A 45,452-nucleotide genomic window follows, 5' to 3' on the forward strand; every position below is an offset into this window, starting at 1 on the left:
ACAACCACCAGTTGCCACAGTCAGCGCTCAAGAGTAGTACGCCAATGCAGGCCATGAAAGAGTGGTACCAAGAGCACCCGGATCTGTTTCACAAGCGGCCATATGATCGTCCGGGATGTGACAGCTAGTCAGGCTCTTGCCGGTCGACAACAATCGCAACCAAGAGCCCGAGGATGACGAGCGCACTGCCAAAGCCTGTGAGCCACCAACCGTACTGGGCGAGCATTCCGGATGCTGAAAATGCGTGAAATGCGCTTGCCCAGGTGTCTGGGTTGCCGATTGTGTTGCAGGCCGTCTGGAGCGCGGTTGCCAGTGCAATGACACCGAGGCCGAGAAACCAGTTTCGGAGCCTGCGCAACCATTTCAAGCGCTCCTGCCATCGTTGCTGCTTTGAAGGACTCATGCTGCTTGGACCCTTGCAGAGGAGTGGACTGACTGGGTGGACCTGGCGGGCGAGCAATTCGGCCGGCTGCACCGAAATAAAAGATCCGTCTCCGGTTCCACCGCCCCCCAGTAGAAACCAAGGTGCTTCAGTCCCGGATGCACGCTCTTTCACGATGCACGTTTGGCTTCAGCCTACCTAGGAGCCATTCGACATGCGGCTAGGGATCCCATACGTCAGATCCAACTGCGTGCCCTCGCACAATTTTGACCGCCAAACCTGTTCAGCAGCCTTGCCATAACGCCTGCATTTCCGGTCGGTCAAAGGCAAACATCAACCAGACAAACTATAGCGGCGATAGTCGGATCTCAACTTTCCAGGGCCCTTTTTTCGCATGAGTGCGCATTTTGGCCAACACGCGCTGCAGGGCATTTGGCCATAGCCCTGCGGTGCTTTGGTGGCGTCGCTAAACTGGCCCGGTCCCGGCTCCCGCAGCCATCGTTCAACCGTTGCCCTGGAGCACCGCATGCCCGACACCACCCCCTACACCCCACCCGCCATCTGGCAATGGCACAAGGAAAACGGCGGCCAGTTCGCCAGCATCAACCGCCCCATTGCGGGCGCCACCCATGACAAGGAACTGCCCGTAGGCCGGCACCCGCTGCAGCTGTACTCGCTGGGCACGCCCAATGGGGTCAAGGTGACCATCCTGCTGGAAGAGCTTCTCGCGCTGGGTCACAGCGGTGCGGAGTACGACGCCTGGCTGATCCGCATCAACGAGGGCGAGCAGTTCGGCAGCGGGTTCGTTGCCGTGAACCCCAACTCCAAGATCCCGGCGCTGCTGGACCGGACCAACGCAGCGAAACCAGTGCGTGTGTTCGAGTCCGGCGCCATCCTGATGTACCTGGCCGAGAAGTTCGGTAGCGCCTTTCTGCCCAAGGACGGCGCGGCGCGCGCGGAGTGCCTGTCGTGGCTGTTCTGGCAGATGGGCAGTGCGCCGTTCGTGGGTGGGGGCTTCGGGCATTTCTATGCCTATGCCCCGGTCAAGATCGAATACGCGATTGACCGCTATGCGATGGAGACCAAGCGCCAGCTCGATGTGCTGAACCAGCGCTTGGCCGGGCAGGAGTATGTCGCGGGTAACGAGTACACGCTCGCGGACATCGCCATCTGGCCGTGGTACGGCCTGATGGTCAAGGGACAGGCCTACAGCGCGGGCGAGTTCCTGCAGGTGCACGAATACACGCACGTGCTGCGCTGGGCCGAGCAGGTGGCCCGGCGCCCGGCGGTGGAGCGTGGGCGCAAGGTGAACCGTGTGTCGGGCGAGCCGGCCAGCCAGTTGCGCGAGCGGCACGACGCCAGCGACTTTGATAGCAGAACGCAGGACAAGCTGGACGCTGCGTCGGGCTCCTGACCACCTGCGCAGCGGGCGCGGTGCCGGCAGGTTTCCTGTACTGAACCTGCAGCACAGCGCCCGGAGCTTCAATCCATCAGCCGACCCAGAGCCCTCAGCACATTCTCAGCGGTCGCAGGTGCGGTCAGAACCACCGGGCGGCCAGGGCCGCCTTCACGCCCCGCAGCCACCGCGTTGCGCAGGGCTTCGTACACGCTGATCGCCAGCATGAAGGGAGGTTCGCCCACGGCCTTGCTGCCGCCGACGTTGTCTTCGCGGTTGGCCTCGGGCCACAGGTTCACGCGGAAGTGGGCGGGGATGTCGCCTGTCGCCGGGATCTTGTAGGTGCTGGGGGCGTGTGTGGCGAGATAGCCCTTGTCGTTCCAGACCAGCTGCTCGGTGGTGAGCCAGCCCATGCCCTGCACGAAGCCGCCCTCGATCTGGCCGATGTCGATGGCCGGGTTGATGCTGTGGCCCACGTCGTGCAGGATGTCCACGCGCGTCACGCGGCTCTCACCGGTGAGGGTGTCGATGACGACTTCGGAGCAGGCCGCGCCGTAGGCGAAGTAGTAGAACGGCCGGCCCGTGAGCGTGGCCTTGTCGTAGTGGATCTTGGGCGTGCGGTAGAAGCCGTCGCTCCACAGCTGGATGCGGTTGGCGTATGCCTCCTTCACCACGTCGTCGAACTGCCGCACCTTCTTGGGCGAGATAACCTGCCCGCCCTCAAAGCGGATGGCGCCCGCGCCGCAGCCGTCCAGCCCGCAGACGAAGGACGCGAGGTTGTCGCGCACATTGCGCGCCGCGAACTGGGCCGCGCGGCCGTTCAGGTCCGTGCCGCTGCTGGCGGCGGTGGCGCTGGCGTTGGGCACCTTGCTGGTGTCGCTGGCGGTTACCAGCACGCGGGAGAGCGGCACGCCCAGCTCGTCGGCCACGATCTGCGCGACCTTGGTGTGCAGGCCCTGGCCCATCTCGGTGCCGCCGTGGTTCACCTGCACGCTGCCGTCGGTGTACACGTGCACCAGCGCGCCGGCCTGGTTGAACAGCGTGGCGGTGAAGCTGATGCCGAACTTGACCGGCGTGATCGCGAGGCCGCGCTTGAGCACGGGGCTGGTGGCGTTCCAGGCGGCGATGGCGGCCTGGCGCTCGCGGTAGTCGGCGTCGCGCTCCAGCTGGGGCAAAAGCGCGTGCAGGATGTTGTCTTCCACCGTCATCTGGTAGTGGGTGACGTTGCGGCCTTCCGATGCGTCCTTGCCGTACAGGTTGGCCAGGCGCACGTCCTGCGCATCCAGGCCCAGGGCGCGCGCAATGTCGCCGAGGATGGCCTCGATCACGATCACGCCCTGCGGGCCGCCAAAGCCGCGAAAGGCAGTGTGGCTCTGGGTATTCGTCTTGCAGCGGTACGAGGCGATCTCCACGTCGCTCAGGTAGTACGCGTTGTCGCTGTGGAACACGGCGCGGTCGGCCACGGGGCCCGACAGGTCGGCGGAAAAGCCGCAGTTGGCCGCCATCTGAAGCTTCAGGCCCGTGATGCGGCCCGTGGCGTCAAAACCCACGTCGTACTCGTACGCGAACGGGTGGCGCTTGCCGGTGACCATGAAATCCTCGTCGCGGTCCAGGCGCAGCTTGACGGGGCGGCCGAGCTTGTTCGCGGCCACGGCGGCCCACACGGCCAGGTGGCCGGCCTGTGTCTCCTTGCCGCCGAAGCCGCCCCCCATGCGCCGGCACTCGACCTTGACCGCATGGTTGTCGATGGCAAGGGCGTGCGCCACCCAGTGCTGCACCTCGCCGGGGTGCTGGGTGCTGGAGTAGATCCACCACTGCCTTTGCTCCAGCGGCATGGCGTAGGCGATCTGGCCTTCGAGGTAGAAGTGCTCCTGGCCGCCCACTTCGAATTGGCCGCTCAGGCGGTGCTGCGATGCATCCAGGCCCGCAGCCGCGTCGCCCCGGCGCACGAACACCGGCGGCAGCACGTAGCTTTGCGCCTGCAGAGCGTCCTGCACTGTGAGCACGGCGGGCAGGGGCGTGATGTCGAGCTTCACCGCGCGCACCGCGCGGCGCGCCTGCATCACCGAATCGGCGACGACCAGGCCTATCACCTGGCCGATGTGCTGCACGGTGTCGATGGCGAACACAGGCTCGTCGTGCGCGAAGGCTGCGAGCAGCTTGTCGCCCGGCACGTCGGCCGCCAGCACCACGCCGCGCACGCCGGGCAAGGCCAGGGCGGCGGTGGCATCCACGCCGTTCAGCCTGCCGTGGGCCACGGTGGAGAGGATGGGCGCGGCGTACAGCGTGCCCTTCACCTCGGGCAGGTCGTCGATGTAGTGCGCTGCGCCGGCCACCTGGGCGCGCGCGCTTTCGTGGATGTGGGACTGGCCCATGGCGCGCAGGCTGGGTGCGGGCGCAGTGGCTGCCACCGCGCCCGCTGCCGCCTGGGGCTGCGGACCGGCGGCGTGGGCATCGGCGGCGGCGACCACGGGGTCATCCACGGCATCGCGGCTGACCGGTACGGCGTTGGGCGGGAGTTCACGCTGGTTCATACGGCGGCCTCCAGGCGGAAGTTCTCCACGCTCACCGCGTCTTCGCCCTGGCTTTCCAGCCAGAAGCGCTGCAGCAGGCTGGCGAGCACGGTGCTGCGGTAGGCGCCGCTCGCACGCATGTCGGAGATGGGGTGAAACTCGGCCTGCAGGGCCTGCACGGCGCGCTGCACGGTATCGGCATTCCAGGGCTGGCCGGTGAGGGCGGCCTCGGTCTGACGGGCGCGTGCGGGCGTAGAGGCCACACCGCCCGCGCCGATGCTCGCGTGGCGCACCACACCAGCGTCGATGTCCAGGTTGATGGCCAGGCACACGGCCGAGATGTCGTCGTCAAAACGCTTGGATATCTTGTAGGCCCGTAGCGCCTCGGTCACGCCCGGGCGGGGCACCACGATGCGCACCAGCAACTCGTCGGCGGCCATCACGTTCTGGCGGTAGCCGGTGTACAGGTCTTCCAGCGGCAGCGTGCGCTCGCCGCGCGCGCTGCTGGCCAGCACCACCCGGGCGCGCAGCGCGATCAGGAGCGGCATGGAGTCGCCGATCGGCGAGCCGTTGGCCACGTTGCCGCCCAGCGTGCCGGAATTGCGCACGGGCAGGCCCGCGAAGCGCGCAGCGAAGCTGTGCAGCTGGGGCCACTGGGCCTTGAGCACCGCGAAGGCATCGGTCAGCGAGACGGCGGCGCCGATGGCAATGTGGTGGGCGTCGCGCTGTACCTGGCGCAGCTCGGCCGCGCGGGTCACATCGAGGATGCGCTCGTACTGCTTGTGCTGCTTGGTGACCCACAGGCCCACGTCGGTGCAGCCGGCCACGATTTGCGCGCCTGGGTGGGCGGCGCGGGCGGCCAGCAGGTCGGCCAGCGTGGTAGGCGAAACATAGGAAAAATCGGCCTCTGGCGCTTGGTGTGTATGCGCCAATAGCTCTAATTTTTGTAGCAAAAGAGGTTCGTTGACCGCCACGGCAGGCAGCGCGGCCATCTGCTGCGCCGCGTCGAGAATGGGGCGGTAGCCGGTGCAGCGGCACAGGTTGCCCGAAAGGTCTTCCTGCGCCATCTCGCGCGTGATGGGCTGTACACCGCCGCCCGCCGCCTGGATAGGCACCACATGCCGCTGGTACATGCCGAACAGGCTCATCACAAAGCCCGGCGTGCAAAAGCCGCATTGGGACCCATGGCACTGCACCATCGCTTCTTGCGCGGGGTGCAAGCCTGCTGCGCGAACGGGGTGCGTCGTTGCGCGGTGCTCGGAATCCTCATGGACCTGAATGTCCATTCCGGTTCCTGCGCTCCGTGCGCCTAGCCCGCCGTCCGCTCGCGACGGTTTGAGCGGCACATCAGCAGGCTGGATCAGCGGGTCTTCCGCGAGGTCTTCCACCGTCCACAGCGCCATGCCGTCCACCGAATGCGCCAGGCGTATGCAGCTGTTCACGGCGCTGTAGTGCACATGGCCGCCCTGCGCCTCGCCCAGCACCACGGTGCAGGCGCCGCAGTCGCCTTCGCCACAGCCTTCCTTGGTGCCCGTGCAGCCCAGGTCTTCGCGCAGCACCTCCAGCAGCGTGCGGTCGGGCGGGACATGGTTCAGCACCACGGGCTGGCCGCGGCGGATGAAGCGAAGGGGGCGGTGGGGCGTCGTCATGCGTGGGGCGGCCCGGAGGCCGGGCAGATAGTCGTCAGAGAGGGATACCAGAGCGTATGCGCACCGCGCAGCGCCCACATAAGCGCGAGCGTATAACGAGGATGCCCGGCGCGCTATGGGTTTTTAAGGTGGGCCTCGGCACAGCGCCCCGCAGGCTGCCTGGATCAGCCGCTGGCGGCGGCCTGCCGGCGCAGCAGGTAGATGTCCATGATCCAGCCATGGCGTTCACGGGCCCGGGCACGCGCGCCTTCGATGCGCGGCCCGGCGTCGGCCAGGGGGCCGCTGTCCAGCAACTGCTGGGGCATGCCCAGGTAGGCGCCCCACCAGATGTGCACGCCTTCAGCCGGCAGTGTGGCGAAGCTGCACTGTCCGTCGAGCATGACCACGGCCGTGTCGACTCCGGCGGGCCACCCGTGGTCGCGCAGCTGGCGGCCCGTGGTCACCACGAAGGGCTGGCCGATGTCATTCAGCGCGATGGCGTGCGCCGCCGCCAGCGCCTGCACCGAGGTGATGCCCGCCACCACCTGCACCGTGGCCGGCGCGGGCTGCAGGCGGGCCGCGATGCGCAGCGTGCTGTCGTACAGCGACGGGTCGCCCCACACCAAGAGCGCCACGCGCTGGGCGGCCCCATCGGCGGGCGCTGTCAGGCACCCCTGGGCCAGGGCCTGGGCGATGGCCGCCTGCCACCGCTGCGTGATGGCGGCATGCCACTCGTCCACCTGGGCCAGGTAGTCGTTGCCGTCGCTGCGGCGCACCGGCATGTCGAAGCCGGCGATGCGCGGCACCGCAGGGCCCGTCAGCACCGCATCGCACAGCGACTGCCGCAGGGCCGCCAGCTCGGCCTTGTCCTCGCCCTTGTGCGGCAGCAGGATCAGGTCGGCCGCGTTCATCGCGGCGATGGCCTGGCGCGTGAGGTGGTCCGGGTTGCCGGTGCCGATGCCGATCAGGGTCAGCGCGATGGGGGGCAGGGCGGTGGGCACGGGGCTCATGCGGAGGGTGCGTCCAGCGGCTCGTCGCGGGCGGTGTCCAGCGCCGTGCCGCCGCGCACATCGGTGGCCGGAAAGCGCGGCGCGGTGCCCAGGGGGCGGTAGCGGCGGTCGTAGTCGGCGGCGTAGAGGCGGCTCTCGGCAAAGTCCTCGGCCTGCAGGCTGCGGCCCACCAGGATGAGCGCGGTGCGTTCCATGCTGGTGGCCACGGCCTGTGCCAGCGCGCCCACCGTGGTGCGCACCACGGTTTCGTCGGGCCAGCTGGCGCGCCACACGATGGCGGCGGGGCAGTCGGCGCCGTAGTGCGGCAGCAGTTCTGCCTGCACCTTGTCGGCCACGTGGATCGACAGGTGGATCGCCAGCACCGCGCCGGTGGCGGCAAACGCAGCCAGGTTCTCGGCCTCGGGCATGGAGGTGGCCCGGCCGGATGTGCGCGTGAGCACCACCGACTGGCACAGCCCGGGCAGAGTGAGCTCTGCGCCCAGCGTGGCCGCGGCGGCGGCGAACGAGGGCACGCCGGGCGTCACGGTGTACGGAATGCCCAGCGCGCGCAGCCGGCGCAGTTGCTCGCCCATGGCGGACCACACCGACAGGTCGCCCGAATGCAGGCGCGCCACGTCCTGGCCCCGCGCATGGGCGGCTTCGATCTCGGCCACGATGTCATCGAGGCTCATGGCAGCGGTGTTGACGATGCGCGCGTCCGGCGGGCAGTGCGCCAGCAGGTCGCGCGGGATCAGCGAGCCTGCGTACAGGCACACCGGGCACGCGGCCATCAGGTCGCGCCCGCGCACGGTGATCAGGTCGGCAGCGCCCGGACCGGCGCCGATGAAATGCACGGTCATGCCGATGCTCCTTGTAGTCTTGGGAACGGGGCCGCTGCCGCACAACAGGCCAGGGGACCATGCCGGCTGAGCGCCACGGCCAGGGTGGCGCTGCCGTCGGCGGCCACGAGGCGCGGCACGGCCAGTTCAGCCTGAGGGCCTGCGGCAGACAAGGCTGCGGCCTCGGCGATACTGCCGGTGCCGTAGCGTTCGGCCAGGCGCGCCGACTGCGTCGCCACGGGCTGGTGGGCCATGCGGCCTGCCGGGATCGGCAGTATGGGCACGGCGCGTGCGCCGTCTACGAGGCCCGACAGCCAGTGGGCCAGTGCCGGGTGGCCGGCCTTGGTGTCGAGCACGGCCACCGCGCACGGGTGTGCAGCGGGGAGCGTCAGCGCTGCGTCGCCCTGCAACAGGCCCCGGGCCTGCATCCACAGCGCTTGCAATGCTGCGGGCTCTGCATGCGCGCGAACGCCCACGCCGACCACCGTGCAGACGTGGCCGGAGTCCGAGCGCATCGCGCTGCGGGCACCGCTCATCGCTGCCAGCTCCACTGCACCAGCGGGCGGGCGGCCTGCCAGCTGTGCATGCGCCCGAGCGGCTGCGCGCTCGATAGCTCCAGCCGCAGAAGTTGCCCGCCGTGCGCGCCGTGCAGCTGCACCAGCAAGGCCTGCGTTTCCAGCGTGACGGCGTTCACCACCAGGCGGCAGCCGGTTGGCATCAACGCCCGCAGTTCGGTGAACAGCGCGGCGTTGAAACCGCCGCCGACAAACACCGCCTGGGGCGGTGGCAAATCCTGCAACGCGGCGGGCGCCGGGCCGTGCACCACCTGCAAGGCGGCTTGCAGGCCCACGCGTGCGGCGTTGCGGCGGATGTTGTCCACGCGGGCAGCATGCTGCTCCACACAGTTCGCCATGCCCCCGGCCAGGCACCACTCCACCGCAATGGAGCCGGAGCCGCTGCCGATGTCCCACAGCCTTTCGCCGCGCCGTGGGGCCAGGGCTGCCAGCGTCAGCGCGCGGGCCGGCGCCTTGGTGATTTGGCCGTCGTGGGCATAGAAATCGTCGGAGTGGCCAGGCACCTGGGGCATGGCCGTGCCGCCCTGGGCCTCCAGTGCCACGGCCACGGGGGCCTGCGCGGGGTCTGCCGCCAGCAGGGCGTCTGCCTCGTGTGCGCCCAGCCTGCGGCAGCGCTCGCGGGGGCCGCCCACGGCCTCCATCACCCACAGGCTGCTGTCGCCCCAGCCTTCCTGCACCAGCCAGTGCGCCAGATGCGCCACGGCCGCACCGTCGCGCAGCAGCACGATGAACTGGCGCCCTGGCGCCAGTCGGGGCAGCAGTTGCTGCAGCGGGCTGGCGTGCAGGCCCAGGCAATCGACCGCCTCCAGCCGCCAGCCCAGGCGCGCCGCGACCAGCGAGAATGTCGAGGGTTGCGCGTGGCAGCGCCACTCATCGGGCGCCAGATGCGCCGCCAGGCTGCCGCCCGCGCCGAACCAGAACGGGTCGCCCGATGCCAGCACCACCACGCGCTGGCCGCGCAGGGCCAGCACGGGCGCCACGTCGAAAGGAACGGGCCAGGGACGGCCGCGGTCACCCACCTGGGCCAGCGCCAGGTGGCGCGGCCCGCCGAACACCACCTGGGCGGCATCGAGCGCGTGGCGGGCTGCGGCATTGAGGCCCTGCAGCCCGTCTTCGTTCAGGCCCACCAATGTCAACCACGGATCAGTCATGACGCATGTTCTCCTGCTGGGCGGTACCACCGGCGCCAGCCAGCTGGCACAGGCCCTGCACCAGGCCGGCGTGTCGGCCGTGTTCTCGTACGCGGGCGTCACGCAGGCGCCGCTGGCGCAGCCATTGCCCGTGCGCGTTGGAGGATTTGGCGGCGTGCAGGGGCTCGTGCGGTACATGGCCGACCACGGCATCACCCATGTGGTGGATGCCACCCACCCCTTTGCTGCGCAGATGAGCCGGCATGCCTGCGAGGCTTGTGCCATGGCCGGGGTGCCGCTGCTGGCGCTGGAGCGCCCCCCCTGGCAGCCGGGGCCTGGCGACCGGTGGATCGACGTGCCCGACATGGCGGCTGCTGCGAGTGTTCTGCCCGCAGAGCCCACGCGGGTGTTCCTGGCCGTGGGGCGCAAGCAGCTGCAGGCCTTCGCGGGCCAGCGGCAGCACCGCTACCTGCTGCGGCTGGTGGATGCCCCCGCGCCCGGCAGCCTGCCCTGGCCCGACGATTCGGTGGATCTTGAGATCGGCCGTGGCCCCTTCAGCGCAGAGCACGACCTGGCCCTGCTGCAGGCGCACCGCGTGCGGTGGCTGGTGGCCAAGAACGCGGGCGGCGAGGCCACGCGCGGCAAGCTCGACGCTGCGCGCGCGCTGGGCCTGCCGGTGGTGATGGTGCAGCGGCCGCACCTGCCGCAGCGTGCGCGCACCGGCCACGTGGACGCGGTGATCCACTGGCTGCGTCATGGCGCATTGCCCGGCGAGGCCCCGTCGGCGGGCAGGCCGTAAAAGCGCGGCGTGTAGGTGAACCGGCCCACGCGCCGCGTGGCGCTGTTGCCCACCAGCACCACGGTGCGCATGTCGGCCATCTCGGGCGCTGCCTCGGCCAGGGTGCAGACGGTGAGCTGCTCGTCGGGCGTGGAGACCGCCCGCGCAAACACCAGCAGGCGAGCGGGCTCGCAGTGGGCGCGCAGCAGATCCAGCAGCCGCACGAAGCCTTCGGGCCTGCTGCGCGAGCGCGGGTTGTAGAACGCCATCGCGAAGTCCGCCTCTGCCGCCAGGCGCACGCGTTTTTCGATCACCGGCCAGGGCTTGAGGTTGTCCGACAGGTTGATGCAGCAAAAGTCGTGGCCCAGCGGCGCGCCGGCGCGCGCCGACGCCGCGAGCATGGCGGTGATGCCGGGCAGCACCTGCACGTCCAGCGTCTGCCAGGCGACGGCATCTGCAGGCTCGGCGTTTTCCATGGCTTCGAACACCGCAGACGCCATGGCGAAAACGCCCGGATCGCCGGACGACACCACCACCACCTGCCGGCCTTGGGCCGCCAGGGCCAGCGCCTGCCTGGCGCGGTCGAGCTCCACGCGGTTGTCCGATGCGTGCCAGGCCACGGCGCTTTCGGCGCCTGCTGCCCCGCACACGGCCCGGGCCCGCGCAACGTAGGGCAGGTAGCCCACCACATCGGTGGCGCTCTGCAGCGCCGCTGCCACCTCGGGCGTGATCTGCGCGAGGGCGCCGGGGCCCAGGCCTGCGATGGTCAGGCGTCCTGCGGGTGCCGTGGAGCCATTCACCATGCCGCCTCCGGCCGCCGGCCCTGGCCATGCACCAGCACGATGGCGAAGTACGGGCAGGCGTCGTCCGCCACCTCGGCCAACCGCGCGACCTGCTGCGTGGCCGTGGTGCCGTTCTGCACCAGCCAGGCGGCGTCCAGCCGCCCGGTGCGGGTGAGCGCGCGGCGGATGCGGAGCAGGTTGCGCCCCACCTTCATCACGACCAGCGCGTCCGCGGTCTGCATGCGACGCACCAGCTCGTCTTCGGGCAGGGTGCCGGTCATCACGCTGAGCACGTCGTCGCCCCAGGTGATGGGCTCGCCCGTGGCGTGCCAGCAGCCCACCATGCCGGGAATGCCGGGCACCACCTCGGGCGCGGTGCCGGTGCGCTCGCGCAGGCGGGTGTACAGGTGCATGAACGAGCCGTAGAGGAAGGGGTCGCCCTCGCACAGCACCACCACCTGCTTCGTCTGCGCCAGCAGCGCCAGGCGCGTGCACCAGTCGTCGTAGAAGGCCGAAAGCTGGGCCACGTAGTCCGTGCTGTCCACCGGCAGTTCGGTGGTCACGGGGTATTCCATGGGGTATTCGGTCACGCCCGGCGCGAGCAGGCCCTGCACCAGCTGGCGCGCCTTGCCGGGGCGGCCCTTCTTGCGGAAGAAGGCCACATGGAGCGCGCCCCGCACCAGGCGGTCGGCCTTCACGCTCATCAGGTCGGGGTCTCCGGGGCCCAGTCCCACGCACACGATGCCGGGCTTGCCGTGCGCGGATGCCATGGTGCTACTCGGCATCGCTGGCCAGGGCGTTGATGGCGGCCACGGTCATCGCAGAGCCGCCCAGGCGGCCGCGCACGACCATCGCGGGCACGGGCAGGTCGTGCATCAGCGCATCCTTGGACTCGGCCGCGCCGATGAAGCCCACCGGGCAGCCGATGATGGCCGCTGGGCGTGGGCAGCCGTGCTCCTGCAGCATGTTGAGCAGGTGGAACAGGGCGGTGGGCGCGTTCCCGATGGCGACCACGGCGCCCTGCAGCTGCGGGCGCCACAGTTCCACAGCGGCGGCGCTGCGCGTCGTGCCCAGTTGCCGGGCGAGGGCCGGTATCCGCTCGTCCTGCAGCGTGCAGATGATGGGGTTGGCGGCCGGCAGGCGGGTGCGGGTGATGCCTTCGCTCACCATGCGCACGTCGCACAGCACGGGCGCGCCGTCCTGCAGCGCCTGGCGCGCGGCCTCGGCCATGCCGGGTGAGAACATCACGAACGGTGCCAGCTCGACCATGCCCGCGGCGTGGATCATGCGGACCACGACGCGCTCTTCGGTGGGGTTGAAGCGGCTCAGTTCGGCTTCGCGCCGGATGGTGGCAAAGGACTGCCGGTAGATCTCGGCGCCCTGGGTTTCGTAGCGGTGCAACATCAATGGGGGTCAAACAACAACCCGGGATTGTCTTGCAGGATGGACTCCTCCACGCGCTCGTCGGCGACCTGGCTGGCAATCCCTTGGCGAATCACAGCCCACACCGGCCCGCGTTCGCTCGCTTCCGCCCGCAGGGTGACCGTGGCCGGTGCCTGCCGTGCGCAGCCTTTGGCGCAGCCGGAGACATGCAGGTGCGCGCCGGGCGGCACGTGGCGCGCGCAGGCCAGCGCCAGGGCCTGGGTGGGGGCGTGGGCCTGGGGGCAGCCGGTCGCACCGGTGCACGCGGACACGCGCAGGCGCGGGTCGTCGGGGTGCGTGACCCAGTGCGGGCCGGATGGCGGGTCGGCGCTATGGTTGGCGCCCTGGTCGGCGGCATCCCTGGCGCCAGCGCTATCGGCACCGCTCTCGAGCAACACCATGCGCCATGGCGTGATGCGCAGGCCTGTGGCGCCGCCGCTGCGCGCTGCGCGAACCAGTTGGGCCCACGCCCGGGCCGGCACGCGACCCAGCGGCGCTGCCACCAGCGTGCCGACGCCGGGGACTTGGCCGGGCAGGGCTTGGCCCGCCAAGTGGCGCTCCGGCGCCTGGGCAGGGACCGCACTTTCGGCGCGCACCCACTTCACACCTGCCGGCAGGCCCGCGAGCCATGCGGTGGAGGGCGGCGTGGACCCGCCAGCGGCAGGGTGGTGGAGTGCGATTTCCAGTTCTTGTGCGCCGGTTGCCATGCGTCCCGGCCGTTGCCCGAGCGCGCGCAGCTGATCGCAGCGCTGCGCGAACCAGCGTGCCAGTGCCATGCCTGCCGCCACGGCCTCTTGCGGGCTGGCCGCAGCCAGCGCCCAGCGAAGTCCGTCCGGCTGCACGCGCCATGCGGTGGACCCGACGCCTGGCGCGCGAAGCAGGCGGATGTCCGCCGATACGCCGTGCAGCCAGTGGGAGTATCCGCCGTCGATGGCCCAGCCGAACTTGGCGGGCAGGGCGTCGAGGTCGGGCGCCTGCGCCAGGGCCTGGTGCAGCGCGAGCGCCAGCGCCTGCACGCCGTCGCCGGCGCGGTGCAGAGGGTCGACCACCATGTTGCGCAGGCGCTCGCTGCGCGCATCCGCATCCAGCAAGCCGCAGGCCGCCAGCGATTGCAGCAGTGCGGCATGGCGCTCGGGCCGCACGCCGCGCAACTGCACGTTGGCGCGGCTCGACAGCTCCAGCACGCCCCCGCCATGCACCTGGGCCAGGCGCGACAGCCGCAATGCCTGGTGCAGCGTCAGGCGGCCCCGCGGTGGGCGCACGCGCACCACCAGTCCGTCGCCCGAGGCCATGGGCTGCCAGGCGCCGGGGCACCAGCCTTGGATGTGCAGGGTGGAGTTCATGCGGAAAATCGGGAAAAAGAGGCCGCTGTGCAGGCGGTGTGTGGGCGCGGCGCTCGGGACCGACAAATGTACCTGCGGCCTGCCCCGCCTTGACCGGGCCGCTGCCGTCAACCCGCAGCGCGGTCGGGGGACTTTTGTCCTGCGCGGTGTGGCCGGCACAAAGTTCTATGTGAAGATGGCCAGGAGGCTGCGCGGCAGAAGGCGTCGAAGCGAAACGTTCGAAAACCGAGGATCGTCTAGTGCTGCTGACAAGCCCAGGGCAGGCCCCTGGGCGCAGGAGTAGTGCTTGGCGAGACCGGTTGGTCGAGCGTTGCAGCCGATGCTCCTTCTGCCGCGCAGCCTCGTTGACCCCTTGCGGTGCGTTGCGCAGCCGCGCGCCGCACGGCATACACGATGCCGTATGACAGGAATGCAGGCCCCCGTATGAGAGACCACGCCCTTTTCGACAAGATAGACCTCCATCTCATAAGGGTCTTGCACACCGTGCTCACAGAACGCAGCGTATCGAGGGCCGCCGTCCGGCTGGGCATGCACCAGCCGGCCGTGTCTGCCGCGCTCAAGCGCCTGCGGGACCTGGCGGGCGACCCGCTGCTGGTGCGATCGGGTGCAAGCATGATGCCCACCGACGCCGCGCTGCGCATGGTGGAGCCCGCGGGGGCCATCCTGCGATCGGCCGAGGCGCTGTTCTCCGATGCGCGGGGGTTCGACCCGCGCACGTCCACCCGCACCTTCCGCGTGGCGGCCAGCGACTACCTGGACCCGCTGTTCCTGCCCCAGCTGGTCGCGCGTCTGAAGGTCGAGGCACCGCTGTGCCCGATCGAGATCCTGCCGCTGTCCGCCGATGCGCACTACCACGCGCATCTGGCGCAGGGCGAAGTGGATGTGGTCATCGGCAACTGGCCGCAGCCGCCCGACGACCTGCACATGGGCCGCCTGTTCGGCGACGAAGTGGTGTGCCTTGTCAGCAGGGAGCACCCGGCCGTGCGCCGGGGCTGGGATGCCGAGAGCTGGCTGGCCGCCGAGCACATCGCACCCACCCCCACGCACCCGGGCGCACGCGGCGTGATCGATGCGCACCTGGACAGCCTGGGCATGGCCCGCAACATCACCGCACGGTGCGCGCACTTCAGCGCCATACCGCCCATCGTGGCATCGAGCTTGCTCGTGCTGACCACCGGCCGCCAGTACTGCGAACGCTACGTTGACCAGCTGCCGCTGGCCATCTTGCCCAGCCCCGTGCCTTTCCCGCGCCTGATGTACTACCAGCTGTGGCATGCCCGCACCCACCATTCGGCCGCGGCGATATGGCTGCGGGAATGCGTGAAGACGGTGGCTTCTTCGCTACGAAAAGAATAGCTGCTCGCGCATACTGAGCAAGCGCAGGGCGGCATTTACATTCCAATAACAAGTTGTAAAACTGAGAGACAATCCCCGCATGAGTTCACCTCCTACTTCCAGCGCCCCGGATGGCCCGGGCGCACGGCCGCCCCGGCTGCAGCTTGTGGGCATCACCAAGCGCTACCCGGCCGTGGTGGCCAACAGCGGCGTCTCGCTGACGGTGCTGCCTGGCGAGATCCATGCCGTGCTGGGCGAGAACGGCGCGGGCAAGTCCACGCTGATGAAGATCATCTACGGCTCGGTCAAGCCCGACGAGGGCAGCGTGCACTTCAACGGCCAGGCCGTGCAGGTGCGCAACCCGCAGGAGGCGCGGGCCCTGGGCATTGCCATGGTGTTCCAGCACTTCAGCTTGTTCGACACCCTCACCGTGGCCGAGAACGTGTGGCTGGGCCTGGACAAGAGCCTCACGTTGCCCGAGGTCACGCAGCGCATCACCGCCAAGGCGGCCGAATACGGCCTGGACATCGACCCCCTGCGCCCCGTCCACACCCTGAGCGTGGGCGAGATGCAGCGGGTGGAGATCATCCGCGCGCTGCTCACCAACCCCAAGGTGCTGATCCTGGACGAGCCCACGTCGGTGCTCACGCCCCAGGCGGTCGAAAAGCTTTTCGTGGTGCTGCGCAAGCTGGCCAGCGAGGGCTGCAGCATCCTCTACATCAGCCACAAGCTGCACGAGATCCGCGCGCTGTGCACAGCCTGCACCGTGCTGCGCGGCGGCAGGGTCACGGGCGTGTGCAACCCGGCCGAGGAATCGAACGCATCGCTCTCGCGCCTGATGATCGGCGCCGAACCGCCGGCGCTCACGCACCGTGCGGTACAGACCGGCGCCACGGTGCTGCGCGTGCAGGGTTTGTCGCTGCCCCGCGCGGACCAGTTCGGCGTGGACCTGGTCGACCTGCAGTTCGAGGTCAAGGCGGGCGAGGTGGTGGGCATTGCCGGCGTGTCCGGCAACGGTCAGAAGGAGCTGCTCTACGTGCTGTCGGGCGAGGATACGCGGGCCGAGGCTGCCAGCATCCGGGTGGCCGGGCAGGACGCGGGCCGCATGGGCCCGGGCCAGAGGCGCGCGCTGGGCCTGCACTTCGTGCCCGAGGAGCGCCTGGGCCGGGGCGCCGTGCCCACCATGGGCCTGGCGCACAACCTGCTGCTCACGCGCACCAACTCGGTGGCCGGCAGCGGCTGGATCAAGGTGGGCGCGCTGGAGGCGCACGCCAAGGCACTCATCGAGCGCTTCAACGTGAAGGCGGGCGGCCCCCACTCGGCGGCCAGGTCGCTGTCGGGCGGCAACCTGCAGAAGTTCATCGTGGGGCGCGAGATCGACGCCAATCCGAAGCTGCTCATCGTCTCGCAGCCCACCTGGGGCGTGGATGTGGGCGCGGCGGCGCAGATCCGCGGCTCCATCCTGGCGCTGCGCGATGCAGGCTGCGCGGTGTTGGTGGTCAGCGAGGAGCTGGACGAGCTGTTTGAAATCTGCGACCGGCTGCACGTGGTGGCCAAGGGGCACCTGTCGCCCTCGGTGCCGCGCGCCGACGCCACGGTCGAGCAGATCGGTGAATGGATGAGCGGGCTGTGGCATGCCGACGTGCAGGCCCATTTGTCCCGCCAGGCCCATGCCAGTGGTGCGGAGGTGCAGCATGCTTAAGCTCGAACCCCGCCCCCAGGCATCCCGGCTCTGGACCTACGGCTCGCCGCTGCTGGCGCTGGCCTTCACGGTGCTGATCGGCGTCGCGCTGTTCGCCGCGCTGGGCAAGGACCCGGTGCGCGGGCTGCAGGTGTTCTTCTGGGAACCTATCAAGACGCAATACGCCATCGGCGAACTCATGGTCAAGGCGACGCCGCTGCTGCTCATCGCCCTCGGCCTGGCCGTGTGCTTTCGCTCTAACGTGTGGAACATCGGCGCCGAGGGCCAGTTCGTCATCGGTGCCGTGGTGGCGGGCGGCGTGGCGCTGCTGGCCGACAAGACCACCGGGCCGTGGATCGTGCCCGCCATCCTGCTCGCGGGGGTGCTGGGGGGCATGGTGTGGGCGGGGCTCACGGCCTTGCTGCGCGACAAGTTCAACGCCAATGAAATCCTGGTCAGCCTGATGCTGGTGTACGTGGCCACGCTGGTGCTGGGCTACCTGGTCTACGGCCCCTGGAAGGACCCCATGGGCTACAACTTCCCTCAGACCAAGACGTTCGAGAAGGTCACGCAGATCCCGCGCCTGATGCAGGGCTCGCGCATGTCCATCGGCCTGTTGCTGGCGCTGGCAGGGGCCGCGGCGCTGTGGGTGTTTTTGTTCCGCACCCGCGCGGGCTTTGCCCAGCAGGTAGGCGGGCTGGCGCCAGCGGCTGCGCGGTATGCGGGTTTTTCGTCGCGCCGGGCGCTCTGGACGGCGCTGCTCATTTCGGGCGGCGCAGCGGGCCTGGCGGGCGCGCTGGAGGTGGCGGGGCCCATCGGCCAGCTCACGCCGTATGTGCCGGCGGGCTACGGCTTTGCGGCCATCATCGTGGCCTTCGTGGGGCGGCTGCACCCGGTGGGCATGATCCTGTCGGCCATCCTGATGAGCATGTTCTACATCGGCGGCGAGCTGGCGCAGTCGCGCTTGGGGCTGCCCAAGTCGCTCACCGGCGTGTTCCAGGGGCTGCTGCTGTTCACGCTGCTGGCCTGCGACACACTCATTGCCTACCGCGTTCGCTGGGTAGGCGCCAAGAAAGTGGTGGCCTGATGGAATCCTACGCACTCCTCATCGGCGCCACCCTGAGCGCCGGCACTGTCCTGGCCATCGCGGCCCTGGGCCTGCTCATCAACGAGAAGGCGGGCATCGTCAACCTGGGGGCCGAGGGCATGATGCTCTGCGCCGCCATCGCCGGCTTTGCCACCGTGGTGCACACGGGCAACACCTGGCTGGGCTTTGCCGCCGGCATGGCCGCCGGGGCGCTGCTGGCCGCCATCTTCGGTGTGCTGGTGATCTGGCTCAACACCAACCAGTACGCCACGGGGCTCGCGCTGTCGCTGTTCGGGGTGGGGTTCTCGGCCTTTGCGGGCATCAGCTTCGTGCAGGCCAAGCTGCCCGAGCTGCCCAAGTACGCCATCCCGGTGCTGTCCGACGTACCGCTGCTCGGGCCCGCGCTGTTCCAGCAGCACCCGCTGGTGTACCTGACCATGGTGCTGGTGGCGGCGCTCATCTGGTTCCTGTACCGCTCGCGCGCAGGGCTGGTGCTGCGCTCGGTGGGTGAGTCGCCCGAGTCGGCACATGCGCTGGGTTACCCGGTGCGCCGAATTCGCCTGGCCGCCGTGGTGGCCGGGGGCGCGCTGTGCGGGCTGTCCGGTGCCTACATCTCCACCGTCTACACGCCGCTGTGGGTCGAAGGAATGGTGGCGGGGCGCGGCTGGATCGCGCTGGCCCTGACCACGTTCGCCACATGGCGGCCTGCGCGGGTGCTGCTCGGGGCCTACCTGTTCGGCGGCGTGACGATGCTGCAGTTCCACCTGCAGGCCACGGGCGTGCAGGTGGCCAGCCAGCTGCTGTCGATGCTGCCCTACCTGGCCACCATCGTGGTGCTGGCGCTGATATCGCGCAACCCCGCCTGGATCCGCATCAACATGCCGGCATCGCTGGGCAAGCCGTTCTATCCGGGCTCCTGACCGGCACAGGCCGTTGCGTCCCAGGCAGGCGGCTTGGAGTGGCGCCGTGGCCTGTGTCTTGCATCGGGGAGCGCCGGGGGTGAAAAACCTTTGGTTACTGCCCGGTAGATCGGACCATAATCACCGTTTTCGTGCGTCTGCCTTGTAAAACTCTCTTCATTCTCTTCATCCATCCATAAGGAATCGACATGACTGATCTGCAGAAACGCTCCCTGCTCAAGGTGGCAGCGCTCTCCGCCGTTGCCGCCGCCGCGCTCGTGGGCTGTGGCAAGAAGGAAGAGCCGGCGCCGGCGCCCGCGCCCGCACCGGCTCCTGCGGCAGAAGCCCCTGCGCCCAAGCCCGAGCCTCTGAAGATCGCGTTCGCGTACGTCGGCCCTGTCGGTGACGGCGGCTGGTCCTTCGCCCACGACAACGGCCGCAAGGCCATCGAGAAGGAATTCGGCGACAAGGTCGTGACGAGCTTCGTGGAAAGCGTGCCCGAGTCCGCCGACGCCGAGCGCGTGCTGCGCGACCTGGCCGGCCAGGGCAACAAGCTGATCTTCGGCACGACCTTCGGCTACATGGAGTCCATCCAGAAGATCGCCCCCGACTTCAAGGACGTGAAGTTCGAACACGCCACCGGCTACAAGACCGCCGAGAACGTGCGCACCTACGACAGCCGCACCTACGAAGGTGCCTACATGGCCGGCGTGATCGCCGGTGCCATGACCAAGACCAACACGCTGGGCGTGGTGGGCTCGGTGCCGATCCCTGAAGTGATCCGCAACATCAACAGCTTCACGCTGGGTGCGCAGTCGGTCAACCCCAAGATCAAGACCAAGGTGGTCTGGGTGAACGAGTGGTTCAGCCCACCCAAGGAAACCGAAGCCGCTACCTCGCTGATCAACGGCGGCGCGGACGTGCTGTTCCAGAACACCGACTCGCCCGCCGTGCTCAAGACGGCGCAGGAAAAGGGCAAGCGCGCCTTCGGCTGGGATTCGGACATGACCGCCTACGGCCCCAAGGCCCACCTGGCATCGGCCGTGATCAACTGGGGCCCGTACTACATCAAGGCCACCAAGGATGCCTTGGACGGCAAGTGGGCCACGGGCCAGAGCTGGTGGGGCGTGAAGGAAGGCGCGATCGACCTCGTCTCCATCGCTGAAGACGTGCCCGCCGAGACCAAGGCCAAGGTCGAAGAAGTGAAGAAGGGCCTGGCCGACGGCAGCTTCGTGATCTGGAAGGGCCCGATCGTTGGCCAGGACGGCAAGGCCGTGCTGGAAAAGGACGCCGTGGCTGACGACAAGTTCCTCGGCGGCGTGAACTTCTACGTCAAGGGCGTGGAAGGCAAGATCCCCGGCGGCGACAAGAAGTAAGCAAGGCACGGCTTGTGCCGTGACAGAGGCGGGCGCCGCACGGCGCCTGACGCTCCAGGGCCGCATCAGCGGCCCTTTTCGTTGGTGCGATGCCGGTGCATGATGTGGTCCACCATCCCCACAGAAAAATGAGAGGCCAGGCCGCCATGTTCAAAGTCCCGCCCATCTCCGCCGACCGCCTGCCTGCGCTGCTGCGCGCCATGCCCAAGGCAGAACTGCACATCCACATCGAAGGCTCGCTCGAGCCTGAGCTCATCTTCGCGCTGGCCGAGCGCAACGGGCTGACCTTGCCCTACGCCAGCGTGGAAGAGCTGCGCAGCGCCTATGCCTTCACCAACCTGCAGAGCTTTCTGGACATCTACTACGCAGGTGCCAGTGTGCTGCTGCACGAGCAGGACTTCTACGACATGGCGCGTGCCTATCTGGGCCGCGCCGCACGCGACAACGTGTTGCACGCAGAGATCTTCTTCGACCCTCAGACGCACACGGAGCGCGGCGTGGCCATGGAGACCGTCATCAATGGCCTGCACCGGGCCTGCCGGGACGCGCGCACCGAGCTGGGCATCAGCGCCACGCTGATCCTGTGCTTCCTGCGCCACCTGAGCGAGGAGTCCGCGTTCGAGACGCTGGAGCAGGCGCAGCCGCTTCTGGACAAGATCGTCGGCGTGGGCCTGGACTCGAGCGAAGTTGGGCACCCGCCGGAGAAGTTCGCTCGCGTGTTCGCACGTTGCCGCGAACTGGGCCTGCGCCTGGTGGCCCACGCTGGCGAAGAGGGGCCGCCGGCCTACATCTGGAGCGCGCTCGACGTGCTCAAGGTCGAGCGCATCGACCACGGCGTGCAGGCGGTGCACGACGCGGCGCTGATGCAGCGCCTGGCGCAGGACCGCGTCGCGCTCACGGTGTGCCCGTTGTCCAACCAGAAGCTGCGCGTGTTTCCTGACCTGGCCGACCACAACCTGGGAAAGCTGCTCGATGCGGGCCTCGCGGCCACCGTCAACTCGGACGATCCGGCGTATTTTGGTGGCTACATCAACGACAATTTCACCCAGGTGTTCGCCGCCACGCACCTCACCGCCAGGCACGCCTACCAGCTGGCTTTCAACAGTTTCGAGGCCAGCTTTGCGGGAAATGCCGACAAGCGCGTGTGGGAGCACAAGCTCAAGGAAACCTTCGAGCGCTGCGTGGAGCATGACTACTGAATGAGAGCCAGGGGAGCGTCGACAGTGGGATGCTGCACATGGGCCACAGTGCCCCTGTTTGGTGCAGGGCTAGCCAAATCATCGGGTAAACCCTAGAATTGTGAGTTTTTGTACGAGCGGGCTGCGGCCCGCACCGGGGTTGCGCCTTTGGCTGCAGCCCCTTTTTTGTTGTCTATCGACGCAGACCCCCGCCTCGCCACGATGGGGTGGGGACGGCGCACACCGCAACACCACGGAGCCACCCATGTTTCTCAGTCAAATTTCCATCGGCAAGCGCCTGACCCTGGTGCTGGGCGTGATCCTGGCGCTGTTCTTTGCGAGCAGCGTGGTGGCAGTGGTCAAGCTGGGGCAACTGGGCCAGGAGATCGACACCATGGTGTCGGACAACATCAAGGCCGAGCGCGCAGGGTCCGACTGGCTGCGACACACCACCTCGGGCGTGCAGCGCGCCGCAGCGATCGCCAAGAGCAGCGACGCGAGCCTGATCCCGTACTTCGCGCCCGCCACGGCCGCGTCCATCAGCCAGACCAACGAGCTGCAAAAATTCATCGAATCAAAGATGGACACGTCCGAGGAGAAGAAGCTCTTCGACCAGGTGGGCCAGCTGCGCAAGGACTATCTGGCAGCTCGTGAGGAAGTGAGCAAGTTCAAACAGGCGGGCGATGCCGACAACGCGAGCAAGGTGTTCAATGAGCGCTTTGAGCCCACCTCTCGCGCCTACCTCGCCGGTGTGCAGCAACTGGTGGACATGCAGCGCGCGCAATTGGACGAAGCCGGCAAGCGCAGCGAAACCCTGCGCGCGCAGACCACGCTGCTGCTGCAGGTGTGCACCGGTGTGTCCCTGCTGCTGGGCGCCTTGCTGGCCTGGCTGCTGGCCGCCAGCATCACGCGCCCGCTGCGCCACGCCGAGGCCATCGCCGAAGCCATTGCCGACATGGACCTGACCGGCCAGCCCGAGGCGAGCTACGCCAATGACGAGACCGGCCGCCTGCTGCGCGCGCTGGACCTGATGCGCAGCGCCTTGCAGCGGTCGTTGCAGCAGGTGCGGGGCGTCGTGGACAGCATCTCCACCGCCAGCACCCAGATCGCCATCGGCAACCAGGATCTGAGTGCCCGCACCGAGCAGACCGCCAGCAGCCTGCAGGAAACCGCCAGCTCGATGGAAGAGCTGACCAGCACCGTGCGCCAGAGCGCGGATTCGGCGGTGCAGGCCAACCAGTTGGCAGCCTCGGCCGCGGCGGTGGCCGAGCGGGGCGGCGAAGTCGTCTCGCAGGTGGTGAGCACCATGGATGAGATCAATGCCAGCAGCAAGAAGATCTCGGACATCATCGGCACCATCGACGGCATCGCCTTCCAGACCAATATCCTCGCGCTCAATGCCGCCGTCGAGGCCGCCCGCGCGGGCGAGCAGGGCCGTGGTTTTGCCGTGGTGGCCACCGAAGTGCGGGGCCTGGCCCAGCGCAGCGCGGAAGCCGCCAAGGAGATCAAGGCGTTGATCGGCGTGTCGGTCGAGAAGGTCGAGTCGGGCTCTGCGCTGGTGCAGAACGCCGGCACCACCATGACCGAAATCGTGACGTCCGTGCGCCGGGTGACCGACATCATCGGCGAGATCAGCGCCGCAGCGTCGGAGCAGAGCCTGGGCATCGGCCAGGTGAATGTGGCCGTGAGCCAGCTCGACCAGATGACGCAGCAGAACGCCGCGCTGGTCGAAGAGTCGACGGCGGCCGCCGAAAGCCTCAAGGACCAGGCCGCGCGCCTGTCGGACGTCGTGGGCGCCTTCCGCCTGGGCGGTACCGTGCCCGACCACGCCCGCCTGCGGGTGCCGCGTCTTGGCTGAATGCAGGACACCGGAGATACGAGACAAGCCGCACGCTGTGCCCTGCGGGGCATCCAGCATCGCGCAATGACCGATTAGCCGATTTTTTTCCGTGGACCACCGCCGCCCTGCGGTGGCTCCGCTTTTCAACCTGGGCCATGTAGAGGAACACCATGTACAAAAACCTCGCCACCGCACTGCGTGCGGCTTGTGTGAGTGCGCTGGCGGGCGCCGTTTTCATCACCCTTCCCGCTGTCTCCCAGACCCCGGCAGGCGCCAATCCACCCGCCCCCGCGCCGGCGCAGCCCGTCAAGGCGGGCTTCGTCTATGTCTCTCCCATCACCGAAGCCGGCTGGACGCGCCAGCACGACGAGGGCCGCAAGGCCGTGGAGGCGGCGCTGGGCGCGCAGGTGCAGACCACCTTCGTGGAGAACGTGGCAGAGGGCGCCGATGCCGAGCGCGTGATCCGCGACCTGGCGGCCACGGGGCACCAGATCATCTTCACGCCCAGCTTTGGCTACATGGAGCCCACGCTCAAGGTGGCGCAGGACTACCCGAACGTGAAGTTCGAGTCCATCACCGGCTACAAGACGGCGGCCAACGTGGCGGCGGCCAACGCGCGCTACTACGAGGGCCGGTATCTGGCGGGTATCGCGGCGGGCCGCATGAGCAAGACCGGCGTGGCCGGCTACGTGGCGGGCTTCCCCATCCCCGAGGTGCTGCAGGGCATCAACGCGTTCACGCTGGGCATGCGATCGGTCAACCCCCAGGCCACCGTGAAGGTGGTGTGGATCAATGTGTGGTTCGACCCGCCCAAGGAGCGCGATGCGGCCATGGTGCTCTTCAACCAGGACGTGGACGTGATGGCCTTTCACACCGGCTCCACCGCCGTGATGGCGGCAGCGCAGGAGCGCGGCAAGATGGCCGTTGCCTACCACTCCGACATGCGCAAGGCAGGCCCGGACGCGCAGATCGTCGCCGTCACCCACCAGTGGGGCCGCTACTACACCGACCGCGTGCGCGCCGTGCAAAACGGCACCTGGAAGAGCGGCAACCTCTGGGGCGGCGTGCGCGAGGGCCTGATCCGCGTGGGCGACTTCGGCCCCAAGGTGCCGCCCGCCGTGCAGCAGGAGGTGCTGGCCGCGCAGAAGGCCATCGGCGCGGGGAAACTGCAGCCCTTTCGCGCGGGTGCCAAGGCCCCTGTGCGCGACAACGAAGGCCATGAGGTCATTCCCGCAGGCCAGGCGCTGACGGACGCGCAGATTCTGCAGATGAACTGGCTGGTGGAAGGGGTGCAGGGCCGCATCACGCGCTGAGGGGGCGACGCCAGCTGCGGTGTGCAGCCCATAGCGTCTATTGCATGCAGCGTATGCGCCCGGACCGAGCCGCCGCTAAGCTAGCGCCCCATGCACGTATACCGTTCTGCCCTTTTGCGCTTTGCCGACGATGGATCGGCCCTGTACGACGAAGACGGCCTGCTGGCCGTCGGCCCGGATGCCCAGGGGCGCCAGCGCGTGGTGGCCGCCGGTGCCTGGCAGGCGCTGGCCCACCAGTACGCTGGCCATTCCGTCACGCATCTGCCGGGTCGCATCCTGGCTCCGGGCTTTGTGGACATGCACATCCACTTTCCGCAGACCGATGTGATCGGCTCGCCCGCGCCAGGCCTGCTGCCCTGGCTGGAGGACTACACCTTCCCGCACGAGTCCCGCTTTGTCGACCCGGCCTACGGCACGCAGGTGGCGGGCTTCTTCGTGGACGAGTTGCTGCGCAACGGGGTGACCACGGCGCTGACGTTCGCCACCTCGCACCCGGCCAGCGTGGACGCGCTGTTCACCGAGGCGCAGCGCCGCCAGATGCGCCTGATCACCGGCAAGGTGCTGCAGGACCGCCATTCGCCCGACGGCGTGCGCGACGACACACTGCAGAGCCTGATAGACACCGAAGCCCTGATCCGCCGCTGGCACGGCGTGGACCGCCTGGGCTATGCCATCACGCCGCGCTTTGCACCCACCAGCACGCCCGAGCAGCTGCGCGGCGCGGGCGAGCTGGCCGCGCGCTATCCCGACGTGTGGATCCAGTCGCACGTGGCCGAGAACCTGGACGAGATCCGCTGGGCCCGCGAGCTGTTCCCCGCGTCGCGCAGCTATCTGGCCGTGTACGACGATTTCGGACTGATGCGCGAGCGTGCGGTCTATGCCCACTGCATCCACTTCGACGACGACGACCGCGCATTGATGCGCGCGACCGGCACGGTGGCGGCCGTCAGCCCCACCAGCAACCTCTTCCTGGGCAGCGGCTTTTTCGACTATGCGGGCGCGGACCGCGTGGGCTTTGGCTACGGCCTGGCCAGCGACGTGGGAGGGGGCACCAGCTTCAGCCCGTTCCACACCATGCTGGCGGCGTACTGCGTGGGCCGGGAAGGGCAGAGCAAGCAGGGCCTGAGCCTGTCGCCCCAGCAGCTGTGGTGGCAGCACACGGCAGGCGCGGCCCAGGCGCTGGGCCTGGCAGGCGTGGTGGGCAACCTGCAGCCGGGCTGCGAGGCGGACTTCGTGGTGCTCAACCCCCGCGCCACGCCGCTGCTGGAGCGCAAGACAGCGCAGGCGCGCAACCTGGATGAGCTATTGTTTGCGCTGATCGTGCTGGGCGATGACCGGCTGGTGGAGCAGACCGTCATCGGCCAATGGCAGTTGGGCGGCGGCCCCCTCTGACGAGTGTCCGGATCGCGCCGGCGCAGTTCCTGAACCCGCTTGGCCTCATGCTGCCATCCCACATTTGGGGGATGTCAATGCGGAAAAGGTGTGTCAAATTGTTGGGTGACAACTTTGAGGCCTGGGCTCTTCGCTCACGCCGTCTGTTTCCACCCCATGAGGAGATCACCATGTACTGCCGCTTTCACATCAAACTGCACATACTGCCCGCGTCTGCATTGGCGGCACGCCTGCTGGGCCTGGCTTGCCTTGCACCGGTGGCCTCTTGGGCGCAAGGCGCGGTCGAGGCACCCGTTGCGGCCGCAGCGCCCATCTCAGCGCCCTGCCTGGCTGCGCCGGGAGCGCCGCAATGGCTTCCTTGCGGTCCCGACCGTATCCTGACAGAGGCCGAAGCGAAGGCGCATTTCTTCAAAGAGGGTCAAGTCACCAAGGTCCTGTTGACCGGTGGTCAGTCGGGCAGGAAGTTTTTTGCACATTTCAAACCCGGTGGCAAACTGGACGCGGGCCTGGAAGGCGGCACCAACAATGGCAAGAGCTGGAAGTTCGTTGACGGTCGTTTGTGCCGCGATTACTACCGTTTCTCCGCCGTCCATTGCAGTGCCTTCGAGGTCGCAGGCGGCAAGCTGTTTTTTCTGAACCAGGAGGGGTCCAGGGACACAATTACCTCGGTGGAATTTGCTCAACCCTGACCCTTGTCGCTCTTGCGCCGGGCTGGTGGCAGCTTGGAGGCCTTTTCTCAAGCAAAATATGCCTCTCGCGCTTGATGATCAAGCGCTACCAGCTACATATTTCATAGCGCCCTGTCGTTCGCCGTTGTGTGTCGAGCGCCCGGGCCACTGCGCAGGGAGTTGACCGATGAGCATCAAGAGCGACAAATGGATCCGCCGCATGGCCGCCGAGCACGGCATGATCGAGCCGTTCGAGCCCGGCCAGGTGCGCGAGGCCGAAGGCCGCAAGATCATCAGCTACGGCACCAGCAGCTACGGCTACGACATTCGCTGCGCGCCAGAATTCAAGGTCTTCACCAATATCCACAGCACCGTGGTGGACCCGAAGAACTTCGATGAAAAGAGCTTCGTGGACTTTCACGGCGACAGCTGCATCATCCCGCCCAACAGCTTCGCGCTGGCGCGCACGGTGGAATACTTCCGCATTCCGCGCAACGTGCTGACCATCTGCCTGGGCAAAAGCACCTACGCCCGTTGCGGCATCATCGTGAACGTCACCCCCTTCGAGCCCGAATGGGAAGGCTACGTGACGCTGGAGTTCAGCAATACCACGCCGCTGCCGGCCCGCATCTACGCCGGAGAAGGCTGCGCCCAGGTGCTGTTCTTCGAGAGCGACAAGGACGATGTCTGCGAGGTCAGCTACCGCGACCGCGGTGGCAAGTACCAGGGACAGGTGGGTGTGACGCTACCCAAGGCCTGACGCAGGGCCCGGGCTGCGGGCCGCGACCGCACTGTGGCGCGCTCAGCCGTCGGCGGGCTGTAGGGCCCGTTCGCGTCCTACACGGGCGCAGCCATCCGGCTGAAGTGCAAGCGCAAGTAAGGTTTCTAGCATGGTGTCAAGCCTCCAGGTGGTTCTGGTGGCAAGACAAAGAGGAGCTCCCCCATGCTGACTTTTGCCGCACCTTCGGCACCCGTGCAAAACCGGGGTGCTGATTTTCCCGCCTCTCACGGCGAATCGTTTGCCTCGCCGCGCCGCGCCGCAGCGTTTGTCAGCCTGCCGCACCACGCCACCTACTGGCCCTGCGATCTGCTGAACATCTTCGTGCTCAAGATGGCCGCCGCGGGCCATTGCGTCAATACCGACATGATGCTGGGCCATCGGCCCTACGCCCAGAGCCGGCTGGATGCCGCCTATGACTCGCATGATGAGAGCTTGGTCGCGCTCGCGGCCCGGCTGCAGGTCTACTTCGATGCCGCCGCTCCCGAAGGCTGCCGTGTGGCGGCCGAGCTGGACGAGGAAGGTCGCGGGCACCTGCTGCTGGTGTGAGCCCAGTGAGGGCGGCGGGCGGTGGTGACTGCACGAGAAGCAGCCCAAGTCGCTGCTCAGCTCTCCACGCAGACCTGGTTGCGGCCTTGGCCTTTGGCGGTGTAGAGCGCCGCGTCCGCCCGTCGCAGCATATCGGATCCTTCGTCATGCAGTCCCTGCATGGACGCAACCCCGGCACTCACCGTGATGTGCCCGACCACCGGATCGTGCTGCTCATCCATCGCAATCACCAGCGTCTGCGCGATGGCTTTGGCGCCCGCCAGGTCCGTGTCGGGGAGCAGGGCCACGAACTCCTCGCCTCCAAGCCGTGCCACCACATCCGAGGTGCGCAGCCTTACTTCCAGCGTGCGCGCCAGGCGTCGCAGCACCTCGTCCCCGGCCTCGTGTCCGTAGGTGTCGTTCACGCGCTTGAAGTGGTCCACGTCCACCGTGATGATGCTCAGCGGCCGGCCGCTGCGCCGGGCCAGCGCCACGGCAAAGGCCATCTGGGTCTCGAAGCCACGGCGGTTGAGCAGCCCGGTCAACGCATCCGTTCGGGCCTGCAGGTCGAGCGCGCGGTTGGCGGCTTCCAGTTCCAGCGTGCGCAGCCGCACCTTTTCTTCCATGGCCTCGCGTGCCGCCAGCAGGTGGTGCGTCATGCGGCGCAGTGCTCCTGAAAGCTTGCGCACCTCGCGGCTGCTGCGGGTCTGCGGGATGCGGGTGCCGGGGGTTTCGGCCTCCACTGCCGTGGCGGCATCGGCCAGCGCATACAGGTCGTCGCTCAGGCGCCGCGCGGCGAGCCAGGCCAGGAGCGAGGCCACCACCGCCGCGCTGAGACCGATGACCAGTGCCAGGCGCACGGTGCGTCCAGCTTCGGCGAATGCCAGCTCGACCGGTTCGCGGGCCACGATGCGCCAGCCCAGGTCGCTGGCCGTGTTGCGAGGCTGCATGGGCGTCATCGCGGTCAGGTACTCGCGCCCGTCCATCCATCTCACCACGGCGGGATGCGTGCCGTCGTTGACGCCGCCGCGCGCGGTGACGGGCGGCTTGGGCAGCGTCTGCCCGGCGGCCTGCAAGGCCTGTGTCTGGCCATTGGGTGCGTAGATCAGCTGGCCCTCGCGGTCGAAAACGAACAACTCCAAGGCCGTCTCTTCGGTGGGCGCGGGCGTGAGGCTCTCGATGACCTCGCCGGTCCACTCCCAGCTGCCGTGGATGCCCAGCACGCCCACGGTGGTGGGACCGATGCGGATTGGCGCCGCAAAGTCCACGAACCGGTACGGGTCGCCTGACGGCTGGGGCGGTAGCAATTTTTCGAGCAGTTTGGCGGGGTGCACATCACCCACGTAGACCCTCTCGATGCCGGCCTTGAACCACGGGCGTTCCAGCACGCTCTGGTTCACCAGCAGCCCGCCAGTTGCGTTGCGCACCACGCCCTGCGCGTCGGCCACGCCGATCCACACGCTGTTGGGCTGGGCGGCCTGGCTGCGCGCCAGCATGTGATGGGCTTCGGGCGCGTCCAGTCCCTTGACCCAGACGACTTCTGCGGCCGCCAGCACCTCGGCCTCGCGGCTGCGCTCCAGCAGGCCGTTGGCCAGCAGCTTGCCAGCGTTTTCAGCCACCATCATCAAGGCGGCTCCGGCGTCCCGTTCGTTGCGTACCTTGATCAGTTCGCCAAATCCCAGCGACAGCAGCGCGGCCAGGGCGACCACGATGGTGCCGAACACCAGCGCGATCTGCGAGCGCAGGCTGAGATCGGAGAAGCGCCGCACCCTCACGGCGTGGCCCACTGGGAATGCGGGGCGCCCGCGGTGGTGCCGGCACCCCGCACATCCTGCGCACGCACCGCGAGCCGCGCGGCGGCCAGGTCCCACCCTGCCCAGCCACAGCTCTTGAAGAGTACCGGCCCCGTGCGCTGGATGCGCGGGCCCTCCAGCACGTCGCGCAGCGTGGGCATCGCACTCACGTCCAGGCCTGCCTGCAGCAGGTCGCCTGCTTCGTGGCGTGCATCGGGGGTGTCGACGACGACGTGGCCGTGTTGCGCGATGTGGCGGCACAGCGTGGGCGACAGCTCCGCCATCGTCGGTGTGTAGGCCCCAACGGCCGCCACGAACGCGTCGGCCAGCGGCGGCGTGTCCAGCACCACGCTGTGGGCGGGCGTGCAGGTCACGATCAGGGGGCAGTGGCGCACCTGGGTGTGGGCATCGGCCACCACGGTCGCTTTGACGCCCAGCGCGCGGCCGTGTTGGACCAGGGCTTCGGCGCTGGCCGCGCTGCGCGAGGCCACGCGCACGTCCCGCACGCCCAGGCCATGCACGAAAGCTTCCAGGTGAGCGAGGCCCTGCACGCCGGCACCTACGATGAGCAGCGGCCCCTGCGGCTCCTGCGCCAGGTGCCGTGCGGCCAGCAGCGAGGCAGCGGCCGTTCGCCGCGCGGTGATGGTGGGGCCGTCGAGCACCAGCCGGCGCTCTCCGGTGGACACGTCGAACACCACCACGTCGCCCTGGATCGTGGGGCGCGGCGTTCCCGCGTTGGCGGGTGTGAGGGTGATGAGCTTGGTCATCGCCACCAGACTGTCGGTCGCCGGCATCACGAACAGGGTGCCGCCCTGGGGCAGCGGCATGACGCTGCGGGCGGGCACCCGCACAGATGCATCGCGCAGCACGGCGGCGATCTCGTCGGCCAGCGCGGTCCAGGGCAGCAACGTGGCCGTGGCTGCGGCGTCCAGCATGCGGGGGGGCTGCGGGCAGTGCGAAGAAAGCATGGTGGAAATGTACACAGGCCCTGCCGTGCCCGGGGGGCGGGCAAGTCCCAGTGGGGGCATTGACAGGCACGCCGGGCCATGGAACGCGGCCATGGGCTCGGCCTGGGCGCCGTGGATGCCGGGCATCAGTGTGTGGCGCCCGCGCCCAGCGCGATGTCCTCGCGTGCCAGCACGGCGGCCCACAGGGCTGCGTGCACGCCCCGCACCATGTCGCGCAGGGGCAGGTGGGGAGTGCCCTGGCTGGGCAGCCACGGCACGTGCACGAAGCCGCCGCGCACGCCCTGGGGGCCGCCGGGGCGCGTGGCCAGCAGGTGCATCAGCCCGTACAGCACATGGTTGCAGACGAAGGTGCCTGCCGTCTGTGATACCTCGCAGGGCACGTTGGCGCGCTGCACGCCGCGCAGCATGGCCTTGACGGGCAGGCTGGCGAAGTACGCCGCCGGCCCGCCGGGCGCCACGGGCGTGTCGACGGGCTGCGCGCCCGTGTTGTCGGGGATGCGCGCGTCGTCGATGTTGATGCCCACCCGTTCCATGGAGAGACCAGGGCGTCCGCCCGCCTGGCCCAGGCACACCACCATTGCGGGGTGGTGCGCTTGCACCAGCACAGACAGATCATGCAGGGACCGGCCGAACACCGTGGGCAACTGGGCCGAGACCACCCGGTGTCCGCCGATACGCTGACCGTCCAGCGCCTGGGCGATGAGCCAGCTGGGGTTGTGCGCATCGCCGCCGAAGGGGTCGAACCCCGTGAGCAGGATCACCCGTTCGCCGGGCAGCGCGTAGTGGGAGGGGTGGTGGTACATGGGATGGGGCCGGCGCGGCAGCGGGAGGTGGGACGGGCATCGTAATCCGTGCCGGGGCGTCCCGCATGGCGCGTAATATCGTGGACATGCCGTCCCCGGGGGGAGGGCGCTGGAGATTGGCATGAGGTGGGAAGGCAATCGCGAATCGGACAACGTGGAAGACCGCCGGGACGAGGGCGGCGGTGGGGGCGGCTCGCCTATCTTCGGCGGGCGCAGCATCGGCATCGGCACCATCGTCATCGCCCTGGTGGGCGGCTGGGTTCTGGGGATCAACCCGCTCACCATCCTGGGGCTGCTCAGCGGCGGCGGGCCGCCCGCCCAGGTCCAGCAGCAACAAGGACCGGCGCATCGTCCGCCGGCAGACGACACCATGGCGCGTTTTGTGTCCACCGTGCTGGCCGACACCGAGGACGTCTGGCAGGCCGTGTTCCGCCAGGGCGGCGGCCAGTACCAGAACCCGCGCCTTGTGCTGTTCCGTGGCGCCACGCCCACGGCCTGCGGCACGGGCCAGGCGGCCATGGGGCCTTTCTACTGCCCGGCCGACCAGAAGGTGTACATCGACCTGGGCTTTTATGAAACCCTGAAGAACAGGCTGGGCGCGCCGGGCGACTTTGCCCAGGCCTACGTGATCGCCCACGAGGTGGGCCACCATGTTCAGAACCAGCTGGGCATCAGCGGCAAGGTGGACCAGATGCGCGGCCGGGTGAGCAAGACGGAGTACAACCAGCTGTCGGTGCGCCTGGAGTTGCAGGCCGACTGCTTTGCCGGAGTGTGGGCCCACCATGCGCAGAATGCCCGCCAGATCCTGGAGCAGGGCGACGTGGAGGAGGCCATGAACGCTGCGGCCAAGATCGGCGACGACGCGCTGCAGCGTTCCAGTGGCGGTGCGGTGGTGCCCGAAAGCTTCACCCACGGCACCAGCGCCCAGCGCCAGCGCTGGTTCAACAACGGCCTGCAGAACGGCAGCGTGAAGGCGTGCGACACCTTCACGGCCCGCAGTCTGTAGCCCGGCGCTGGCACCACGCGGGCTTGGCCTGATCCGCACCCCACGGGCAGCACAGAACTTTCGGCGCGCACAGCGGCACCTCCATGTCGTCCACCCCGCAGCAGCCCCGGCCCGAGCAGGCCCTCCCCGCCGCGTCCACGGGCTGGAACATGCTGGAGCCGGAGCCCTCCGCGCCGCAGACCTCTGGTGCGGCGGCGGCGTGGTCGGCGGCGGCCGTCACCGTGCCGCATGCAGTCGGCCTGGGCCTTCTGGCCTTTGCTCCGCTGGCGGGGGACCACTCGCTGGCAGCGCTGGCCTTGTGGTCGGCCGCATTGCCCGGCTTGCTGCTGACGCTGGTGGTGCCGCGCCCCGGCGTGGTCTACGCGCCCACCACGGTGGTGGCCCTGCTGTTCGCTGCCGTGCTGGCGACGGCCCACGGCGCGGCCCCGGGCCTGGGCTTGAGCGCGCGCCAGGTGCTGGCGGTCAGCGGCGCCACGGTGGCGCTGGCCTTCGTCTTCCAGTGGCTGCTGGGCGTGCTGCGGCTGGCGTCGGTGGCGCGCTTCTTGCCGATTTCCGTCACGCATGGCTTTGCGGCCGGCGTGGGTTTGTCGATGGTGGTGGGCCAGGTGCGCAACGGTTTCGGCGCCGGCGTGGACGCTCTGTGGGACGCCCGAACGCTCTGGCATGCGCTGGCGGCCCTGGCCGTGGTGGCGCTGGCCTGGACTTTGCGCTGGCGTTGGCCGCGCGCGCCGGGGCTGCTGACGGCTGTGGTGCTGGTGGCACTGGCAGTGGCGCTGGCGGGCGCATGGGGCGCGGGGCTGGGCGACGTGTTCGCCCCTGCGGTGCAGGCGAGCCCGTTCGAAGGCCCGCTGTGGCCCGACTGGACGGGCATTCCCTGGATGGCGCTGGCGCGCAAGCACGGTTCGGCGCTGGTGGTGCTCGCGCTGCTCATGGCGCTGGTCAACAGCCTGGAGATCATGGTCTTCCACCAGGAGCTGGAGCTGGACCATGGCCTTCGCGGCAACGCCAACCAGGCACTGCGCCGTGAGAGCCTGCTGGGCGTGCTGTGCGGCCTGGCGGGGATGATCCCGGCGTCCACCAGCGCGTCGCGCTCGCGCATCGTGCTGGTGCAGGCCGGAGGATCGAAGGACGCACCGCGATGGCACGCCGCCATCATGCTGGGTGTGGCGGTTACCGGTGCCTGGTGGCTGCACTGGGTGCCCATGGCTTGCCTGGCCGGTGGCCTGGTGCTGGCGGGCCTGCTGCAGGTGCCAGGGCTGATGTGGTCGCTGCGCTATGCCAGAAGCTCGCGCGTGACCTGGGCGCAGAGCTGGCTGGTGGCGCTGGTGTTTGCAGTGATGGGCGGCGTGGGCGCGCTGGTGGCTGGCCTGGTGGTGGCCACCTTCGTGCTGCTGCACGATTCGGCGGCCAAGGTGCTGCGGCACGTGCGGCTGGATGGCGAGCTGCGCTCGCGCCGGCTGCGGCGAGCCGGCTCGGACACCTGGCTCGTGCCGCGCATGAACCAGGTTGCGGTGTTCGAGCTGCAGGGCGTGATGTCGTTCGGCGTGGCCGCGCACCTGGCCGAGCAGGTCCGCATGCTGCTGCAGCCGCGCCACCGCTGGGTCATTCTGGATGCGGCGCGGGTGCCCGCCTGGGACAGCACGGCGCTGGCCCAACTGCGTGCGCTGGTGCGCGACCTGGCCCAGCAGGGCGTGTCCGCTGCCGTGGCGGGGCTCGACCCGCTGGCCGCCGAGCATGCAGGCGAACCTGTGCGCAGTTTTGCCGACCTGGACCGGGCGCTGGAATGGGCCGAGGCCGGCATCCTGCTGCAGCGCCCGCTCGAGCAGCGCCCTGCGCACACCGAGCGCGATCTGCTGGGCGAGATCGGGGAGGGCGTGGGGCGCGAGGCGGGCGCGGCGCTCCAGGCCTTGCTCACGCCCCTGTCCGTGCCTGCCCGCGGCGTGGTCTTCAACGCGGGCGACAGCGACCGGGACCTGCTGGTGGTGCAGTCCGGCCACATCACGCTGGTCACCCAGTGGCCGCCCGAGAAGGGCTTGCGCCTGGCAACGGTGGGGCCTGGAATGGCGTTTGGGGAGATGGCATTTCTCAATGGTGCGGCGCGCACTGCCAGCGCCGGGGCCGAGCGGCGGCCGGCGCAACTCGTGCGGCTGTCCCGCGACGATTTCGACCACTGGGCCCGGCAATACCCCGAGGCTGCGCTCAGGGTGATGAATAACCTCGCCATGGTTGGGGCCCGCCGCCTGGCCGTGACCACACGCCAGTTGCGGGCCGTACTGGAGTAGGTTTTGGAATGAAAATGCCTTTGTTTGCTTGCTGAGAAAGCGTTGTCAGCTATCAAAATCATAGCTGCAAGGTGTCGTGTGCCCGGTTGCGCGGAGCAGATGTGGTACGGCGCTGCGCCGAAAAATGGCTTTTTGGCCTGTCGATGCGACAATAGAGGGCTAAATGACAAGTTCCTTTTCCAATCTATCGCTGGCCGAGCCGCTGGCGCGTGCCGTGGCCGAAATGGGCTACGAGTCCATGACGCCCATCCAGGAGCAGGCCATTCCGGTCGTGCTCACGGGGCAAGACGTGATGGGCGCCGCCCAGACCGGCACCGGCAAGACGGCGGCCTTTTCGCTGCCCCTGCTGCAGCGCCTGCTCAAGCACGAGAACAGCTCCACGTCGCCCGCACGCCACCCCGTGCGCGCCCTGGTGCTTCTGCCCACGCGTGAACTGGCCGACCAGGTCGCGCAGCAGATCGCTCTGTACGCCAAGCACACCAAGCTGCGCAGCACCGTGGTGTTCGGCGGCATGGACATGAAGCCCCAGACGCTGGAGCTCAAAAAAGGTGTGGAGGTGCTGGTGGCCACGCCGGGCCGTCTGCTCGACCACATCGAGGCCAAGAACGCGGTGCTCAACCAGGTCGAGTACGTGGTGCTCGACGAGGCCGACCGCATGCTGGACATCGGCTTTTTGCCCGACCTGCAGCGCATCCTGTCCTACTTGCCCAAGACCCGCACCACGCTGCTGTTCAGCGCAACGTTCTCGCCCGAGATCAAGCGCCTGGCCGGCAGCTACCTGCAAAACCCGATCACCATCGAGGTGGCTCGCCCCAACGAGACGGCCTCCACGGTGGAGCAGCGCTTCTACAGCGCCAATGACGACGACAAGCGCCGCGCCATCCACCAGGTCCTCAAGACCCGGGGCATCAAGCAGGCCTTCATCTTCGTGAACAGCAAGCTTGGCTGCGCGCGCCTGGCCCGCAGCCTGGAGCGCGAAGGCCTCAAGACCGCGGCCCTGCACGGCGACAAGAGCCAGGACGAGCGCCTGAAGGCCCTGGAGGCTTTCAAAAAGGGCGAAGTCGACCTGCTGGTGTGCACCGATGTGGCCGCTCGCGGCCTTGACATCAAGGACGTGCCCGCGGTGTTCAACTTCGATGTGCCCTTCAACGCCGAAGACTACGTGCACCGCATCGGCCGCACGGGCCGTGCGGGCGCGTCCGGTCTGGCGGTGACCCTGGTCTCGGGCAGCGATGCCCGCCTGGTGGCCGACATCGAGAAGCTGATCAAGAAGAAGATCGACCTCGAAGCCGTCGAGTACGACGAAGACCAGCCCCGTGGCCGCATCAACGACGGCCGCCGCGCCTGGCGCGAAGCCGGCGAGACCGGCGATGGGCGCGACGCCATCTCGTCCGGCCCGCGCCGCGAACGGGAGCGTGAGCGTGGTGATTTCCGGGGTGGGCGCGAGTCCCGGGAAACGCGCGAACAGCACCGGGGCTTCCGCCCAGCCGCTGTCTCCCGCGACCCGTTCTTCGAGAAGCCCTACGAAGCCAGCGCCGGTGTCGATGCCGCCCCCGCCTGGGAAGCCGCCAAGTCGGCGCCGCGCAGCAGCGTGTCTGCCAACATCAAGCCCAAGCGCAAGGTCGCCGCGTTGTTCAAGGCCGTCTCGCCCGAAACATCGACCCAGTAACCGCTGCTTCCTGCCAGCACCAAGATAGCTGCCACCGCCCGATGCATGGGTGCTGGCGGCTATGTTTTTTGTAGCGCGTGCCTTGTCTTGCCGGTCGCGCCAGGTCAAGCATGCCCGGCGTGGCCCGCGCTGCGGCCCGGCTCGCCGCTTGGAGCGGGCGGCAGGACGCAGGGTCGTTGGTCAGGGGCAGTGAGTGCCACCACGCACGCTTGGCGGCCCGGCAGCGGGTCGTGGACTGCGGCCGCGTTCCGCGGGGCCTCCTGGGCCGTGCCGAAGAGCCGCCCAGGCACGCAGCGCCCGGCGCCTGGGCATCCAGCGCGGCACCGCAGTAGGTGCGGTAGTCGTCGGGCTGCAGGCACTGCTGGAGCCTTTGGTGTTGTCCTGAGACGCCCGCGGTAGGCGTCTTCAGGCGCCGGGCGCCTGGGCCTGCTCGCAGTGCACCTGCAGCAGTTCGCGGTCGGCCAGCGTGGCGCCAAAGCGTACCGCGCTCAGGCAGCCCCCCCACACGCAGCCCGTATCGAGCCCGAGCAGGTCGCTGCGATTGAGCCCGCCCAGGGTGGACCAGTGGCCGAACGCGATCAACGTGCCTGCGGTGCGGCGGCCTGGTGCCTCGAACCAGGGCAACAGGCCGTCGGGCGCGGCGCTTGCGCTCTCGCTGCTTTCGAAATCCATGGCGCCCTGCGGCGAGCAAAAGCGCAGCCGCGTGAGGGCGTTCACGATCACGCGCAGGCGGTCCTCGCCCGCGAGGCTGTCGTCCCACCGGTCGGGGGTGTTGCCGTACATCGCCTGCAGGAAGTGGGGCAGGCCGGGCCCGCGCAGCACGGCCGCTATTTCGTCGGCGCGCGCCAGCGTGTCGGCGGCGGACCATGCGGGCAGCACGCCCGCATGCACCATCAGCAGCCGCTCGCCCGCGTGCTCGTGCGCGAGGGCCAGTGGCTGTTCGCATACCCACCGCAAAAGAGCATCGCGGTCGCTGGCCTCCAGCACGGTGGCCAGCGTGTCGCGTTTCGATGGCTTGCGCACCCCGTGGGCAGCAGCCAGCAGATGAAGGTCGTGGTTGCCCAGCAGGCTGCGCAGGGCGCCGTCATTTGCGATGCAGCGGCGCAGCACGGCGGCCGAGTCGGGTCCGCGGTTGACCAGGTCGCCCAGCAGATACACGGTGTCGCGGCTGGCAGAAAACCCAATCTCGTCGAGCAGGCGGCCCAGTGCGCTGTCGCAGCCCTGGATATCGCCGATGCAGTAAAGCGCCATGGTGGAATTCTTGTGATGGAAGGCGGTGATTCTCGGTGGATTCCAGGCTCTGCCGTACGCATATGTGCACCGGCCAGCGCCCTTATGTGTGGGCAATTTGCATCGGTCGCCGATTGCCGCGAAAGCCGTGAGCGATGCAGCACAACAGGTGTGCAGCTTTCACCGGACCGATATTCACTATTTACACGCAGTGCGCCCCTGGTTCACAAAAGGCATCGCACGCGGCGGTCCGGCCATCCGCACGGTGATAGTGGGACCTGTCCTACAAATGCTGTGCGGTTTAATCCGACATTGAAAAATAGGATCTTTGGGGCGCGGTGAACCGTGCAGCAGAAAATATTCCTATAATCGCGCCTGTCATTCACCCTTACTCCCAAATCCTGACACCATGACTACCAGCTACAAAGAACTCCTGAAGCAACGCGAAGCCCTCGAACAGCAAATCAACGAAGCGCGACGCAGCGAATTGTCGAGCGCTGTGGCCCAGGTGCGTTCGCTGGTGGCTGAATATGGCCTGACGGCGCAGGACGTGTTCCCTTCCGGCCGGGGCGCTGGCAAGGGTGGGGCCCGCAGCTCTACGGCTGGCACCAAGGTGGCACCCAAGTACCGCAACCCAGCCACCGGTGAAACCTGGACAGGCCGTGGCAAGGCTCCCAAGTGGATCCAGAACGAAAACCGTGACAAGTTTGCAATCTGATTCAGGTCTGGCGCAGTGAGCGTATTCCGGATGGTAAAAAAGCCCGCTGCACGCGGGCCTTTTTTATGGTCTGTTAATCCCCTTGATGGTGCATGCTGATTTGCTGAAAGCCGCAGTTTTCAAAGCCAGGTTCTCGCGGCACGGGTTGTCCACGCCTGCAGTCGTGTGGAGTACTTTGCAAAAGCCGGCACCGTTGGGTCGAGCGTGTTGCCGATAATTAGGTGGAAACCCTTGTCGTTGTACGCCGGGTTTTGTGGAACTTCGCCTGGCGTGCGGTGTGGCAATGGCCTGCGCGATTCAATCCGGCTTGTTTTGCGCAGCCATCCCGCGCAGCACCTGCGCCGTGAAATCGTCCGCCGGAAAGAACGACTCCACGGCCAGTTCCTGCAAAGTCACATCGACCGGCGTTCCGAATATCGTGGTGGTGCTGATGAGGGAGAGCATGCCGTGGCGGCTTTCAAAGCAGAACGGCATTACCACGCCCAGCATTTCACCGGGCAGCACGGTGGTTTGGGCCCCCGCGGGCTCGGGATATTCGAGCAACTCCGCCTGCAGCGCGATCAGCGCCGGATCGGCCGTGGCATGGATCTGCTGGCGCAGCCGTTCGAACAGGTGGGCGCGCCACTGAGCCAGGTTGGCGATGCGCGCCGCGAGCCCGTCGGGGTGCAGGCTGAGGCGAAAGACGTTGATCGGCGGCGCCAGCAACTCGGGCGCCACATGGTCTGCCAGCAGTGTCTGGGCTGCGCGGTTGGCGGCCACGACGTTCCAGCAGCGGTCCAGCGCAATGGCTGGACAGGGCTCGTGGCCTTTGAGCACCAGCTCGACCGCCTGGCGGGCCGCCGCCAGGGCTGGGTCGTCCAGAGCGCGTTCGCGGTACATGGGCGCGTAGCCGGCCGCCACCAGCAAGGCGTTGCGCTCCCGCAGGGGCACCGCCAGGCGCTCGCACAGGCGCAGCACCATGTCCCGGCTGGGGTTGGTGCGCCCGGTTTCCATGAAGCTCACATGCCGTGTGGAAATGTCCGCCTCGTCGGCCAGTTCCAGCTGGCTCAGGTGGCGCTGCTGGCGCCACGTGCGCAGGTGGTCGCCGAATGACGCGGGCCCCGCGGGCCCCGCTGGCGCCGAGCGGTGGGGCAGGGCGGGGCGGGGAGTGCGGTGCGATGGAATGGAGGGGGAGGTCATGGGGCACATCCTAGGTTGAAACGGCGCGCAGGCCATTACCTGCCAGGTCATCGACGGTGTGTGTCATGCCGGGAACGATGGAGGCCTGTTCTTCATTTTTTCAACCCGCCAAGGAGCCTTCCATGTTCAACCTGCTGTCCTCCCCCCGATTCCTGCGTGCCGTGGTCTGGTTCGATGCTTTCACAGGTGTCCTGCTCGGCGCCTTGCACCTGCTGCTCACGGCGCAGTTGGCCGAATGGCTGGGTCTGCCCGCAGGGCTGCTGCAGGCCACTGGCGCAATGCTGCTGGTGTACGCCGCGCTGGCCACGGCGATTGCGCGGTCCGAGCCCATGCCCCGTGGCTGGCTGTGGGTGCTGATCGTGGGCAACTTCGCCTGGGCGCTGGCCAGCCTGGGGCTGCTGCTGGGCTCCACACTGGCACCGACGCTGCTCGGTCAGGCCTACTTGCTGGTGCATGTGGTGTCCGTGGCCATGCTGGCCGAGCTGCAGTGGTGGGGTATGCGCCGCCTGTCGACCTGGGCTGCTGCATAGTGCACACTATTCGGTTGCTATTAAATATATAGCTGTCGGCGCTTTGCCAGAAAGCGGTGGCGGCTATTTTTGCTTGAAGTCGGGGGAGTAGAGGGGCACGCCATGGGCCGGTGCGGTCCCGCCGCGCTGCTCGGGCAAGCCCCCACGATTGCACCGTCACGTGGGGCTGACAGAATAGACCTGTTGCGTAAAAAAACAGGAGTTCGCCATGGCCTCATCGCCCAAGCCGCCAGCCACCTCGACGTTCCGCCCCGCCAGCCGCCCCACGGGCCGCTCCGCTTCCCCCACCCCGCCACGCCACGCGTTTGCCAGCACGCTCAAGAGCTTTACCACGGCATCAGGCAAGGAGGGCAGGTTCTATTCGCTGCCAGCGCTGGCCAAGCAGTTCCCGCAGGTCAGCCGCCTGCCCGTGTCCCTGCGCATCGTGCTTGAATCGGTGCTGCGCAACTGCGATGGCCGCAAGGTGACGGCCGAGCATGTGCACCAGCTGGCGCACTGGGCGCCGAATGCCGAGCGCAAGGACGAGATCCCCTTCGTTGTCTCGCGTGTGGTGCTGCAGGACTTCACCGGCGTGCCGCTGCTGGCCGACCTGGCCGCCATGCGCAGCGTGGCCGCGCGGCTGGGCAAGAATCCCAAGAAGATCGAGCCGCTGGTGCCGGTGGACCTGGTGGTGGACCACTCGATCATGATCGACTACTACGGCAAGAAGAATTCGCTCGACCTGAACATGAAGCTCGAGTTCCAGCGCAACCGCGAGCGCTACGAGTTCATGAAATGGGGCATGCAGGCCTTCGACACCTTCGGCGTGGTGCCTCCGGGGTTCGGCATCGTGCACCAGGTGAACCTGGAGTACCTGGCGCGCGGCGTGCACAAGACGCAAGAGGGCGTCCACTATCCCGACACCCTGGTGGGCACCGACAGCCACACCACCATGATCAACGGGATCGGCGTGGTGGGCTGGGGCGTGGGCGGCATCGAGGCCGAGGCCGCCATGCTGGGCCAGCCGGTGTATTTCCTCACGCCCGACGTGGTGGGCTTCGAACTCACGGGCCAGCTGCGCGAGGGCGTGACCGCCACCGACCTGGTGCTCACGGTCACCGAGATCCTGCGCCAGCACAAGGTGGTGGGCAAGTTTGTCGAGTTCTTCGGCGAGGGCACGCGCACCCTGTCGCTGCCCGACCGTGCCACCATCGGCAACATGGCGCCCGAGTACGGCGCCACCATGGGGTTCTTCCCGGTCGATGAGAAGACCATCGACTACTTCCAGGGCACGGGCCGCACCAAGGCCGAGATCGAAGCCTTCGAGGCGTACTTCCGCGCGCAGGGCCTTTTCGGCGTGCCGCTCGCGGGAGAGATCGACTACTCGCAGGTCGTGCGCCTGAACCTGGGCGACGTCACCCCCAGCCTGGCCGGTCCCAAGCGCCCGCAGGACCGCATCGAGCTGGGTCAGGTCAGCCGCCAGTTCGCCGATTTGTTCAGCAAGCCCGCCGCCGGCAACGGCTTCAACCGCCCGGCCGAGCTGCTGCACACGCGCCACCATGTGCGCCCCGCCGATGCGCCGGCGGAGCCCGTGGCGCCGGCAGAGAAGCCGGCGCCTTCGGGCGGGCCGCGCTTTCTGGTGGAGATGGAGCACAACAAGCCCACGCTGGCCGCCGCGCGCGCCGAGGTGCCCGCGCAGCAGGCCAGCCAGAGCGGCGATGTGACGATCGGCAACGGCGACGTGCTGATCGCCGCCATCACCAGCTGCACCAACACCAGCAACCCCAGTGTGCTGCTGGCGGCAGGCCTGCTGGCCAAGAAGGCGGTGGAGGCGGGGCTCAAGGTCAAGCCGCACATCAAGACCTCGCTCGCACCGGGCTCGCGCATCGTCACCGAGTACCTCACCCAGACCGGCCTGCTGCCCTATCTGGAAAAGCTGGGCTTTGCGCTCGCGGGCTATGGCTGCACCACCTGCATCGGCAATGCGGGCGACCTCACGCCCGAACTCAACGATGTGATCACCAGCAACGACCTGGTGTGCGCGGCCGTTCTGTCCGGCAACCGCAACTTTGAGGCGCGCATCCACCCCAACCTCAAGGCGAACTTCCTGGCCAGCCCGCCGCTGGTGGTGGCCTACGCCATCGCCGGCACCGTGCTCAAGGACCTGATGACCGAACCCGTGGGCAAGGGCAAGGGCGGGCGCGATATCTACCTGGGCGACATCTGGCCCACCAGCGAAGAGATCCACCAGCTGATGAAGTTCGCGATGAACGGCAAGGCCTTCCGCGAGAACTACGCCAAGGTGGCCTCCGAGCCCGGCAAGCTGTGGGAGAAGATTCGGGGCGTCTCCGGCACCACCTACACCTGGCCTGCCAGCACCTACATCGCCGAGCCGCCCTTCTTTGCGCAGTTTGCTATAGAAAATGAAGCTGTCGGCGCAAGCCCATCGGTTGCCGGAGGCCAAAAGAGTGCCCCGCTGCCGTCCGTGCTGGGGGCACGCATCATGGCGCTGTTCGGCGACTCCATCACCACCGACCACATCTCGCCCGCAGGCTCCATCAAGGCCACCTCGCCCGCAGGGCAGTGGCTGCAGCTCAACGGCGTGCAGAAGACCGACTTCAACAGCTATGGCGCGCGGCGCGGCAACCACGATGTGATGATGCGCGGCACCTTTGCCAACGTGCGCATCAAGAACCTCATGATCCCGCCCGGCGCCGACGGCTCGCGCGAGGAGGGCGGCGTGACCCTGTTCCAGAACGAAGGTCCGCTGCAGGGCGAGAAGATGTTCATCTTCGACGCCGCCATGCAGTACATCGCACAGAAGACGCCCACGGTGATCTTCGCCGGCGAGGAGTACGGCACCGGCTCCAGCCGCGACTGGGCGGCCAAAGGGACGCAGTTGCTGGGCATCAAGGCCGTGGTGGCGCGCAGCTTCGAGCGCATCCACCGCTCCAACCTGGTGGGCATGGGCGTGCTGCCGCTGCAGTTCAAGGCGGGGCAGTCCTGGGAGACCCTGGGCCTGACGGGCAATGAAGAGATCGACGTCGTGCCCGATCCAGCGCTCGCCCCGCAGAGCGACGCGCAACTGGTGATCCGCCGCGCCGATGGCTCGCGCGAAGAGGTCATGGTCACGCTGCGCATCGACACGCCGATCGAAGTCGACTACTACCAGGCGGGCGGCATCCTGCCGTTCGTGTTGCGCCAACTGCTGCAGGGTTGAGGGCCAGGCCGCTGCGCCCTTGTCGGTCGCAGCGCCGCACACGCCCGACAGGCAAAGGCGGCCGCAAGGATCCCGAGTGTCTTACTCATAGATACACTTGTGACGTGATGTAGAACTTTGTAGAAATACGCACGCCACATTCCCTGTCCATGCCGCCCCCGCTTGACCAACGCCCCACCAGGGCGCGCCTGCCGCTGCCGACCGATGCGCCTGCCGCCACGGTGGTGCTCGTCGTGGCTGTGCTGGCACTGGCCGTGGTGCCGCTGGCGCAGGTGCTGGGCGAGGGGGCCGGCGCGCAGCACGGGCTGGAGCCCTTCATGGAACTGATGGCCGTGCTGCTGGGCCTTCTGGTGGTGTCGGTCTCGCTGCACACGCTCGAAGCACCCGGCCAGGGCCGCGCCAATGTGCTGGCGGTCGGGTTCGGCGTGGCGGCGGCCTGCAACTTCCTGCATGGCGTGCTGGCGCACTCCACGCCTGTACACATGCCGTCGGCCACCTCGGACATCTCGCTGTGGCTCAGCAGTTGGGCGCGGCTGGCCGAGGCCATCACGCTGCTGCTCATGGCCCGCCAGGTGTCCGCCCCAGGCCCTGCCAAGGTCTGGCTGGCGGGGGCGGGCGCCCTGGCGCTCCTGCTGGTGGGCTCATCGCTCGGCCCGCTGCCAGCGTGGTTCGCGTCGGCCGCTGACGGGGGGTTGCGGCGCTACCTGGCTTGCGCTCTGGTCGTCGCGTTGGCCGTGGCCGCGTTCTGGTTCCATCAGGGGGCACGGCGCCGGGCACAGCCCCGCGAGCGGGTGTATGCCTGGGCGGCTTTCGCGTTCCTGTGCGGCGAGGTCGTTGTGGCGGTGCTGGGCGGCCACTCCCCCGTGGGCGGTCCGCTGGCGCATGGCCTGAGGGTCGTGGCCTATGCCCTGCTGTACCAGGCGGTGTTCAACGCCGGAATTCGCCTGCCGTTTGCCCGCGTGCAGGAGGCCGAGCGCCGCCTGCGCGAGAGTGAAAGCCGCCTGTCGCTGCTGGGGCGCAACCTGCCGCACAGCGTGCTTTACCAAGTGGTGCGCGAGCTGGACGGCCGCACCCGTTTCGTCCATGTGGGCGAGGCGCTGGAGCGGCTGCATGGCGTGACCGCGCAGGAAGCCCTGCGCGACCCGCTGCGGGTGTACCGCCAGATCCTCCCGGAAGATCTCAAGCGCTTGCGGCAGATGGAGCGCGCGTCCTTCCTCACCATGACCAGCCTGGACATGGTCTTTCGCATCCGTCGCGCCGACGGCCAGTTGCGCTGGATGCACCTGAGCGCATCGCCACGCCTTCTGGACGACGGCCGCGTGATGTGGGACGGCGTTCAGACCGACATCACCGCGCACCACCTCGCCGAAGAGGCGGCCCATGCACACGAGGCCTTGATGGCCAACATGCTGCGGCAGGTACCCGGCGGCGTGGCGCGGCTGGACAAGGACCTGCGTGTGCTCTACGTGAACGAGCAGCAGGCGCGCTGGCTGCGCACCCAGCCTGCGCAGCTGCAGGGGCAGTTGCTCAAGGACGTGCTGCCCCCCGAACTGATGGCGCGCATGCAGCCGCACTTCGACAAGGCCTTCGCGGGCGAGACGGCGGTGTTCGAGAACCGCGTTGACGCGCCCGACGGCCCCCAGTACCGCCACACGACCATCGCCCCCGAGGCCGTTGCCCAGCAGGGGGTGTCTGCCGTGGTGGTTTTCGCCTATGACCTGACCGAGCTCAAGCGCATCGAGACCGAACTCGCCCAGCAGAAGGCGCACCTGGCGCGCGTGGTCAATGCCATGCCCGACATGGTGTTCCTCAAGGATGCGCAAGGCGTGTACCTCTCGGTCAATCCCGTATTCGAGCGCTTTGCGGGACTGCGCGAGCGCCAGATCGTGGGGCGCAACGACTTCGACTTGGTCCCGGCCTCGGAGGCCGAGCGCTTTCGCAAGTACGACCAGCGCGCCATGCAGGCCTGGCAGCCGCTGGTGTATGAGGAAACGCTCACCTTTGCCGAAGATGGGTACCAGGGTCAGTTCGAGACCATCAAGACGCCGATCCGCGACCTGCACGGCCGTGTGACCGGCGTGCTGGGCGTGTGCCGCGACATCACGGACCGCAAGCGCGCAGAGCAGGAGATCGAGCGCCTGGCGTTCTACGATGCGCTGACCGGTCTGCCCAACCGCCGCCTGCTGCTCGATCGCCTGCAGCGTTCCATCGCGGCCTGCCAGC

37 protein-coding genes and 1 pseudogene are annotated in these 45,452 nt (G+C 68.3%); 22 read left to right on the forward strand and 16 right to left on the reverse strand.

Translation table 11 applies throughout. From position 1 onward, the window contains the following. Positions 1 to 128: pseudogene (locus KW835_RS25695) on the forward strand (IS481 family transposase); the annotation flags it as partial. Here the strand turns inward: KW835_RS25695 and KW835_RS25700 are convergent. After that, positions 125 to 403: a hypothetical protein gene (locus tag KW835_RS25700; protein ID WP_218387590.1), complete on the reverse strand. Its 279-nt coding sequence runs from the start codon at positions 401 to 403 to the stop codon at positions 125 to 127. The pseudogene KW835_RS25695 and the gene KW835_RS25700 sit on opposite strands and share 4 nt — an antisense overlap. A gap of 505 nt (positions 404 to 908) precedes the next feature. Between KW835_RS25700 and yghU the strand changes: the two genes are divergently transcribed. Then, the gene (yghU, locus tag KW835_RS25705) at positions 909 to 1,796 is read left to right on the forward strand and encodes a glutathione-dependent disulfide-bond oxidoreductase (RefSeq protein ID WP_218387591.1); all 888 of its coding nucleotides are present in this window, start codon (positions 909 to 911) and stop codon (positions 1,794 to 1,796) included. Positions 1,797 to 1,864: 68 nt separating this feature from the next. Here the strand turns inward: yghU and xdhB are convergent, their stop codons facing one another. The 6 genes from xdhB to cbiE form a co-directional block, all read right to left on the reverse strand. Next, the gene (gene xdhB, locus KW835_RS25710; protein WP_218387592.1) at positions 1,865 to 4,312 is read right to left on the reverse strand and encodes a xanthine dehydrogenase molybdopterin binding subunit; all 2,448 of its coding nucleotides are present in this window, start codon (positions 4,310 to 4,312) and stop codon (positions 1,865 to 1,867) included. Further along, positions 4,309 to 5,940 carry a xanthine dehydrogenase small subunit gene (gene xdhA / locus KW835_RS25715; RefSeq protein WP_218387593.1) on the reverse strand — a complete coding sequence of 544 codons (1,632 nt, stop codon included), beginning with the start codon at positions 5,938 to 5,940 and terminating at the stop codon, positions 4,309 to 4,311. The genes xdhB and xdhA overlap by 4 nt, the downstream gene beginning before the upstream one ends. Positions 5,941 to 6,104: 164 nt before the next feature. Further along, the gene (cobF, locus tag KW835_RS25720) at positions 6,105 to 6,929 is read right to left on the reverse strand and encodes a precorrin-6A synthase (deacetylating) (RefSeq protein WP_218387594.1); all 825 of its coding nucleotides are present in this window, start codon (positions 6,927 to 6,929) and stop codon (positions 6,105 to 6,107) included. Next, positions 6,926 to 7,768 (reverse strand): precorrin-4 C(11)-methyltransferase, encoded by an 843-nt coding sequence (gene cobM / locus KW835_RS25725; RefSeq protein WP_218387595.1) that lies wholly within the window; start codon positions 7,766 to 7,768, stop codon positions 6,926 to 6,928. Before cobM ends, cobF begins: the two co-directional genes overlap by 4 nt. Continuing rightward, positions 7,765 to 8,283, reverse strand: a complete 519-nt coding sequence (locus KW835_RS25730; RefSeq protein WP_255593962.1) for a cobalamin biosynthesis protein — start codon at positions 8,281 to 8,283, stop codon at positions 7,765 to 7,767. Before KW835_RS25730 ends, cobM begins: the two co-directional genes overlap by 4 nt. After that, positions 8,280 to 9,473 carry a precorrin-6y C5,15-methyltransferase (decarboxylating) subunit CbiE gene (cbiE, locus tag KW835_RS25735; protein WP_218387596.1) on the reverse strand — a complete coding sequence of 398 codons (1,194 nt, stop codon included), beginning with the start codon at positions 9,471 to 9,473 and terminating at the stop codon, positions 8,280 to 8,282. The genes KW835_RS25730 and cbiE overlap by 4 nt, the downstream gene beginning before the upstream one ends. On the opposite strand from cbiE, the gene KW835_RS25740 reads away from it, so the two are divergent. Next, complete coding sequence (locus tag KW835_RS25740) at positions 9,472 to 10,251, forward strand: cobalt-precorrin-6A reductase (protein ID WP_218387597.1); 780 nt, start codon at positions 9,472 to 9,474, stop codon at positions 10,249 to 10,251. The genes cbiE and KW835_RS25740 overlap by 2 nt on opposite strands. Here the strand turns inward: KW835_RS25740 and cobJ are convergent. The 4 genes from cobJ to cobG are packed head-to-tail and all read right to left on the reverse strand — an operon-like array spanning position 10,206 to position 13,777. Continuing rightward, on the reverse strand, positions 10,206 to 11,033 hold the full coding sequence (gene cobJ, locus KW835_RS25745) for a precorrin-3B C(17)-methyltransferase (RefSeq protein WP_218387598.1): 828 nt from the start codon (positions 11,031 to 11,033) through the stop codon (positions 10,206 to 10,208). The two genes, KW835_RS25740 and cobJ, sit on opposite strands and share 46 nt — an antisense overlap. Next, entirely contained in the window at positions 11,027 to 11,782 is a 756-nt protein-coding gene (gene cobI / locus KW835_RS25750) for a precorrin-2 C(20)-methyltransferase (protein WP_255593964.1), read from the reverse strand. The genes cobJ and cobI overlap by 7 nt, the downstream gene beginning before the upstream one ends. A 4-nt stretch (positions 11,783 to 11,786) precedes the next feature. Next, on the reverse strand, positions 11,787 to 12,416 hold the full coding sequence (locus KW835_RS25755; protein ID WP_218387600.1) for a precorrin-8X methylmutase: 630 nt from the start codon (positions 12,414 to 12,416) through the stop codon (positions 11,787 to 11,789). Beyond that, complete coding sequence (gene cobG, locus KW835_RS25760; RefSeq protein ID WP_218387601.1) at positions 12,416 to 13,777, reverse strand: precorrin-3B synthase; 1,362 nt, start codon at positions 13,775 to 13,777, stop codon at positions 12,416 to 12,418. The genes KW835_RS25755 and cobG overlap by 1 nt, the downstream gene beginning before the upstream one ends. 423 nt (positions 13,778 to 14,200) lie before the next feature. Between cobG and KW835_RS25765 the strand changes: the two genes are divergently transcribed. The 12 genes from KW835_RS25765 to KW835_RS25820 all read left to right on the forward strand — a co-directional run bounded on the left by KW835_RS25765 (position 14,201) and on the right by KW835_RS25820 (position 27,873). Continuing rightward, positions 14,201 to 15,133 (forward strand): LysR family transcriptional regulator, encoded by a 933-nt coding sequence (locus tag KW835_RS25765; RefSeq protein WP_218387602.1) that lies wholly within the window; start codon positions 14,201 to 14,203, stop codon positions 15,131 to 15,133. Positions 15,134 to 15,212: 79 nt separating this feature from the next. Further along, positions 15,213 to 16,814, forward strand: a complete 1,602-nt coding sequence (locus KW835_RS25770; RefSeq protein WP_218387603.1) for an ABC transporter ATP-binding protein — start codon at positions 15,213 to 15,215, stop codon at positions 16,812 to 16,814. Further along, the gene (locus KW835_RS25775) at positions 16,807 to 17,880 is read left to right on the forward strand and encodes an ABC transporter permease (RefSeq protein ID WP_218387604.1); all 1,074 of its coding nucleotides are present in this window, start codon (positions 16,807 to 16,809) and stop codon (positions 17,878 to 17,880) included. The genes KW835_RS25770 and KW835_RS25775 overlap by 8 nt, the downstream gene beginning before the upstream one ends. Continuing rightward, on the forward strand, positions 17,880 to 18,800 hold the full coding sequence (locus KW835_RS25780; protein WP_218387605.1) for an ABC transporter permease: 921 nt from the start codon (positions 17,880 to 17,882) through the stop codon (positions 18,798 to 18,800). Before KW835_RS25775 ends, KW835_RS25780 begins: the two co-directional genes overlap by 1 nt. Before the next feature lie 188 nt (positions 18,801 to 18,988). Beyond that, entirely contained in the window at positions 18,989 to 20,155 is a 1,167-nt protein-coding gene (locus tag KW835_RS25785) for a BMP family ABC transporter substrate-binding protein (protein ID WP_218387606.1), read from the forward strand. A gap of 146 nt (positions 20,156 to 20,301) precedes the next feature. Further along, on the forward strand, positions 20,302 to 21,354 hold the full coding sequence (locus KW835_RS25790) for an adenosine deaminase (protein ID WP_218387607.1): 1,053 nt from the start codon (positions 20,302 to 20,304) through the stop codon (positions 21,352 to 21,354). Between the two features lie 244 nt (positions 21,355 to 21,598). Beyond that, positions 21,599 to 23,191, forward strand: coding sequence for a methyl-accepting chemotaxis protein (locus KW835_RS25795; protein ID WP_218387608.1), 1,593 nt, complete (start codon positions 21,599 to 21,601; stop codon positions 23,189 to 23,191). Positions 23,192 to 23,343: 152 nt separating this feature from the next. Continuing rightward, entirely contained in the window at positions 23,344 to 24,486 is a 1,143-nt protein-coding gene (locus KW835_RS25800) for a BMP family ABC transporter substrate-binding protein (protein ID WP_218387609.1), read from the forward strand. A gap of 90 nt (positions 24,487 to 24,576) precedes the next feature. Then, positions 24,577 to 25,878 (forward strand): guanine deaminase, encoded by a 1,302-nt coding sequence (gene guaD / locus KW835_RS25805; RefSeq protein WP_218387610.1) that lies wholly within the window; start codon positions 24,577 to 24,579, stop codon positions 25,876 to 25,878. Between the two features lie 170 nt (positions 25,879 to 26,048). Next, positions 26,049 to 26,567, forward strand: coding sequence for a hypothetical protein (locus KW835_RS25810; protein ID WP_218387611.1), 519 nt, complete (start codon positions 26,049 to 26,051; stop codon positions 26,565 to 26,567). A 166-nt stretch (positions 26,568 to 26,733) separates the two neighbouring features. After that, a complete protein-coding gene (dcd, locus tag KW835_RS25815) occupies positions 26,734 to 27,306 on the forward strand; it encodes a dCTP deaminase (protein ID WP_056416191.1) in 573 nt (190 codons plus the stop codon). Between the two features lie 183 nt (positions 27,307 to 27,489). Beyond that, positions 27,490 to 27,873 carry a hypothetical protein gene (locus KW835_RS25820; protein WP_218387612.1) on the forward strand — a complete coding sequence of 128 codons (384 nt, stop codon included), beginning with the start codon at positions 27,490 to 27,492 and terminating at the stop codon, positions 27,871 to 27,873. A gap of 56 nt (positions 27,874 to 27,929) precedes the next feature. Here KW835_RS25820 and KW835_RS25825 read toward each other — a convergent pair whose 3' ends face one another. The 3 genes from KW835_RS25825 to pcp all read right to left on the reverse strand — a co-directional run bounded on the left by KW835_RS25825 (position 27,930) and on the right by pcp (position 31,416). Next, positions 27,930 to 29,627: a diguanylate cyclase gene (locus KW835_RS25825; protein WP_218387613.1), complete on the reverse strand. Its 1,698-nt coding sequence runs from the start codon at positions 29,625 to 29,627 to the stop codon at positions 27,930 to 27,932. Then, the gene (locus tag KW835_RS25830) at positions 29,624 to 30,613 is read right to left on the reverse strand and encodes a delta(1)-pyrroline-2-carboxylate reductase family protein (RefSeq protein ID WP_255593965.1); all 990 of its coding nucleotides are present in this window, start codon (positions 30,611 to 30,613) and stop codon (positions 29,624 to 29,626) included. Before KW835_RS25830 ends, KW835_RS25825 begins: the two co-directional genes overlap by 4 nt. A 125-nt stretch (positions 30,614 to 30,738) precedes the next feature. Then, entirely contained in the window at positions 30,739 to 31,416 is a 678-nt protein-coding gene (gene pcp, locus KW835_RS25835) for a pyroglutamyl-peptidase I (RefSeq protein WP_218387614.1), read from the reverse strand. A gap of 121 nt (positions 31,417 to 31,537) precedes the next feature. Between pcp and KW835_RS25840 the strand changes: the two genes are divergently transcribed. The 3 genes from KW835_RS25840 to KW835_RS25850 all read left to right on the forward strand — a co-directional run bounded on the left by KW835_RS25840 (position 31,538) and on the right by KW835_RS25850 (position 36,373). Further along, a complete protein-coding gene (locus tag KW835_RS25840) occupies positions 31,538 to 32,422 on the forward strand; it encodes a neutral zinc metallopeptidase (RefSeq protein ID WP_218387615.1) in 885 nt (294 codons plus the stop codon). Positions 32,423 to 32,505: 83 nt separating this feature from the next. Beyond that, the gene (locus tag KW835_RS25845; protein ID WP_255593966.1) at positions 32,506 to 34,704 is read left to right on the forward strand and encodes a SulP family inorganic anion transporter; all 2,199 of its coding nucleotides are present in this window, start codon (positions 32,506 to 32,508) and stop codon (positions 34,702 to 34,704) included. Positions 34,705 to 34,867: 163 nt separating this feature from the next. Next, positions 34,868 to 36,373 carry a DEAD/DEAH box helicase gene (locus KW835_RS25850; protein ID WP_218387616.1) on the forward strand — a complete coding sequence of 502 codons (1,506 nt, stop codon included), beginning with the start codon at positions 34,868 to 34,870 and terminating at the stop codon, positions 36,371 to 36,373. Between the two features lie 405 nt (positions 36,374 to 36,778). Here the strand turns inward: KW835_RS25850 and KW835_RS25855 are convergent, their stop codons facing one another. After that, positions 36,779 to 37,624 (reverse strand): symmetrical bis(5'-nucleosyl)-tetraphosphatase, encoded by an 846-nt coding sequence (locus KW835_RS25855; protein WP_218387617.1) that lies wholly within the window; start codon positions 37,622 to 37,624, stop codon positions 36,779 to 36,781. Positions 37,625 to 38,012: 388 nt separating this feature from the next. Between KW835_RS25855 and KW835_RS25860 the strand changes: the two genes are divergently transcribed. After that, entirely contained in the window at positions 38,013 to 38,321 is a 309-nt protein-coding gene (locus KW835_RS25860; RefSeq protein ID WP_218387618.1) for an H-NS family nucleoid-associated regulatory protein, read from the forward strand. A 297-nt stretch (positions 38,322 to 38,618) separates the two neighbouring features. Here KW835_RS25860 and KW835_RS25865 read toward each other — a convergent pair whose 3' ends face one another. Next, positions 38,619 to 39,500, reverse strand: coding sequence for a helix-turn-helix domain-containing protein (locus tag KW835_RS25865; protein ID WP_218387619.1), 882 nt, complete (start codon positions 39,498 to 39,500; stop codon positions 38,619 to 38,621). Positions 39,501 to 39,622: 122 nt separating this feature from the next. Between KW835_RS25865 and KW835_RS25870 the strand changes: the two genes are divergently transcribed. From KW835_RS25870 to KW835_RS25880, 3 genes are all read left to right on the forward strand, one after another. Beyond that, complete coding sequence (locus KW835_RS25870; protein ID WP_218387620.1) at positions 39,623 to 40,030, forward strand: hypothetical protein; 408 nt, start codon at positions 39,623 to 39,625, stop codon at positions 40,028 to 40,030. Positions 40,031 to 40,238: 208 nt separating this feature from the next. Further along, a complete protein-coding gene (locus KW835_RS25875) occupies positions 40,239 to 43,229 on the forward strand; it encodes an aconitate hydratase (protein ID WP_218387621.1) in 2,991 nt (996 codons plus the stop codon). A 149-nt stretch (positions 43,230 to 43,378) separates the two neighbouring features. After that, the coding region (locus tag KW835_RS25880; RefSeq protein ID WP_255593967.1) for a PAS domain-containing protein at positions 43,379 to 45,452 on the forward strand (2,074 nt) is incomplete at its 3' end.

The sequence above is a fragment of the Acidovorax sp. sic0104 genome (assembly GCF_019219095.1).
Taxonomy (GTDB): domain Bacteria; phylum Pseudomonadota; class Gammaproteobacteria; order Burkholderiales; family Burkholderiaceae_C; genus Acidovorax.

Coding starts and splice junctions, on each gene's coding strand:
- KW835_RS25810 (WP_218387611.1), top strand. CDS start 26,049: ATGTACTGCCGCTTTCACATCAAACTGCACATACTGCCCGCGTCTGCA.
- cobI (WP_255593964.1), bottom strand. CDS start 11,782: ATGGCATCCGCGCACGGCAAGCCCGGCATCGTGTGCGTGGGACTGGGC.
- KW835_RS25800 (WP_218387609.1), top strand. CDS start 23,344: ATGTACAAAAACCTCGCCACCGCACTGCGTGCGGCTTGTGTGAGTGCG.
- KW835_RS25765 (WP_218387602.1), top strand. CDS start 14,201: ATGAGAGACCACGCCCTTTTCGACAAGATAGACCTCCATCTCATAAGG.
- yghU (WP_218387591.1), top strand. CDS start 909: ATGCCCGACACCACCCCCTACACCCCACCCGCCATCTGGCAATGGCAC.
- KW835_RS25840 (WP_218387615.1), top strand. CDS start 31,538: ATGAGGTGGGAAGGCAATCGCGAATCGGACAACGTGGAAGACCGCCGG.
- pcp (WP_218387614.1), bottom strand. CDS start 31,416: ATGTACCACCACCCCTCCCACTACGCGCTGCCCGGCGAACGGGTGATC.
- KW835_RS25850 (WP_218387616.1), top strand. CDS start 34,868: ATGACAAGTTCCTTTTCCAATCTATCGCTGGCCGAGCCGCTGGCGCGT.
- KW835_RS25790 (WP_218387607.1), top strand. CDS start 20,302: ATGTTCAAAGTCCCGCCCATCTCCGCCGACCGCCTGCCTGCGCTGCTG.
- KW835_RS25730 (WP_255593962.1), bottom strand. CDS start 8,283: ATGAGCGGTGCCCGCAGCGCGATGCGCTCGGACTCCGGCCACGTCTGC.
- KW835_RS25775 (WP_218387604.1), top strand. CDS start 16,807: ATGCTTAAGCTCGAACCCCGCCCCCAGGCATCCCGGCTCTGGACCTAC.
- KW835_RS25785 (WP_218387606.1), top strand. CDS start 18,989: ATGACTGATCTGCAGAAACGCTCCCTGCTCAAGGTGGCAGCGCTCTCC.
- KW835_RS25855 (WP_218387617.1), bottom strand. CDS start 37,624: ATGGCGCTTTACTGCATCGGCGATATCCAGGGCTGCGACAGCGCACTG.
- KW835_RS25875 (WP_218387621.1), top strand. CDS start 40,239: ATGGCCTCATCGCCCAAGCCGCCAGCCACCTCGACGTTCCGCCCCGCC.
- KW835_RS25740 (WP_218387597.1), top strand. CDS start 9,472: ATGACGCATGTTCTCCTGCTGGGCGGTACCACCGGCGCCAGCCAGCTG.
- cobJ (WP_218387598.1), bottom strand. CDS start 11,033: ATGGTGAATGGCTCCACGGCACCCGCAGGACGCCTGACCATCGCAGGC.
- cobG (WP_218387601.1), bottom strand. CDS start 13,777: ATGAACTCCACCCTGCACATCCAAGGCTGGTGCCCCGGCGCCTGGCAG.
- KW835_RS25870 (WP_218387620.1), top strand. CDS start 39,623: ATGTTCAACCTGCTGTCCTCCCCCCGATTCCTGCGTGCCGTGGTCTGG.
- cobM (WP_218387595.1), bottom strand. CDS start 7,768: ATGACCGTGCATTTCATCGGCGCCGGTCCGGGCGCTGCCGACCTGATC.
- KW835_RS25700 (WP_218387590.1), bottom strand. CDS start 403: ATGAGTCCTTCAAAGCAGCAACGATGGCAGGAGCGCTTGAAATGGTTG.
- cobF (WP_218387594.1), bottom strand. CDS start 6,929: ATGAGCCCCGTGCCCACCGCCCTGCCCCCCATCGCGCTGACCCTGATC.
- cbiE (WP_218387596.1), bottom strand. CDS start 9,473: ATGACTGATCCGTGGTTGACATTGGTGGGCCTGAACGAAGACGGGCTG.
- dcd (WP_056416191.1), top strand. CDS start 26,734: ATGAGCATCAAGAGCGACAAATGGATCCGCCGCATGGCCGCCGAGCAC.
- xdhA (WP_218387593.1), bottom strand. CDS start 5,940: ATGACGACGCCCCACCGCCCCCTTCGCTTCATCCGCCGCGGCCAGCCC.
- KW835_RS25770 (WP_218387603.1), top strand. CDS start 15,213: ATGAGTTCACCTCCTACTTCCAGCGCCCCGGATGGCCCGGGCGCACGG.
- KW835_RS25860 (WP_218387618.1), top strand. CDS start 38,013: ATGACTACCAGCTACAAAGAACTCCTGAAGCAACGCGAAGCCCTCGAA.
- guaD (WP_218387610.1), top strand. CDS start 24,577: ATGCACGTATACCGTTCTGCCCTTTTGCGCTTTGCCGACGATGGATCG.
- KW835_RS25820 (WP_218387612.1), top strand. CDS start 27,490: ATGCTGACTTTTGCCGCACCTTCGGCACCCGTGCAAAACCGGGGTGCT.
- KW835_RS25865 (WP_218387619.1), bottom strand. CDS start 39,500: ATGACCTCCCCCTCCATTCCATCGCACCGCACTCCCCGCCCCGCCCTG.
- KW835_RS25795 (WP_218387608.1), top strand. CDS start 21,599: ATGTTTCTCAGTCAAATTTCCATCGGCAAGCGCCTGACCCTGGTGCTG.
- xdhB (WP_218387592.1), bottom strand. CDS start 4,312: ATGAACCAGCGTGAACTCCCGCCCAACGCCGTACCGGTCAGCCGCGAT.
- KW835_RS25755 (WP_218387600.1), bottom strand. CDS start 12,416: ATGTTGCACCGCTACGAAACCCAGGGCGCCGAGATCTACCGGCAGTCC.
- KW835_RS25780 (WP_218387605.1), top strand. CDS start 17,880: ATGGAATCCTACGCACTCCTCATCGGCGCCACCCTGAGCGCCGGCACT.
- KW835_RS25845 (WP_255593966.1), top strand. CDS start 32,506: ATGTCGTCCACCCCGCAGCAGCCCCGGCCCGAGCAGGCCCTCCCCGCC.
- KW835_RS25830 (WP_255593965.1), bottom strand. CDS start 30,613: ATGCTTTCTTCGCACTGCCCGCAGCCCCCCCGCATGCTGGACGCCGCA.